Here is a 56,330-nt window from a genome sequence, read left to right as displayed (position 1 = left end):
GACCACCGCCTGACGTTCCCCTTCGGGCAAGGTGCGCACCGCGTCCAGGAGCCGGGAGCGCCGATCGGTGGCGATGGCCGTTCCCTCGGGATCGGCGGGCGTCCGCAGCTCCGGCTCCGCGCCGATCTTCAGCGTGAGGTCGGCACGGCGCCCGCGCGAGCGGGTCATCGTGTGGGTCTCGTTGGCCACGATGCGAAGCAGCCACGGCTTGAAGGGAGCCTGGCGCCGGAACCCCGCCAGATGCCGGAACGCCTTGACGAAGGCCTCCTGGACGACGTCCTCGGCCTCGTCCCCGGCGCCGAGGAGCGCGGCCGTACGATGCGCCACCGCGCTGTAGCGCGCGACCAGCACCTCGTAGGCGGCGAGGTCTCCGGCCAGGGACCGGGCTATCGCCTCGTCGTCGTCCGTCGGGGGCTCCTTGACTGATCCTTCAGCGACAAAAGCTAGTTTCCATCCGCCATTTGCGCAAAGGATGGACAAGGGCAGGCAACATTGTTTCCGGTCCGGCTCGCGGGGAAGTTGGAACCCTCGCGGAGCGGGACAGCTAGACTCGGAGCCCATCCGTGGCCGTGGTCCCCCGTGGGGCCGCGGTTTTTGAGTGAGAGAAGCTGGGCGGGAACGCATGTCTGGGTATGACCGCGTGGTGCAACCGGCGGCCGGTGACGAGGCCTTGGAGAACCACCTCGGTGGCGACGAGGCCAAGAACTACCGGCAGTACGAGTTCGACATGGTCGCCCCGCACGTCGGCAGGTCGATGCTGGAGATCGGGTCGGGTCTCGGCCACTTCGCCGAGCAGTTCCTGCCGCGTCTCGACCGGCTCGTGGTCAGCGACTTCGACCCCTACTGCGTCGAGCAGCTCGGCAAGCGCTTCGAGGGCCGCGACGACATCGACGTGCTCCAGTTCGGCCTCCCCACCGACATCCCGCTCGCCGACCCGGTCGACACCGTGGTCCTGATGAACGTCCTTGAGCACATCGAGGAGGACGTCGAGGCGCTCCGCTCCCTGGCCAGGGTCACCCAGCCCGGCGGCCGGATCATCATCTGGGTGCCCGGCTACATGCAGCTTTATGGGGACTTCGACCGCAAGGTCGGGCACGTCACCCGCTACACCCCCACCACCCTCGGCAAGACCGTCGCCGAGGCGGGGCTGAAGGCCGACGTGCTCAAGCCGATCAACTTCCTGGGCGGCATCGCCTGGTGGGCGGCCGTGCGCCGCGGCGGCGTCGGCTACCCCGACCCGCGCCTGGTCAAGATCTACGACCGCACGGTGGTCCCGACCACGAGGTTCATCGAGCGATTCGTCCGGCCGCCGTTCGGCCAGACCGTCTTCTGCGTGGCCCGCGTCCCCGGCTAGGCGTCGCGGTGCCCGGTGGATCGTGGTTCACCGGGATATCTCAGGGTTTCCTGTCACTTCTCCTAGCCCGGGGAGGTGATCTGGGGACATGACAAACGTATCCAAAGCAGTGATCGGCAGTGCGCTGGCCGGTGCGCTGACCGTGGGAGCCCTCGGTGGCGTCGCCGTGGCGCGCCAGGCCGCGCCCGCGGGCGTCCCGTACGAGTTGCTGTCCGCCGACTCCGCCGACTCCGCTGCGGACGAGGCCGTCGCTCTCACCGCGGCGCCGAAGGGCGACCCCAAGCTGCGCATCGGGGTCCGCCGTAGCCTCGTCGGCGTCCACGGGGAGGCCACCGTCCGCGCGCGTGGGGACTTCGCCACCTACACCTGGCAGCGCGGCGCCGTGACCACCGCCTCCGCCACCTCGCTCACCGTCAAGAGCGCCGACGGCGTGAGCTGGACCTGGACGGTGAACTCGGACACCAAAATCCGGAAGAATGGCGCCAAATCCACTTCGTCGGCGGTCGCGACGGGCGATACGGTCTTCGTCCTGGGACGGCCGGACGGCGACGCCCGCACCGCGCAGGGAGTGGTAGTCCCCAAACGCTCCAAGTAGTGATCGAAGGACGCATGAGCGACCAGACAGACAAGCCACGGGTCCTCGTCGTCGACGACGAGCGCAACATCCGCGATCTGGTGGGCGTCGCGCTCCGGTTCCACGGGTTCGAGGTGGTGAGCGCCTCGCGCGGCTACGAGGCGCTGGAGCTCGTGCGGTCGGGAGCCCCCGACCTCCTCGTGCTGGACGTGATGCTTCCCGATCTGGACGGGTTCGAGCTGTGCCGGCGGCTGCGCGCCCAAGGGGACGAAGTACCGGTCATCTTCCTGACGGCGCGCGACGCCCCGGCGGACACCGTGCACGGCCTCACGCTCGGCGGCGACGACTACGTCACCAAGCCGTTCCTGGTGGAGGCGCTGGTCGCGCGGGCTCGGGCCGTGCTGAGGCGCAGCAGGCGCGGCGAGTCCAGCGCGGACGCGGCCCTGGTCGCCGCCGACCAGGCGGTGCTGACCGTGGCCGACCTGGAGCTCGACGAGGCCCGCTGGGAAGTCCGGCGGGGAGGCACGCCGGTCGAGCTGTCGCCCACCGAGTTCCGACTCCTGGCCTTCCTGATGCGGCACCCCGGCCAGGTCCTCACCAAGGCCCAGCTCCTTGAGAACGTGTGGGGCTTCGGCACGCAATCCCAGGTCGTGGAGACCTACATCTCCTACCTGCGGCGCAAACTCGACCCCCTCGGGCCGCCGCTGATCCACACCCAGCGCGGCGTGGGGTACGCCCTGCGCCCCTCCGACGCCGGGCACCGCTGAGCGCTTCGATGACGCCCGGCGCTACGGTCCTTCCATGACGCTCAGCGGACGACTCCTCGCCGGCCTGCTGTCCGTCACGGCCGTCGGCCTCGCCGCGCTGTCCCTCGTCAGCGTGGTCGTGCTCCACGGGCACATGCTCGACCGTACGGACGCGACGCTCACCGCCACCGCGCAGGTCTCCGCCGCACGGCTCGTACGGGCGTCCAACATGGCGCTCGTGAACGCCAGCCCGACGTACGCGGTGGCCGTGCTCAACCTCACCACGGCGCGAGGAAAGCTGGTATCCGGGGACGACCCGGAGGCCGCGAGCGTCCCCGCGACGCTGGAGAGGATGGGCGCCGCCACGCTCGGGCCCCTGGCGGACGCCGGGAAGGCGTTCACCCTCACCGACCGTCTCAGGGCGGCGGCGGCCCGGATGACCGTGGGCGACCGCATCGTGGTCGTCGCGGTGCCGCTCGACGAGGTCAGAGAGTCGATACGGCGCCTGGTCATCACCGAGATCCTCACCGCGGCCGTGCTCCTGGCCCTGCTCGTCCTGCTCGGAAGGTCCCTGATCGGCAAGGGGCTCGCTCCGCTGTCACGGATGGCGAGCACCGCGCGACTCGTCGCCGAGGGCGGGGACCTTTCCGCGCGCATGCCCGAGGGCAAGTCCGAGGCCGGGCGCCTCGGCTCGACGATCAACCTCATGCTGACCCGGATCCAGGACGCGTTCGCGGCCCGCTGGGCGTCCGAGGAACGGGTGCGCCGGTTCGCCGCCGACGCCTCCCACGAGCTGCGCAACCCCCTGACCACGATCCACGGGTACGCGGAGCTGTACAGGCAGGGGGCGATACCGGACGAAGAGGTGCCGCAGGTCATGCGGCGCATCGAGGACGAGGCGACGCGGATGACGCGCCTGGTCTCCGAGCTGCTGGAGCTGGCCCGCCTCGACAAGGGCACGCCGCTCGCCATGGCGCCCGTCGACCTGACGGCGGTGGCCATGGAGGTGGCCGACGACTTCATCGCGCTCAACCCCGATCATCCGGTGACCGTGGAGGCGCCGGACAAGACGGTCGCCGTCGTCGACGAGGCCAGGATCCGCCAGGTGCTGGTCAACCTGCTCGGCAACGTCCGCGCGCACACCCCCCGAGGCACCTCGGTCACGGTACGGCTGGCGCCTCCGGTGGTCCTGGAGGTGGCGGACGACGGGCCGGGCATGTCCCCGGAGAACGCGGCGCTGGCCTTCGACCGGTTCCACCATGCCTCCCCCGGAGACGGCAGCGGGCTCGGCCTGGCGATCGTCCAGGCCATCGCCACCGCCCACGGCGGCCAGGCGACCCTGCGCTCCCTCCCAGGCAGAGGCACCGTGGTCCGCGTAGAGCTCCCCGACACGGCCGCCCGCTGGTGACCCCACTCGATAAATGAGTTGTGCCGGGTGGAGTGAGGCTCGTACCTTCGAGGCATGCGCATTTTCTCCTGATGCCCGCGTCGATCAGTCCGTTGTGACTGATCCGCCGCCTCTCAGCTCTCTGGTCCCGTCCATCTAGACGCGGCGGCTGAGGCTCCCGACCGGCATGAGTTCCCTGCCGCGTCGTCATCTGCGAGGAGACTTCCATGCGTGCACGTTCAGGCCGAAACAAGGCCGCCAAGGCCGATCAGGCGAAGCGGTCCACCGAGGACACCACGGCATCACTTCCGGAGCCCGGCTTCTCCCTGCCGGGGCTCCAAGCGGGCTTTCCGCAGCCGGTCATCCAGCCGGGCGCCATCCAGGGCTCTCCCCAGCCCGAGCGGCAGCTGCCTCCGGCCCCGCGCCGGATCCCGGTGCCGCCCGCGCCCGTACGGCGTGTGACGCCGCCTCGGCGCCAGCCGAAGGGTCGCTGACCGGCTCACCAAGGTGTCCCCGAGCCTTGGGGACACCGCGAGAGACGGCGGTGCCCCGCCCCACCTTCCCGGGGCGGGGCACCGCCGTCCCCCAACGCCGAAGCCAGTGGTCAGAGGCGCTCGATGATGGTGACGTTGGCCTGGCCGCCGCCCTCGCACATCGTCTGCAGGCCGTACCGGCCGCCCGTGCGCTCCAGCTCGTGGAGCAGCTTGGTCATGAGGATGGCGCCGGTGCCGCCGAGCGGGTGACCGAGGGCGATGGCCCCGCCGTTCGGGTTGGTCCTGGCCGGGTCGGCGCCGATCTCCTTGAGCCAGGCCAGCGGCACCGGGGCGAACGCCTCGTTGATCTCGATCGCGTCGATGTCGTCGATCGACAGCCCGGCCTTGTCCAGCGCCTTGCGCGTCGCGGGAATCGGCGCGGTGAGCATGTAGACGGGGTCGTCGCCGGTCAGCGCGAGGGTGACGATGCGCGCCCTCGGCGTCAGGCCGTGGTCCCTGACCGCCTGCTCGGACGCGATCAGCACCGCACCCGAGCCGTCGGAGATCTGCGAGGACGTGGCCGCCGTGATCTGCCCGCCGTCGCGCAGCGTCTTCAGGCCGGCCATCTTCTCCAGCGTGGTGTCCGGCCGGGGGCCCTCGTCGTCCTCGACTCCGTTGATCGGGGCGATCTGGTCCCTGAAGTAGCCGTTGGCGACGGCCTTGGCGGCGCGCTGGTGGCTCTCGTACGCGAACCGCTCAAGCTCGTCGCGCTTGAGGCCCCACTTCTCGCACATCAGCTCCGCGCCGCGGAACTGGGAGATCTCCTGCTTGCCGTACCGCTCGACCCACTTCTCGCCGAAGGGGAAGGGCATGCCCTTCTCCAGCGCGGCGGTGATGCTCGACCCCATGGGGACGATGCTCATCGACTCGACGCCCGCCGCCACCACCAGATCCTGGGTGCCGGACATGACGCCCTGGGCCGCGAAGTGGATCGACTGCTGCGACGAGCCGCACTGCCGGTCGATCGTCACGCCGGCCACGGTCTCCGGCAGACCCGCCGAAAGCCACGCGTTGCGCGCGATGTCCATGCTCTGCGGGCCGAACTGCATGACGCAGCCCATGATCACGTCTTCGACCGCCGAGGGGTCCACGCCCGTACGGTCCACCAGGGCCTTGAGGGCGTGGGCTGCGAGGTCAGTGGGATGGACGGTGGACAGACCGCCCTTTTTCTTTCCGACCGGGGTACGGACCGCCCCGACGATGTAAGCCTCTGCCACAGTGCCTCCTGGGTTCCGTCCCGCATGAAACCGAGCAATGTTCGGTCTATACGAGGTTACAACAGAATAATCCTCCGTGAATGGGAGAGTCGTGTCACGGCCCGGTGGGGTCGCAGGAAGGACCGTTCAGCGGCGAGAGGAGCCCTTGCTCGTGCTGGTCATCCTCGCGTAGACGATGACGTTGTCCACGTAGTGGCCGGTCGAGCGGTTGTAGGTGCCGCCACACGTGATCAGGCGCAGTTCCGCCGCTTCGGCGTTGCCGTACACGCGGTTGGTCGGGAACGTCTGCTTGTCCGCCTGCTCGACACCGCCCACGGTGAAGATCGCGATCGTGCCGTCCATGCGGGTGACCTCGATCGTGTCGCCGTTCTGGAGCTCGTGAAGCCGTTCGAACACGGCGGCGCGCGTGGTCGTGTCCTTGTGGCCGAGCACCACGGCCGGCCCCGCCTGGCCCGGCGTCGGGCCGAACTGGTACCAGCCGACCAGGTTGGGGTTGTTGATCGGCGGGGTCTCGATCGCGCCCTTCTTGTCGGTGCCGACCGGTTTGATGGGCGCGTCGATGCCGAGCTTCTTGATGATGAGCCGCTTCGGGGTGGACGGCTGCATCGCGGGCGCGGGCGGGAGCGAGGGCACGGGGGGCGGCGCCGTCGGGTCCGCCTGGGTCAGCGGCTGTCCGGGGCCGCCCGGTCCGACCGACGGCGCGAAGGCCGGCCCGGCGGGCGGCTGCGCGATCTTTAGTGACGTACGGGCGTCGGTCAGGCCGTACTCCTCGGGCGCGCCGGCCATGAACAGCAGCCCGACGACCACCGTGACCACCCCGGCGACGGCGGCCAGGATGAGGACCGCCCGCATGATCTGCCCACGGTCGACCTGCGGCTCCGGTTGCTGCCACTGACCGCCCGGCTGGGGGTACTGGTAGTAGACCGGCTGCATGTACTGCTGTCCGTGCACAGGCTGTGGATATCCGTCATGGCCCTCGGACGGCGGATACTCGGGCGGCATCGTCACCCCGGACCCCCGATCAGCCCCGGTTCGGACGCCGGCGGCGCATCATCAGCCCGCCCACTCCGGCCCCGAACACCAGAACCGTCCCGACCAGCACGAACGTACGCCCATCAGGCCCCGCGTCCCCACCACCACCGGTAGCCGCTCCGCCGCCCGGCTTCTTGGTCACCTGCTGCGACGGCTTGTTGGTCACCGTCTCATAGACGGTGTGGGTCGGCTTGGGGGTCTTTGACGTAGTGGGGGTCAGCGTCGGCGTGGGAGTGGGAGTAGATGTGTCCATATCGGTCGCTGACACACTTGGCGAGGCGACCGCCACCGCAAGGGCAGGAGGAGTCGCGGTGCTTGGACTGGCCGATGGAGCGATGGTGCACGTATAGGCAGCCGGCGCAGTGCTACTACCGACACGAATGATGAATTGATCTGGTTTGACAGTGAACGAACCCGTGGCCGTGGGGGTGACGGTTGCGGTCATAGTCGGGATCGGAAGAGGGTCACCGCCTTCAAGTGTGGTCAACGGAACCTGAGACGCAATCGGCTTCAAGGTGATCGGGGCCACTGCAACCGGAGTGCCGCTCGCAACCAGATTGCCCTCGACGTAGATGTAGCTGGCTAGTGGGACTGACGCCGAGGCCGTCACAGCCGGCGTCGCGATCACTTGCGATATGACCCAGGTCACTGTCACAGCCTGGTTGGGTGACGGCGTCGCCACCGGGCCGGTCAACGTCAAGTTGAAGTTGTATGGTGCAGTGCCGTCGTTGCACGTGTAGCTCACCGGACTGGGGCCTACGAGGGCTCCCAAGGCCGGCATGGCACCGAAAATGACGCCTGCGCTGATGACTCCGGCTACGGCAGCCTTGGTGGCGATGCGACGGCGTGCCTGTGACTTCAGCACGTATATCTCCATTTCAGCGGCGTTGACCGGTTTGCCAGGCGTATCAGGATCCCAGTCTCTGGTCACAGTTCAGTAGAGATCCTACGGAGGCTTCGTCCCAGCTCGCTGTGGTTTGGTGGTTCCCATCACCTCTTGGAGGCATAACCGCAGGTCAGCGACATGCGGATCAGCTAACTTAATTTGTCAGATCATTCACGACAGCCGACCACCGATAGCTCTGCGTACACGCCGATGTGGCCACAGTAGCCTTGCGTCCGTTTTCAGGCCTCAGACAGTGACTCATCGCAACCACCCGACCCCCGTTCGCTGGCCCGCGAATACACCCATACACCGACCTCAGCTATTCACCGCTTTGTGGGTCTTGAAGATCGTTTAAATTAAGAAGGAGCACCTGATCTGCGAGGATGCGATTGCCAAGATCACGCCCGACGCCCACCCGAGCGCCTCGGGCGTCCACGCCATGCCGTACCGGATGACGAACAAGATGATCAGGTAGAAACCTCAGCGAGACGGAGTCACCCAGCCGACCCAAGCAGGCGGGCCTCGTAGGCACAGTCCAGAAGCCGGCAAACTACGTAGTCATCCCCATGCGGTTGCCCAATCAGTGCTCAGCACGTCATTTGTACTTCCCCGTGATGCCCCACCATCGATTCACCAACCACCAGCGCAGCGCACGGACCGTTGCCCGGACCCATAACCAGGCCGGTAGCCGGAAGTGCGGGACGAAGATCCAGACGTCCCTCGCGACCCTGCCGGCGTGCTCCTTGACTTCCGGGTCGGGACTCCGCATCAGCGAGCGAAGGAGCTTGAGTGTCGACTGGTCGACCTCACCCGTGATCCGGACCATGTGGCTCAGAGCGGTCAACCCCTCCAGGCGAACCCGCACACGGTCGGACCGCAAGGCCCGCACGACCAGCGGCTCGACGACCCCGGCATCCGGGACGCACAAGGCCAGCCCCATGACTGCGATCCCGACAAACCGCTCTACCCGCTCGAACGCGGCCTCGACCTCCCCAGGATCGTCACACCCGATGAGATCGCTGCCGCTCTCCCAATCCAATCGTCCTCTCCATTTCCCGGTCGGCGTAGGCCGGTCGCCCCGTACGTCCGTTCGGCCATCCGAGCCGTCGGTGTGTACTGGGTGTCCTTGACGTAGGTGAACCCGCGCCTGACGCCTCGGAACGGTTCGAGCCGCCCCAAGCGGGCGGCTCGAACGTCAGCTACGGCTACTCGCGCTCGAACTCGCCGACCTTCACCCCGTCGAGGAAGACAGCCCACTCGTCCGGCACGAAGAACAGCTTTGGACCGTCGGGATTCTTCGAGTCTCGTACGGCAATCAGCTCGACCAGCCCGAACTCACGGCCCCACTCATCCGCGCGGCCTGACAGATCAGCCACTTCGACGCAGTTGCCGCCGTTGTTGCCGCTGAAGCTCGACTTACGCCATCGTGCCTTGCTCAAGTCCATCAGGCGTCCTAACTGCGATCGAACTCGTTGGCCTTGACGCCGTTCAGGAAGGCATCCCACTCGGCAGGAGTGAAGAAGAGCTTCGGGCCATCGGGATCCTTCGAGTCACGCACGGCGATCAGCTCTGGATACTCCGCCTTGTGACCAGGGCCGTCGACGACGTCCGTGAGCTCCGCCACCTCCACGCAGTTGCCCCCGTTGTCTCCAGTCCAGGTCGACTTACGCCACTGCGCCTTGCTCAGGTCCATTTTTCGTCTGCCGTCCTTTTGATGAGGTCCAACGACATGCGAAGCGGCAACGCTTCGGTCCTGATGGACTCGAATCTCTGCACCGCGTGGTCAACCTCGTCCTGCTCGCTGACAGTGAGCCCACGTAGAGCCGTGTCCACGTAAGCTACATCGGTTCCACCGTCAAGCGTCGCGATAACGAAGCCACTAAGCAAGCCCGGGTGCATGCCATGCGGTACGACTTGGACGCTCAACCTCGGACCGACCATGGAAACCAAATGGTCGAGCTGCTCTCTCATGTCTTTGGGACTTCCTATCGGCCGAGAAAGAACGGCTTCATCCATGATGCATCGGAAGATGGGTGGCTCTGGATCATCACGAGTGAGGATGGCTTGACGATCCATGCGGGCGGCCAACGCCATCTCGTCACCACGCAGAACCACACGCGCGTACGCCTCTGTCTGAAGGAGGCCGGGAACCAGAAGTGGCTCATAAGCACGCAGCACCGTGGCGGCCTGCTCTTTGTCCCTCCATTTGCCGAACCACAACGGAAACCGCTGCCCGCGTCTCCAGTCGAGGAGGCGGTGGAGGGCGCCGCCCGTTGTGAGGGTGGTGTCGCAGGACTGGGCGAACTCGGGGCTGGCCGGGAGTTGGCCGGTCTCCACGCCGCTGATCAGCCCCTCGCTGAAGTGGATCTTCTGGGCTAGCTGAGCTTGTGTGAGGCCCGCCGCCTGCCGGTAGTGGCGGAGCTCTCTGCCCCAAATGGCTTGGGGTGTGAACTGATCGACCATGGTGCCCCAATCGCCGAGGTTCAACGAACACAGCCTGACGTTCAAAGCTGCCTATTAGTAACTGTTCGCCTACCGAGCGTAGCCCCATCTTGCCACCCTTGGCATGCGAAATACGCAGCAAGGAGAGAGATCATGACTGGGGCCATGGGGAGTCACGTAGCACCATCCGAATACCACCATGGGATGGACGATCGCGTCGCCCTACTGGGGCAGAAGTGGATACCGCGCGACCTGAAATGCGTCGCGTCCGCTCGTCGCTTCGTACGGGACGTCGCCGCCGACTGGAAGGCGGCCCACGACGTGCCGGATATCGCGGAACTACTCGCCTCGGAGGTCGTCACGAACGCGCTGACTCACGGAGCGATGACGATTCCCGCCGCGAGCACCGTGCGCGTCGCCGTCTGCCGTGACGGGCGGCTGATGACCGTGGACGTGTACGACTCCTGCATGGCCTTTCCGCATATGCGGAGCGCCGATTCCATGGAGACGACCGGCAGAGGGCTGGCGATCGTCGAAGCCCTGTCCCACAAGTGGGGCTGGAACCTCCACCCCCACGGCAAGTCCGTATGGTTCCAGCTCGCCGCCTGGCCCCAGGCCTAGCCGCGCACGGCCCGAGACCGCGCCTCAGCCCAGCGAGCGAGTCACCGCGTTCGAGGTCACTCCACCAAGATCAAGAGCTGAGAGAAGTACACTTCTGATAACTGTAGAACTCTTAGGCGGGACGCGGATGCAGAAGCCGGCAGACATGTTCGATCGTGACCGCGAGTGGTCGGCGCTGGTGAGGTTCGCTGCCGATGAGCAGCCGGGCGCGACACTCGGCGTGGTCTCGGGTCGCCGCCGCCAGGGCAAGAGCTTTCTGCTGGAGTCGCTGTGCCAGGAACTCGGCGGCTTCTACTTCTCCGCGCAGGAGGCGACCGACACCGAGTCGCTGGCACTCATCGGAGCGGCACTGACCCAGTACCTCGATCCGTTGATCCCGTTCACGCCGTCCAACTGGTCCATGGTGATCGATGCCCTGCTGCGGATAGGCAGGGACCGACCGGTTCCCATCGTGATCGACGAGTTTCCCTACCTCGCACGCGCCAATCCCGCTCTGCCCTCGATCATCCAGGGCGCCTACTCTCCGCGCAGAGTTGAACGTACGTCCTCGCGGACTCGACTGCTGCTTTGCGGTTCGGCCATGTCATTCATGGGCGGGTTGCTTTCGGGCAACGCGCCCTTGCGCGGGCGCGCGTCGCTTGACCTGCCGGTGGACACGCTCAACTACCGACTCGCCGCGCGGTTCTGGGGACTCAGCGATCCCCGGCTCGCTTTGCTCGTGCACGCCGTTGTCGGCGGCACCCCCGCCTACCGTACCGAGATGATCCGTTACGACGCGCCCCAAGGGCTCGACGACTTCGACGCCTGGGTCGTCCGCGCCCTTCTGTCTCCCGGGAGCCCAATGTTCCTGGAGGCCAGGTATCTCCTCGCGGAGGAACCGGACCTGCGAGACGGTGCCCTCTACCACTCGGTCCTCAGCGCCATAGCCGAAGGCAACAGCGGGCGAGGTGGGATCGCGGGATACGTGGGCCGCAAGAGCAACGAGCTCTCCCACCCGCTGACGGTGCTGGAGGACGCCGGGCTGATCGCGCGTGAGACCGACGCCTTCCGCGGGAACCGCACCGACTTCCGGATCCGGGAACCGCTGCTCACCTTCTACCACGCGATCATGCGCCCCTTCTGGCCGCAACTCATGCGCGGCATCGACACCGACCGCATCTGGCAGCGCGCCAAGAAGAGGTTCACCGGAAACGTCCTGGGACCACACTTCGAGTGGTTGTGCCGCGATTGGACGCTGCACTTCGCGGAAGATCGTTTCGGCGGCTGGCCGTCCCAGGTGACCGCCGGGACCGTCAACGACCCAGCGAACCGGACCACCAACCAGTTGGACGTCACGGTCATCGGGCACACGGACGATGGCAAACCGCCATTGCTCGCGATCGGTGAGGTCAAATGGGGCGAGATCATGGGGCTCGGGCACCTCGAACGCCTCAAGCGCATTCGCGACCTCATCCGCAGGAACGACAAGTACGACACCTCGGAAACCCGCCTGGCGTGCTATTCGGGAGCGGGCTTCAGCGAGGATCTGGTGCGGGCGGGGAGACGGGGTGAGGTCGAGTTGGTCGGACTCGACGATCTGTACGGCTGAGGCCCGGGCGTCTCAGCGCAGAGGGACCAGGCATCGACGTCGCGTCGTTACAAGATCGCCTGGGGTGACCCCTCAACCCGACAGTGTCGCGTACACGATGATGTTGTCGGTGTAGCTGTGCGCTCGCGGGTTGAAGACGCCGCCGCAGGTGATCAGGCGCAGGCTCGGGCTGTCGACGTGGCCGTACACCCGCTTGGTCGGGAACCGGTTCTTGCTCGCCTGCTCGGCGCCGTCGACCGTGAACCGCGCGGTGGAGCCGTCGGCACGTACGACCGTGATCTTGTCTCCGCGCTTGAGCTCGCGCAGCCGGCTGAACACCGCGGGGCCGCGCGTGGTGTTCACGTGCCCGAGGATCACCGCCGGGCCCATCTCGCCAGGGGCCGGGCCGAGCCGGTACCACCCTGCGAGCTTGGGCCGGCTGAGCGGTGGCACCTCGATCTCGCCGTTCTTCTCGACCCCTACGGAGCGCAGCGGCGCGTCCACGCCGATCCCCGGGATCCGGATCCTCGTGGGCGCCGACTTGCCGAGCGGTCGCACCGGCACGGTGGCGGGGGCCGGTGGCGGGGCCGTGGTCGCGGCCTCCACGAGGGGTACGCCGACTCCCCCGGGGCCCACCGTCGCCGACCCGGCCGCCGCTGGATCGGTGTTTGGATCAAGGGCCGGCGAGTCGGCCGAGGGCGCGTCCGTCGCGGCGTCCACCGGAGACATCTGGGCGATCATCGGTGTCGGCTCCGCCCCGGCCGCTGATCCGGTCTCCTGTGAGGGCGAGAGGTACGCCAGCAGACCGGCCATCACGACGCCGATTCCGGCGAGGGAGCCGATGGTCAGGAGCACGGGAAGCAGAGCGGCCGTCCAGCGCCTCCGGGCGGGAGCAGTTTCGCCGCCCGTGGACGGGTGCCCGGGTGGTAGCGGCCCGCTCAACCGAGGCTTCCTCGATCAGCGCTCCCGTGTACGGCCCGGCGGCGTCTCAGCGCGAGACCGCCTATGACGCCCAGCGTCAGCGTGGTGCCGTAGCCGATCAGGAGTGACGATGAGGTGTGGTTCGCCGGAGCCTCACCCGTGTGCGCGCCGCCCTTGGGGGTCACGCGCACCTGGGGGGTCTTGCTGACCTTGGACGTGGTGGTGGGCTTGGCCGTCTTGGTGGCGGTGGCCGTAGCCGTAGGAGCCCCATGCCCCTGCCCCCCACCAGAAAGCACAATCACCCCCCGAGCCGAATCATCTCCATCAGTGACCTGTCCATTGCCGTTATTTCCATCGTTCGACCCGTTCCCATTGCTGGAACTCGCCACAACGTCGACCGTCATCATGGTCGGGTTCTCAACTAAGGGACGACATCTCCGCTGGAACAGTTCCGGCTTAATCTTTTCGATATCCGTGATCACAGTGAAGCCATCGACCAGCATGTACGCGCCAGTCTTATTGATGAACGTAGCGGTATACGTCCCATAGTCCAGGTTGAGGTCTTCCCACAGAACCTGCCGAGTCCTGCGCATATTCTGCGGTACGGCGGTCCCGTCCTTCTCTTTGGACGCATCGAAGATGAGAGGTTTCTTGGACTGAGGGAAGTCCACGTCACCAGGGCCCATCAGCGCATGCCGTTCGGTGATGTACTGAAGGCCGGTGCCGGTGAACGTGACCGTTACCCGGTCACCTTCGTGGGTCGTCTGGTGTACATCCCCGTCGATGTCATCGATACCAGGCCGTTTACTAGAATCGGAAAGTTCCCACCCACCCGGAGAATTTCCAGATTTATCCTTGTACGCGATGATAGGTCCATCAGGAGCAATGTGGGTGTTGTTGTATGTGGTGTTGCCGGCGGGCGGGGAGAAGTTCAGGACCATTTCAGCCGGAGTGATCGTGATCTTCCCTTCCTTGCTGGTGGCAACGGCTCCGGTCAGCGCTGTGGGCAACTCCAATTTCGTCTTTTCGGCCGTGAGTTGCGGTTGGTCCTTGGTCCCAAGTGAGTCAAGCCAGCCTTGCCACAGTCCTCCCACCCTGGCGGTCGCAGTGATGAGTACCGAGCCTCCGGCTTTGGAGTCGGCAGTTGAAATCAACTTAGAGTCACTGAAAGTCCACGCCAGCGGGAGTTGCTTTCCAACCTCGACGGTCTTCGGGATTGATACATCCACTTTGACCGTTTCGGCCGGGGTCTGGGTGGGCGACCCGACTGGCGGGTCACACGTATAGGTGTAGATGTAGTGATCCGTATCGGCTGCGCTAGGAGCGGCCGGGAGCAGGACTACGCTCGTACAGGCGCCCAGGACCGCCGCTGCCAGCGATCTACGGACCTTGGATCCCCACGCGTTCAAGATCGCCCTCCGATCGCCCCCGGCGGCCTGGATAGCGGCCGAAGGTAGATCGTATGACTTTCAACTCTTATGGCGACCTTACGGATAAGTCGTCCGCACAGAACGTAGCCGATTTGTTACGTTCACCCCGCTCGCGACATGACCAGCCTGAGATGCCCCGCTGACGACCAGAATCGTATTCTGGTGGGCGTACCCCCAAGGAGGAACGAATGCAGCGAGACCTCTTCGAGGAGGAGCACCTGCTCTTCCGTGAGACCGTGCGCGAGTTCATGACCCGTGAGGTCGTACCCCACCACGAGCAGTGGGAGAAGGACGGGATCGTCCCCCGCGAGGTGTGGAAGAAGGCCGGCGAGATCGGCATGTTCGGCTTCACGGTCCCCGAGGAGTACGGCGGGGCCGGGATCACCGACTTCCGCTTCAACACGGTCATCGTCGAGGAGATCATCAGGAACGGCGCGACCGGCCTCGGGTTCGGCCTGCACAACGACATCATGGCGCCGTACATGGTCGATCTCACCAACGACGAGCAGAAGCAGCGCTGGCTGCCCGGTTTCGCCTCGGGCGAGCTGATCACCGCCATCGGCATGACCGAGCCAGGCGCGGGCAGCGACCTCCAGGGCATCAGGACCACGGCCGTACGCGACGGCGACCACTACCTTGTCAACGGTCAGAAGACGTTCATCACGAACGGCATCAACTCCGACCTCGTGGTGGTCGTCACCAAGACCGATCCGGCGGCCGGGGCGCGCGGCACCACCCTTCTGGTCGTCGAGCGGGGCATGGACGGCTTCTCCCGGGGCCGCAACCTCGAAAAGATCGGCATGCACGCGCAGGACACCGCCGAGCTGTTCTTCGAGAACGTCCGCGTCCCCGTGGCCAACCGGCTCGGCGACGAGGAGGGCCAGGGCTTCTTCCAGCTCATGAACAACCTGCCGCAGGAGCGCCTGTCGATCGCCGTGGCGGCGGTGGCGGCCGCGGAGGCGGTGCTGGAGATCACCATCGAGTACTGCAAGACCCGTAAGGCCTTCGGCCGGAACATCGGCGCCTTCCAGAACACCCGCTTCGTCGTCGCCGAGCTGGCGACCGAGGTGGAGATCGCTCGCCACTACGTGGACAAGTGCATCCGAGCGCTCAACGCCAAGGAGCTCACCGTCGTGGACGCCGCCAAGGCGAAGTGGTGGACCACCGAGTTGCAGAACAAGGTGATCGACCGCTGCCTGCAACTGCACGGCGGCTACGGCTACATGACCGAGTACCCGGTCGCGAAGGCCTGGATGGACTCTCGCGTCCAGACCATCTACGGCGGCACCACCGAGATCATGAAGGAGATCATCGGCCGCTCCTTCGGCTTCTGACCCACCCGCCCACGAAAGCAGGTCCGCCGAAACCTCGCGAACCCACGCCGGGCCGCCGGAAAACGCGGCGCGCTCGGCGCACGTTCCCGCGTTGGGCGAGGATGAGCCGCATACTGGTCAGCGGAGGCTCCCGAGACGCGGGATCCCCAGACGGGCCGGCCATAGCCGGGTCCTCAGGCGGGCCGGCGACAGCGGGTTCCAGAGAGCGGGCTCCCGGAGGCGGTGGCGATGGACAACGGCGGACTGATCCTGCTGGTCTTCCTGGCGTTCTTGTTCGTCTGGGCGCTGAACCGCGTCCGCCGGACGCTGCGGTTCGGCCCGGTGGCCTACACCGGCGTCGTCATCACCTTCATGATCGTGATGCTCGCCCTCTACACCCAGACCCAGCGCTGACACCTTTCACGTGCGCGAACTGCCCTCCAGCAGCACCCGGGCGACCAGCCCGGGGTCGTCGCTCATGGGGACGTGCCCGCATCCCCTCAGCAGCTTGACCCGCTGCTCCGACCACCGGGCCGCCCGTACGGCCTGCCGACGGAGCAGCACCCGGTCGTGTTCTCCCCACGCGATCGTGGCCGGCGCCTTCGGCCGTCCCGGTGGCACGATCGAGGAGAACGCGGCGAGCGTCTGATCGAAGCCCACCGCGGCGCGCAGGGCCTGACCGCCCGCGATCACCGCTTCGGGGGTCATGCGCGAGGGGTGGGCGACGATCAGCCCCACCGACAGCGCGCGCCCCACCGCGGACCTCGCCACCGCGTCCGTACGGCCCGGGGAAAGCGACCGGGTGAGCTCGCGCATGCCCCGCAGGATCGCCCGCGTCAGGAAGAGCTCGGCGCCGGACCAGAACCCCGCGGGCGACAGCGCGGTGGCCGACCGGACCGCGCCCCGCGCGGCCAGCGTCAGCGCGACGTAGCCGCCCAGCGAGTTCCCCGCCACGTGCGGCTCGCGCACCCCGAGGCGGGCGCAGAAGGACTCCACCGCGTCTGTGAGGGTCTCGGCGTTGTACGGCACGCCGGACGGCAGCGGAGGCGAGGCTCCGAACCCGGGGAAGTCCACGGCGATGACGTCACGCGAGGTGGCGAGCAGGTCGAGGACGGGTTCCCAGGCCTGCCAGTGGTGACCTATACCGTGCAGCAACACCAGAGGCGGCCCGGAGCCGCGCCGCTCGAAGGCCAGTTCCATGCGCCCGAGTCAAGCATCCATCCCCGGCCCTGTCACTGACGTGTCCACTCGGAGTCGACGAGGCGGGGAAGCCCGAGCGGGTTGCCCTCGCGCAGCGCCTCAGGCAGGACCGCGTCGGGCGTGTTCTGGTACGCCACCGGCCGCAGGAACCGGCGGATCGCGGCGGTGCCCACCGAGGTGTGGGCGGCTGAGCTGGTCGCGGGGTACGGTCCGCCGTGGTGCATGGCCTCGGTCACCGCGACCCCGGTCGGGTAGTCGTTGAAGACGACGCGCCCGGACCGCTCGGTGGCGAGCGCCACCACCTCGCCGAGGTCCTCCTCCGGCTCGGCGTGGAGCGTGAACGTCAGGCTGCCCGGCAGGAGGTCCAGCATCGACAGCAGCCGAGCCCGCGAACCGTACCGGACCAGGATGGACGCGGGCCCGAAGTGCTCCTCACGCAGGTACGGCCGGGCGAGGAAAGCACCGGCGTCCGCGACGACCAGGGTGTTCTCGACCTCGACGTCCGACAGCCGCCGCCCCCCGGCCGCGAGGCGCACCCCCGGCGTCGCGCACGCCTCCTCAAGGGCCGTGGTCAGCGCCTCGGCCATGCCCGCGCTCAGCATCGGCCCCGCCGCCCCGGCGGCCAGCTCGCGGCGCAGCTCGTCCACCAGCGTGTCACCGTCTTCGCCCTCGGGCACGAAGAGCAGCCCCGGGCTGGTGCAGAGCTGGCCGGTACGGAGCAGCAGCGACGCGGCCAGTTCCTTCGCGATCCGCGCGCCGCGCGCCCGCAGCGCGGAGCCGGTGACGACCACCGGGTTCACGCTGCCCATCTCGGCATAGACCGGGATCGGCTCGGGCCGGGCGGCGGCGAGGTCGTACAGCGCCCGCCCCCCGGTCGTCGATCCGGTGAAGCCGACGGCCTTGATCCCCGGCTCGGCGACCAGGTGCCTGGCGAGCGCGTGGGAGCCTCCCTGGAGGAGGGCGAACGTCCCGGCGGGCGCCGCGACGGCTTTGAGTGCGGCGTCCACGGCCTCCGCGCACAGTGACGAGGTGACCGGGTGCAGCGGGTGGCCCTTGACGACGACGGGGCACCCTGCGGCCAGGGCGGACGCCGTGTCGCCCCCGGCCACGCCGAAGGCGAGCGGGAAGTTGCTGGCCCCGAACACCGCGACGGGACCGAGCGGCACGTTCATCCGGCGCAGGTCGGGGCGGGGCGGGCCGGCACCGGGATCGGCGTGGTCGATCGTCGCCTCAAGCGGGCGGCCGGTGAGCACCAGGCGGGAGAACATCCGGAGCTGGCCGACGGTGCGGAGCGACTCTCCCTCCAGCGCGGCCACGGGCAGGCCCGTCTCCTGGTGGGCCGCCGCGACGATCTCCCCGCCGCGGTCCTCCAGCGCGGCGGCCACGGCGTCCAGCAGGTCCGCGAGCCGGGACGGCCGCCAGGTCCGCAGCTCCCGGTACGCGTCCGTGGCCGCCGCGACGGCCGCCGTGACCTCGGCCGAAGTGGCCTCGTGGATCGGGGGACCGTCCTTCCCCGTCAGCGGGGACGTGGCCCGGAAGCTCGCCGGCTCGGGAGCATGAGAACGCATCGCTGTTTCCTTCGGGAGTGCGATTCGGAATGAGGACACACGAGCTTCAGGTGGGATTCGACTCGGATGAAGTCACACGAGCTTCAGGTGGGAGTGCGACTCGGGTGAGGACACACGAGGTTCAGGAGCGGCCTATGACGGGCTCCACGAAGCGGCGGTGCTCGGGGGTCGGCGCCTGGAGGAAGTCCAGGTCGCAGCCTTCGGGCGCCTGGGTCACGTGGTCCTGGTAGAGGCGGGGCCAGCCGCGCAGGTGCGGCGTGCGGAACGGTTCCGCGCGCTCACGACGCGCCTCCAGCTCCGCCTCGGGAACGTCGAGGTGGAGCAGACCGGCCTCCACGTCGAGTTCGATCATGTCCCCGTCCCGGACCAGGCCGAGCGGGCCTCCGGCCGCCGCCTCGGGCGCCACGTGGAGCACGCACGTCCCGAAGCTCGTCCCGCTCATGCGCCCGTCGCTGATCCGAACCATGTCCGTGACGCCGGCCGCCGCCAGGCGCGCGGGGATCGGGATCATCCCCCATTCGGGCATCCCGGGCACGGCCTTGGGTCCGCACCCGGTCAGGACGAGCACCGTGTCCGCGCTGAGCGGCAGGTCAGGATCGTCCAGGCGCCGCCGCAGGTCGTGCCAGCCCCGGAAGACGACGGCCGGACCCCGGTGGCGGAACAACCCAGGGCTGGCGGCGGCGGTCTTCAGCACGGCGCCGTCCGGGGCCAGGTTGCCCCGGAGCACGGCGATGCCGCCGCGCTCCTGGACCGGGGAGTGCAGGTTCCGGATCGCGCCGCGCGGAGACCCTCCGGTGCCGGAGACGTACCCGCTGAGCGGGCCTCCGGTGACCGTCGCCGTCTGGAGGTCGAGGTGACCGGCGATCTCGGCGAGCAGGACGGGCAGCCCGCCTGCCCGGTCGAAGGCGTCCATCAGGTACCTCCCCGACGGCGACACGTCGGCGAGGACGGGCACCCGGCGGCCCAGCTCCTGGAACCGTTCGAGGGGGATCCGCAGCCCCAGCCGACCGGCGATCGCGCAGAGATGGATGACGGCGTTGGTGGACCCGCCGATCGCGGCGAGCACCGTGACCGCGTTGTCGAAGGCGGCGGACGTCATGACCGCCGAAGGGCGGAGGCCCTCCTCCACCATGGCCACGACGCGCCGTCCGGCCCGCTCGGCGCCGAGGCGGGCGCGCGGGTCGCCGGTCGGGATCGAGGACGTCCCCGGCAGGGACATGCCGAGGGACTCGGCGAGCAGGGCCATCGTCGAGGCCGTCCCCATGGTGTTGCAGGCGCCGGGGCCGCAGCTGAGGCAGCGCTCGAACGCGGCCCAGTCCTCGGGGCTCATCCGCCCGTTGCGGTACTCCTCCCAGTGCCGCCACAGGTCCGTTCCCGTGCCGACCGGCTTGCCCCGGAAGACCGCGACCGGACGGGATCCCCCGGCCACCTGGATCGCCGGGAGATCGGCGCTGGCGGCGGCCATGAGCTGGGCGGGGATCGTCTTGTCGCAGTTGCCCAGCAGGACCACCCCGTCGATGGGGTGGGCCCGCAGGGTCTCCTCGACGTCCATGGCCATGAGGTTGCGGTACAGCATGGCCGTGGGCTTCATGAGGTCCTCGCCCAGGCTGATGGTGGGGAACTCAAGGGGGATGCCCCCCGCCGCCCGTACGCCCTCCTTCACCGCCTCGGCGAGGTCGCGGAGTCCCTCGTTACAGGGGTTGAGATCGCTGACGGACTGGGCGATGCCGATGACGGGCCGGGGGTCGCCGGGCGACACGGTGATCCCCAGCGACCCGAGGGCGGCGCGGTGCTCGACGGCGACCTCGTCGTCGCCGTCGAACCACGCGGCGCTACGCAACCCGGGCGTCACGGCCCGCACCACCGGAACCGGACGACGATCACACCAGGCCGCAAGCCCGGGAAAGCGGTCACACCAGGCCGCAAGCCCGGGAAAGCGGTCATACCAGGCCGCAGGGCGCGGAAGGCGGTCACGCTAGGCCGCCCTGCGGGGGAGGCCGAGGCCCGCCGCGTGCGGCTTCGACTGGACGGCCTCGCTACCGGAGCGGGCCAGCCATTCGAGGGCGACCGCCGCCCGGTGGACCTTGGCGCGGACGTTGCGGACGGCGTCGTCGAGCAGTTGCTCACCGCACGGGTAGACGTCCCTGGCGTTGCGCAGGCCGAACTTCGCGTACAGCGGTGCCCCGATCGCCACGAGATCGGCGATCTCGTGGCCCCGTACGACGCCCCCAAGAGCGTCGGACGACTCCAGGTAGAGGTCGAGCGGGAGGTCGGTGGCCGCCCGCATGTCGGCCAGGTCGGCGTAGGTCAGGTCCGAGGGGACGTTGACCGTGGAGGCCCCGAGGTCCGCGAGCACCCGCAGCGCCGCCGGGTTGGAGGGGGCGAGGGAGACGCTGACCTTCCACACGCACTCGTCGGTGAGGTCGCCGGCCCGCTGGAGATCGCGGAGGGCGACCAGCAGCCCGATGTCGGCGATGAGGAAGCTCCGGATGCCCGCGTCGACGGCACGTACGACGTCCTCGACCCCGTACATGAGCTGGCGCACTCCGCGCAGTTGCCCGCCGCGTCCCGCGCCCTCCGGGGTACGGGCGTTGGCCCCCACGTCGAACGACTCGCGTGGCCCCACGAACAGCGACACCTCGACGCCGTTCTCGGCGCCCATCGCGGCCATGTCGCGCAGCTCGGAGGTGGTCAGCAGCATCGCCCCCGACCCCTGTGAGACGCGGTTCACCACGACGCCGTGCGTCGCGGCGGCGGACAGCGCCGCCTCGAAGACCTTCGGGCCCTCGACGCTGGGGATCTCGATACGGAAGCTGGCGCCGTCCGGAAAGCGACCACGGCTCGAAGCGACGCCGTGCCGATACGGCAGCCGGTAGGTCTGGTTCTCTAGCGTTGGCATTTTTCTCCTCGATGAGAACGCCAAGGACGGGACGGTTGGTGGATGACGGGCCTCAGTCGCGCGCCGCGGCCACCAGGCCGGGCGGCGGCGTGTGGTCGACCGGCGGGTAGCCGGCCCGGTAGCCCTTGAGGCGGTGCCACAGCGCCTCGTCCCCCTGTCGGCAGGCCCGCAGGGTGGCGTCGCCGTCGGCGAACTGCCAGAAGGTATGGATCAGGAGGTTGCCACACACGTCGCAGTAGTCGACGGTGGTGTCCTGCCAGCTCTTGGTCAGATCCTGCCAGCTCATGCGGATGTCCCTTCACGGAGGCGGGCGGTGGCCGCGGGGTCGACGTCGCCGGCGGCGTCCAGGCGGACCTTGTACACCGACTCCGCGTCCTCGGGGCTGACGTAGCCCTCACGGATGTCCTCGGCGACGAGCTCGGGGACGCGCTCGGACGGGGGACCGTACCCGGCGCCCGAGGGGGACGTCAGGCGCACCCGGTCGCCGCGGTGGAGGCGGACGTTGGTGAACTTGGTCGGGCTCACCAGCCCGAAGTGCTGCTGGAAGCTGACGAACTCGTCGCTTCCCGCCGGGCTGATGTCGATCCTGGTGCGGCTGCCGTCCGAACCGCCGAACAGGCCCCACGGCTCCTGGTGGGCCCGGTCGGACAGCGCGCTCACCGAGATGGTCTCCGCGGCCACCTCCAGGACCCGGACCACGCCCGCGCCGCCGCGCAGCCGCCCGGCTCCCACCTCGTCGCGCGCGAGCCGGTAGCTCTCGTGGATCCACGGCCATCGCAGCTCGAAGATCTCCACGGGTGTGTTGCGGCAGTTGGCGTGGGGAGGCATCGTCGCGTTGTTGCCGTCGGTGCCCATCCGGCCGCCCCAGCCGGTCGCCTCGAAGTGGTAGTGGGCGTAGTAGTCGCCCGACCGGGGGTCGATGCCGCCGAACAGGAAGTTCAGCGAGGTGTTGCCGCTGGAGGCGGCGGCCCGCTCGGGCAGCAGGGGCCCGAGGACCTGACCCATGATCATCTCCATGACCCGGGGCTGGTACTCGGTCTGGCCGCCGACGCAGGCGCCCGGCAGTTGGACGCAGCAGATGGTCCCGGGCTTGGTGACGATCCGCACCGGGCGGTTGAGGCCCGCGTTGACCGGCAGGTCGGTACCGATCATGTACAGCAGCGCGTTCAGCGACGCGGACATGGTCACGACGTACGGCGCGTTGATGGGGCCGACCGCCTGGGGGTCCGACCGGGAGTAGTCGAAGATGATCTCGTCGCCCTCCACGACCAAGCTGAGGCGGATCGCGTACGGGGTCGCGGTGATCCCGTCGTCGTCGAACCACTCGATGCCGTGGTAGACGCCGTCGGGCAGCGCGCGGATGTTCTCCCTCAGCGCGGCCTCGGTGTAGTCCTGGATGCCGCTGAACACGCGGGTCACCAGGTCGGTGCCGCGCTCCTCCATCAGTTGCTCCAGGCGGCGCCTGCCCACCTGGAGCGACCCGTACATCGCGTGCAGGTCTCCCCAGGAGTCGTTGGGCGTCCGGTGGTTGGCGAGCATGATCCGCCAGATGTCCCTGACGGGCTCGCCGCCCTTGTAGAACAGGACCGGGGGGAGCCGGAGCCCTTCCTGGTAGACGTCGGTGGCGGTGGCGGCGAACGATCCGGGCGCCATGCCGCCGATCTCGGCCATGTGGGCGATGTTGCCGATGAAGGCGACGAGCTCTCCGTCGACGAACATCGGCATGACCATCATGTGCTCGGGCATGTGCGAGCCGCCCCGGTAGGGGTCGTTGTGGATGTAGACGTCGCCCTCGGCGAAGTTCTCCGCGCCCACCTCCCGCACGATCCAGGTCGCCGCGTACAGCGACGCCCCGAGCATCGAGGGGTTCAGGCCCGCGTTGGCGACGAGGTTGCCCTCCCGGTCAAGGATGAGCGTGGAGAAGTCCAGCCCCTCCGAGAAGATCGGCGAGTAGGCGGTCCGCATCATGGACACGGCCATCTCGTCGCAGGTGTTGACCAGCTGGCGGTGGACCAGGGTCAGAGTGATCTTGTCAACGTCCGTGCCCGTCCGTGTGCTCACGCGTCCGCTCCCGTGTCGAGGCTCTCCCCGAGGCCGTCGACGGCCTCGATGATCAGGCAGTACGTCCCGTCCACTTCCATGCGGTAACCGGGAGGGACGAAGGTGGTGGAGTTGGGTTCCTCCACGATCGCGGGTCCGTTCAGCGCGTAGCCCGGCTGGAGCTCCGCGCGGTCCACGACCACGGTGTCCGCCCAGACGCCGTCGCCGACCTGGACCCTCCGGGTGGAGATCCGCGGGTTCGGGGTGGTGCGCGTGTAGGGGACGAACTTCACCTCTCCTCCCGCGAGGAGCGCGGTCGCGCCCACGTACACGCTCTGGACGGCCTGCTCCGGCAGGTCGTACCCGTACACGCGGGCGTGCGAGGCGTGGAACATCTCCACCAGGCGTGTGTCCAGGTCCGGATCGTCCGGAGAGGCCGGGATCACCGACTCGTACGAGCGGTCGAGGTGGCCCCGGTACGTCCGGATCTCCTGCTCGTAGTTCTGGCCCACGTACCGGCAGCTGACGTAGGTGGTGACGACGATGTCACCGGTCGCGTCGGCCCGGCGCTGCGCGGCCAGTTCCGCGTGCGCCTCGCGGGCGAGGCGGGCGAGGATGGCGGCGAGGTCGGTCGCCTCCGGGGAGTCGAGCCGGCGTACGGCCGTCATCCTGCGGTCCACGCGCTGGTCGGAGATGATCGTCCCGAAGGCCGAAACCAGGCCGGGCGTCGGGGGCACGATGACCCGCCGCATCCGCATGTGCCGGGCGATGGCCGCCGCGTGCAGCGGGCCCGCGCCGCCGAAGGCCACCAGGTCGAACTCGCGGTAGTCGTGACCCCGGTCGACGGTGACCAGGCGGACCGCGCCGGCCATGTTCTCCACGGCCAGGGTGAGGACGGCCTCGGCCGCGGCGTCGACGTCCAGTTCCAGCGACTCCGCCAGCTCGCCGACGGCCGCCTCGGCGCTCTCGGCGTCCAGGGAGAGCTCTCCGCCGAGGAAGTGCTCGGGATGCAGCCGTCCCATGACGAGGTTGGCGTCGGTCACCGTCGGCTGGGTGCCGCCCCGGCCGTAGCACACCGGGCCCGGGTCGGCCCCGGCGCTGGCCGGTCCGACGTGCAGCAGCCCGTCGTTGCCCACGTACGCAAGCGAGCTGCCGCCCGCGCCGATCGTCGAGACGTCGATGATGGGCACGGCGATGGGCACGCCCCACTCGACCTCGAACAGGCCGGTGTACTGGAGCTGGCCGTCCACGACCACGCCGACGTCGGCGCTGGTCCCTCCCATGTCGAGGGTGACGGCCTTGTCCGACCCGACAGCGCGCGCCCAGTAGCCGCCGCCCATCATGCCGCCGGCCAGTCCGGACAGGACCAGCTCGATGGGACGGTCGGCGGAGTGCTCCAGCGGCACCTGGCCGCCGTTGGACTTCATCAGGGCGTGCCATCCGGACATGGCCCGCTCGTCCAGGCCCGTCGCGAGGGTGTGCGCGAACCGCTGGACGATGGGGCTCACGTAGGCGTCCATCGCGGTGGTCGCCGTGCGCTCGTACTCGCGCCACACGGGGGCGACCTCGGCGGACAGCGATACCGCCACCTGCGGGAACGCCGCGCGCAGCTTGGCCGCCAGCGCGCGCTCGTGGTCGGGGTTGAGGTAGCTGTTGAGCAGGGAGACCGCGACGGCGGCGCCGTCGTGCTCGGCCAGCAGGCCGCCGACGGTCTCGATGACCCGGTCGACCTCCTCGTCCGCCAGCGCCAGGCGGACCGTGCCGTCGGCGAGCACCCGCTCCTTGACCCCGACCGTGCTCCGGCGGGGGGCGTAGGGCTCGGCCTTGACCCACTGCAGGTCGTACCTGCCGGGACGGTCGATGCGCTGGATGTACAGGACGTCCTCGAACCCGGCCGTGGTCAGCAGGATGACGGGGGCGCCGCGGCGCATGATGACGGCGTTGGTGGCGATCGTGGTGCCGAGGACGAAGTCGTCCAGATCGGCGGTCAGGTCGAGGCCGGTGCGCTCCAGCGCGGAGAACACCGCGTCCGAGGGGCTCCGCGGGGTAGAGCTGACCTTCCGCAACAGCAGCTGTCCCTGGTCGGACAGCGCGACGAGGTCGGTGAACGTCCCACCCGTGTCCATCCCGACGCGCCAGCGGGGCGAGGTCGTCACGATGTTTCCTCCGTACTCTCAGACGTGCTCTCGGACGTGCTCTCGGACGTGCTCTCGGACGTGCTCTCGGACGTGCTCTCAGACGGGACGACGAGGGTCGTGCGACCGTTCGAGGGCTGGTCCTGGGTCGTTTCGACGCCTTCTAGCAGCGCCAGGGCGTGCGCGAAGGCGTCGACGGTGTCGTAGTCGCCGACCGCCAGCTCCTGGACGATCCGGCCGCCTTCCAGGACCATCACCCGGTTGGCGACCTCGAAGACCTCGGGGGCCTCGGTGCAGAAGACGACGACGGCGCGGCCGTCGGCGGCGAATTCGTTGAGCATTGTGTAGATCTCGGCCTTGCTGCCGATGTCCACGCCCCTGGTGGGCTCCTCGATGACGAGCACATCGGGCATGGTGGCCATGGCGGAGGCGATGGCCACCTTCTGCTGGTTCCCCCCGCTGAGCGCCGACAGGTTCTGGGCCGGTCCTGAGGTGCGCACGGCGTACCGCTCGATCATCTGGGTCGAGCGAGCCTGGATCTCCCGCCGGCGGAGCCGGGCGAACGGCCCGCAGATCTCGCGCCGTCCGAGCCGCAGGACGAGGTTCTCCCCCACGGACATGTGCTGGAAGAGCATCTCCTGGCGGTCCGCCGAGAGGTAGGAGGTCCTCGACCGCAGGGCCTTGACGCCCTGGGCGCCGTCCAGCCGCGCCTCGCCGGTCGCGGGGCGGTGCCCGCCCAGGGACGCCACCAGCTCGCGCCCGCCCGACCCCTCCACGCCGACGACCGCCAGCACGTCTCCCTGACGAAGCTCAAGGTCCAGGGGGCGGAAGGAGCCCTGCCCGTCGGTCCAGCCGGTCACCTCCAGCACCCGCGCGGCGTCCTGCCCGCCCGCGAGCCGGGAGCTCGCGCGGCGCTCGGTACGGAGCGTCTGGCCGGCGACGAGCTCGACGGCGATGGCGGGCTCGGTGAGCGCGGTCCCGGTCAGGGTCGCCGCGGGAACGCCGTCCCTGATCACCACGACGCGGTCGCAGTGCGCGACCATCTCAGAAAGCCGGTGGGAGACGAAGACCACGATGTGGCCCTGGTCCGCCAGCCCATGCATGAAGGCGAAGAGCGCGTGTGACTCCTCGTCGGTGAGGGCGGAGTTCGGCTCGTCGAAGAGGAAGAACCTGGCCGAACGGACCAGGGCGCGAGCGATCTCCGTACGCTGCCGCACCGCGAGCGTGCACCGTTCCAACGGCTGGCCGGCCAGGTGCGCCACGCCCAGCGACTGGAGGATGCGCCGCTGCTCCTCCCCCGCCACCGGGGCCCGCCACCGCGAGCCCTCGTTCCCCACGAGCAGGTTCTCCTCCAGGGTGAGGTTGGTCCACACCTGGGGTTCCTGGTGAACGATGGCGATCGGGTCGGAGACGTCTCCCGGCTGCCACGGGCGTCCGTCGACGAGGATCTCGCCCGAGTCCATCGACTCCTCGCCGCAGAGGATCTTCGTCAGCGTGCTCTTACCGGCGCCGTTGGGCCCGGCGATGCCGAGGATCTCGCCGCCGCGCAGGGTGAGGTCGACTCCGGCCAGCGCCTGCGTGCTTCCGAACCGCTTGCGCACCCCGCGGATCTCCATGGTGGTGGTCATGTGGCGCTTGCCGTTCCCCGGCGGCGGCTGCCGAGATCGCTCGTCACCCGGTCGAGGATCACCGCGCCGATGGTCACGAACCCGACGAAGAGCAGTTGGGCGAAGGCGCCGATGCCGAGCAGGGCGAGGCCGTTGGCCAGCACGGCGAGCAGCACCGCTCCGAGGAGGGTGCCCCAGATGGTCCCGCGCCCGCCCATGAGACTGGCCCCGCCGATGACCACCGCGGCGATCACCTGGAGGTTGAGCTGGCCGGCCGAGTTGGGCCCGACCGAGCCGACGTAGGAGAAGTCCAGGATGCCCGCGATGGACGCCATGAGCGCGCTGACCATGAAGACCACCAGGCGGTAGCGCCTGATCGGCAGGCGCGCGATCGCCGCGGCCTTGGGGTTGCCCCCGATCGCCAGCAGGCGGAACCCGACGATGCTCCGGTGGCGCAGGAACCAGAAGACGCCGAAGAAGAGCACGAGCCACAGCACCTGGATCGGGATGCCGAACGGGAGCTGCGTGCCGCCGAGCGCCTGGAAGATCCCGAGCTCCCACGAAGGCGGGGGCGGGGTGTTGTAGGCGGGGTTGAACGTGGAGGCGTTGCTGACCAGCAGCTCGGTGCCCGACGCGAGGCTGAGCAGCCCGAGGGTCGCGATGAAGGAATGGATCTTGAGGTAGGCGGTCAGGAACCCGCTCAGCGCGCCGGCGAACAGGCCGATGAGCAGGGCCATCCCCAGGGCGGGCAGGAACGGGAGCGTGAAGGGAAGGCTTCCGCCGCCCAGCCACAGCACCGCCAGGGAGGTCGCGACCAGGCCGTAGATCGCGCCCACGGCGAGGTCGATCTCACCCAGGAGGATCACGGACAGCTGGGCGAAGGCGATGATGCCGAGCGAGGACATCGACCGGAGCAGGGTCAGCAGGTTGTCGCTGCTGAGGAACGTCGACCGCTGCGACTGGAAGAACAGGCCGATGAGGATGATCGCGAGCACCAGCCCCAGGGTCCGCAGGCGTTCCAGGGGCAGGGTCACGCGGTGGAGGGGTGGACTGGCGACGTCGGGTGCGGTTGACATGTGACACCTCCTGACACTCGATGCACGTTGAGCGGTTCGACGACTGCCGGGCGGATCGTCGGCGGGACGGCCGCTGAGCGGTTCGACGGCGTGACGGCTGTCGCGGCGGGACGCACGTCTACGGCGTCGTGGCGTCGGCGAGGCGCTTGCGTGCCTCGGCTGTGGTCATGAGCCCGGAGCCGCCGTCCTTGGTGATCACGATCGGCTGCAGGTACTGAAGGGGCTCCGCGGGGACCTTGCCGGTGGTCAGGTAGTCCACGCACGCGGAGACGGGCGCCTCGGCCTGGTTGTCGAAGCCCTGGTCGATGGTGACCAGCGTCCGGCCCGCGTCGATCGAGTCGAGGATCGGACCGCTGACGTTGAACCCGGAGGTCCACACCTTGCCGGTCAGGTTCTTGCTCTTGATGATGTCGCCGACGCCCTCGACGCCCTGGTCGGTGTGGAAGAAGAGGTTCACGTCGTTGTGGGCCTGCAGGAACGGTCCGACGCTGTTGAGCACTTCCTGGGTGGTGAAGTTGTCCCCGGTGGGGATGCCGCTCTTGGGGTCGTTGAAGAACTTGGTGTCGGGGAAGGCGGAGGTGAAGCCGGTGACGAAGCCCGTCATGCGGGCCTGCGCCCACGGTCCGGCCGGCTGACCGCTTCCGAGGGCGACGGTGTCGAGGGTGTAGCCCTTGGCCTTGACGATGTCCGCGGTGGTCTTGCCGTTGATCTCGCCGGACTGCTCCTCGTTCAGCGCGTAGAAGGCGAACCGCTTGGAGTTGGGAACGTCGTTGTTCAGGGTGAAGACGGGGACGCCGGCCTTGACGTACTTGTCGATGATGCCCACGTACTGGTCGGGAAGCGGTGACTGAAGGCCCAGGCAGTCGACCTGGTTGCCGCTGAGGAGCGTCTCCAGCTCGGCCAGTTGCGCCGAGGTGTTGGTGGTGACCGGGCCGGTGAGCCGGCACGAGATCGCCAGCCGGGCCTTCTCCTTCTCGCAGCCGCGCTGCATGCCGATGCGCATCTGCGCGCCCTGGATCGGCAGCGCCGTGCCCTGGATGTCGATGATGACGTTCGCCTGCTCGCCGCTCTTGATCTTCTCGGCGATGCGCGGCGCGAGCTTGAACTCGCCCCACGAGAACGTGTGCGACATCGCCTGGGCAGGCACTTCGGTCCCCGTGGAGGTCGATGTCTTCGAGCTGCTCTGACAACCTGCGGTCGCGAGGACGGCCGCGAGACCGGCCACGCCTAGCGACCAGGAGCGATAGCGGAGCATACGTTCCACCCTAGATCTTGTTCGGTATCACCAAACGGGGTTATGTGATGCAAAACTATGGCATTGGGAAAATTCGGACGTCAAGGGGGTATACGTCACTTTACGGGAGAGGGTTGACGTTCCCGTTCGGTCATCCCGATAATCGTTCGGTGACCCCAAACAGCGACAACGCCGACAAGTACCGCGTGAAGAGCCTCGACCACGCCCTGGACGTCGTGGAGGCCCTCGCGCACGGTGGACGTGAGGGCCTCGCCGTCACCGAGGTCGCGACCACCGTCGGCATGTCCAAGAGCAGCGCCTACTCGATCCTGCAGACGCTGCTGCGACGCGGATTCGTCGCCAGCCATGGCACCGGCCCGACCCGGCGCTACCGCCTCGGCCTGAGTTTCGCCTACCTCGGAGACCAGGTGACGTCCCAGACCGGGCTCCGCGAGGTCGCGATGCCCTACCTGGAGGAGCTGACCCGCGTGGCCGGCCTGACCTCACGGCTCGCGATCTTCGACGAGGGGTACGCCGTGGCCATCGGGCGGATCGACGGGCCCGGAACGATCCGCATCGCGCCGTTCCTCGGCCGCCGCGAACTGCCCCACGCGACCGCGATCGGCAAGGCGATGCTCTCGACCCTCGGCGACGACGAGGTCCGTACGATCATCGAGTCGATCGGCCTCCCGGCGCGCGGCCCCAACACCATCGTCGACATCGACACCCTGCTGCACGATCTCCATCGCTCCGCCGAGCGGGGTTACGCGGTCGACGACGAGGAGGACACGGCCGGGGTCGTGTGCATCGGCGCGAGCGTGCTCGACCGCACGGGCACCTGCGTGGGAGCGATCAGCGTGACCGCGCTCAAGCACGAGATGCGCGCCGACGCCGCCGCCGAGATCGGCACCCTCGTACGCCGCTACGCGGACACCATCACCACCGAACTGGGAGGACGCTAGTCGCCCGGCCTGGCTACGTAGAGCTCAGCGCCCCCGGGTGGGGATTTCGAACCAGACGGCCTTGCCCTCCTTGGTGGGACGGGAGCCCCAGCGGCGGGCGAGCTGGTCGACGAGGTAGAGGCCCCGGCCGCCCTCGTCGTTCTCGCCGGCGCTGCGGATGCGGGGCAGGCGGAGGTCCTGGTCGAAGACCTCGACCCAGATGGACTCCTCGCCACGGCGGAGCCGCAGCGTGAACTCCTTCTCGTTGACGATCTCGTTGTCGAAGCCCGGCACGTCCCAGGACTCGTCGAACGGCAGCGGAGGACCGTCGAGCACCAGCTCCCTGCGCGGGACGCTGGCACTGGCCGCGTGGAGCACGACGTTGGTGACGACCTCGGAGACCAGGAGGCAGGCCAGCTCGGAACGCTCGTCGGGGACCCCCCAGGTCGTGAACGCCTCCGACGCCATGCGCCGGGCCTCGCCGACCATGATCGGCTGGGCGGGGAAGGTGCGCTCCTCGTACTTCAGCTCCTTGCCCGCGGACCGGATCACCAGGATCGCCATGTCGTCGTCGATCTCACCGGGGACGGCCACGGTGGCGGCGTCGGCGATGCGCTCGACGGTGTCGGCCGAGGCCTTGGCGACCTCCTCGCACAGGACGCTCAGGACCTCCTCGTCGGTCAGCGGCGCGTCGCCCGGCTCGCGCGCGGGCCGCCGGTCGACCAGGCCGTCTGTGTAGAGCAGGAGCGCGGCGCCGGGCGGGAGCACCCGGCTCTCCTCCTTGTAGACCAGGTCGGCGTGAACACCCTTGGCGTTGACGCCGAGCGGCTGGCCCACCTCAAGGATGTCGAGCTCGGTCACCACGCCGTCGACGATCAGCAGGGGCGGCGAGTGCCCCGCGTTGGCGAACGACAATTGCCGCGACCACGCGTCGTACACGAGATATTGGCAGGTGACGATGGGCGGGGTGCTGACGTCGGTGCCGTAGTCGTCGCGCTCGGGCGCGGCGATGATGCGCGTCCACTCGTTGAGCCTCGCCAGGATGTCGGCCGGGGACTTGTCGTCCTGGGCGAAGGCGCGCAGCGCGGCCCTGAGCTGGCCCATGACCGCCGCTGCCTTGGCCCCCCGGCCCTCGACGTCGCCGATGACGATGCCGACCCGGCCCGCGGAAAGGGGGATCACGTCGTACCAGTCGCCGCCTACCTGGGTCTGGATGCCCTGGCCGTGGGAGGCGAGCGGGGCGGCGGGGTAGTAGCGGACCGCGATCTCCAGGCCGTCGAGCTGCGGCAGCTCGCGCGGGAGCAGGTATTTCTGGAAGGACTCGGCGGTGTGCCGCTCCTCCTCGAACAGCAGGGCGTTGTCGACCGCTATGGCGACCCTGGTGGCGATGGCGCCGACGAAGTCGCGGTCGAAGGCGTCGTAGTGGGGTGAGCGCCGATCGGTCAGGTTGGACAGGCCGAGGTACATCAGGCCGAGCGTCTCGCCACGCGCGCACAGCGGCGCGACGATGGCCGAGGTCATGCCGATCTCGCCGCACAGCTTGGCGCTCTCTTCGCTGGGCGAGGGGTAGCTCGTCTGCGCGAAGTCCTCGACGATGATCGTCTCCTGGCGGCGGAGGGCGATCTCGGCGTAGTGGCCGGCCGGATAGCGGATCTCGGAGCCGACGGGCCGCCAGGTGCCGGGCGGCGGTGTCCACCCCTGGACGTGGGTGGAGACCTTGCGGACGAGCCGGTCGCCCTCGGTGAGCTCGATGAAGCAGTGGTCGGCGAACTGGGGCACCAGCATCTCGGCGACGCGGTTGAGCGTCTCCTCGACGTACAGCGAGCTGGCGAGCCGCTCGCCGATGCGTTCGAGCAGGCCGAAGCGGTCTTTCTCACGCTCGTTGCTGCGCATCGCCTCGCGGGCGGTGATCACGATGCCGGTGACCGAGCCGGAAGGGTGACGAAGGGGGACGGCCTGCGCCCGGACGTAGATGATCGTGCCGTCGGCGCGGGCGACGTCGAAGGTGCCCTCCCAGACCCCGCCCTTGAGGACGTGCTTGGCGAGCTCGACGGCGAGAGGGTGGTCCTTCTCCATGATGCCTAAGGAGAGAACGGTCTGCTCGACCCCCACGGGGCGGTCAGGACGGCCGAAGAGCCGCTCGGCGAACGGGTTCCAATAGAGCACGTTGCTGAAGCGGTCGGTGACGACCACGGCCATCTCGGCGTTGTCGAGAACCGACTCTGGCGTAAGGTGATCGGCCGCGTCCTGCGAAAGGTCCCCCCATCGCTTCATCTGGCGGCCACCCCTTGAAGGGCGTCAATCGCAAAGCGGACCACATGCGCTCCTGCAGCAGCCTCGACGGCAAGGCGTCGTCCACCCGGAGGCTCCGGGAAGGCGAAGTTGTCGAACAAGGAGAGGGGTAACTCCCTACTGGGAACCAACCAAGCACACCTTGGGTAGTCAGCGTCTGGAGACGAAGACATGCGCGGCGACATCACGCGGGAAGTCCGCGGGAATGTTGTGCGCTTCATCGTCACCCGTCACCCGTACACCGTCGTCGCTCGCCGCGAGCGTCACCTCGCGTCCGGGTTGTATCCCAACTTGCTTGAGTTTAAGCATCACAGCGGGATCACTTTGCACTTGTTCGCTAATTCGGCGGACGACCACGGGGATATCTCCTGGCCCGGCCAGGTCGGCCATGGCGGAGATCACCTCATGCACGGACTCATCGGGCTCTTTGACCCCCAGCTCGTCGAGGCCGGGGATGGGGTTGCCGTGAGGGCAGACCACCGGATTGCCGAGCAGACTGACCAGCCGGGACTCCACCGACTCGGACATGACGTGCTCCCAGCGGCAGGCCTCGACGTGCACGTCTTCCCACGGGAGGCCGATGACCTGGGTGAGGAGGCACTCGGCCAGGCGGTGTTTGCGCATGACGCGGGTGGCGAGAGTGCGGCCGAGATCGGTCATGGTCAGGTGGCGGTCGCCCTCGACGCGGACGAGGCCGTCTCGCTCCATGCGAGCCACCGTCTGACTGACCGTCGGGCCGCTCTGTTGCAGCCGTTCGGCGATGCGAGCACGCAGAGGGGTGATGCCCTCCTCCTCCAGCTCGAAGATGGTGCGAAGGTACATCTCCGTGGTGTCGATCAGGCCGTGTGCGGTCAAAGCTCCTCCCCTCCAAGTATCGATGCTACGTCCGGCGCCCGACCTTGCCTGTCGTGTCCAGAACAGGGTGAGGACACTCGCGCCGAGGGTACGGGTTTCGACGTCTGAACAGAGCTTACGCAGACCTACTGACACAACGGCCCGAGACGGCGTATGACCGCGAGCAGCGGAAGGACGTGACTCCTCCGCCAAGGATCTCACTGTTCGCGCTCGCCGTCGCGCCAACGCCCATAACGTGATCTTTGGGGGCTCACCGTCCGAGACGTCCCGCCGCCGCGTCATAGTTCCTGAATGCCGGTACGGCGAGGCCGGCGACCAGCACGATCGCGGCGCACAGCAACCCCCCGCCCGCCCAGGCCGGGACGAGCCCGAAGGCGCTCGCCGTCGTGCCCGCCCGCAGGTCCCCGAGCCGGGGCCCGCCCGCCACGACGACCATGAACACCCCCTGCATGCGCCCGCGCATCTCGTCGGGGGCGTAGGTCTGCAGGATCGTCTGCCGCCAGACGGCCGAGATCAGGTCGATCGCGCCCCCGGCCGCGAGCAGCGTGACGATCAGCCACAGGGGCTGCGCGAAGGCCGCCGCGGCCACGGTGAGCCCCCAGAGGGCGATCACCACGGTCAGCGCCACACCCTGGCGGCGCACCCGGCCGACCCATCCGGACAGCAGCCCCGCCGCGACCGCCCCGATGGCCAGGCTGGCCGAGAGCCAGCCGAAGGCGATGGCGGAGCCCCCGAAGCGCTCGGCGGTCAGCTCCGGGTAGAGAGCCCTCGGCATCGCGAAGGCCATGGCGATGATGTCGACCACGAAGGACATCATCACGATCGGCTGGCCCGCGATGTAGCGGAGCCCGTCGACGACCGACCGCAGGCCAGGCCGGGAGATCTCACCGATGGGGTCGAGGCGCGGCAGCCGGAAGGCGGCGTAGAACCCGGCGCTGAAGAGGATCACGTCGATGAGGTAGGCCATGGCGTACCCGGACCTGGCGAGCACGATGCCCGCCAGCAGCGGCCCGAGGACCGTCCCGACGCTGCTCACCAGGAAGTTCAGCGTGTTGGCCGCGGCGACCCTCTCGGTCGGGACGAGCCTTGGGATGATCGCGCCGCGTACCGGGGAGGTGACCGCGAACCCCGTCGACTGGACGGCGACCACGGCGAGCACCAGATAGACGTTGCGCAGCCCCGACAGGGCGTGGAGCAGCAGGGCGAGGGTGCCCGCCCAGGCCACCAGCGAGCCCATGAGCAGCAGCCTGCGGCGGTCCACCGCGTCGGCGACCGCTCCGCCCCACAGCCCGAAGACCACCAGTGGGATGAGGTTCGCAGGGCCGAGAAGGCCGACCCACAGCGACGACCCGGTGATGTCGTACACCTGGGCGCTGACCGCCACCGAGGTGAGCTGGAAGCCGATGAACGAGACGCCCTGCCCCGTCAGCAGCCGCCGGTACGCCGGTACGCGCAGGGGCCTGGTGTCGACGGCGACCCGCCGCAGCCCTGCCTGGACCCCCGCCATCCCCACCTCGCCGAACCCGTACATCTGGCATGTATCCGGGCACTGTACCGAGGGACCTGAGCGGCGGCTCAGGGGGCCAGGCGTTCGACCACCCACTTCTGCCCGGAACGGCGGTAGCGCAGCCGGTCGTGCATGCGGTCGACCTGCCCCTGCCAGAACTCCACCTCCGAAGGCACGACCCGGAAGCCTCCCCAGAAGTCGGGCATCGGCGGATCCTCCGGCCAGCGATCGGCCAGCTCGCGGTAGCGCTCGTCCAGCCGTTCCCTGGACGGCACCACCGCCGACTGCCGCGAGGCCCAGGCCCCGATGCGCGAGCCGTACGGGCGCGAGTGGTAGTAGTCGGCGGAGTCCTCGCGCGGCAGCCGTACGACACGGCCCTCCACGCGGACCTGGCGGCGGAGCGGGTGCCAGGGGAAGACCAGGGAGGCGCGGGGATTCTCGGCGAGGTCGCGGCCCTTGCGCGACTCGTAGTTGGTGTAGAAGACGAACCCCTCCTGGTCGTATCCCTTGAGCAGGACGGTCCTCGCGGTCGGCCTGCCCCCGGCGGAGGCGGTGGCGAGCACCATGGCGTTCGGCTCAGGAAGCCCGGCGTCCACGGCGTCGGCGAACCAAGAAGTGAACTGGGTCACGGGATCGGCGGCGAGGTCGGCCTCTCTCAAAGGCAGTCCCTCGTATGTACGGCGGAGCCCGGCGAAGGACGGCGGGCTCGATGCGGCATCCACAGAGCGGTATTCTTCCGCGTTCGGCACCACCACCGAAGCGGCACCCCCTACCAGGGACGATCGCGTTTCGGCGGGTCCGGAGGCGGAGCACTCCCGCCAAGGGGGTTGAATATGACCCGCCGGTATCTCGACATCAAGGCTTTGACTTCAAGAAAGGGAGGCGGCCGAGAATGTCCGACTTCAAACCCGGGCTGGAAGGCGTAGTAGCGTTCGAGACCGAGATCGCGGAACCGGACAAAGAAGGGGGCGCCCTTCGCTACCGGGGCGTCGACATCGAAGAGCTGGTCGGGCGGGTCTCGTACGGACACGTCTGGGGCCTGCTGGTCGACAACAAGTTCAAGCCGGGCCTGCCCCCGGCCGAGCCTTACCCCATTCCTGTCCACTCCGGTGACATCCGCGTCGACGTCCAGAGCGCCCTTGCCATGCTGGCCCCGGCGTACGGCTTCCGCCAGCTCCTCGACATCGACGAAGACCAGGCCCGCGACGATCTCGCACGCGCCTCGGTCACCGCGCTGTCGTTCGTCGCCCAGTCCGCCCGCGGGCTCGGTCTGCCCATGGTTCCCCAGTCGCGGGTCGACGAGGCCGCGACGATCGTCGAGCGTTTCATGGTCCGCTGGCGCGGCGAGCCCGACCCCAAGCACGTCAAGGCCATCGACGCCTACTGGACCTCCGCCGCCGAGCACGGCATGAACGCCTCCACGTTCACCGCCCGTGTCATCGCCTCCACCGGCGCGGACGTCGCCGCGGCCCTTTCGGGTGCGGTCGGCGCCATGTCCGGCCCCCTGCACGGCGGGGCCCCGGCCCGCGTGCTGCACATGATCGAAGAGGTCGAGCGCATCGGCAGCGCCGAGACCTACGTCAAGAAGGCCCTCGACAGCGGTGAGCGGCTGATGGGCTTCGGCCACCGCGTCTACCGCGCCGAGGACCCCCGCGCGCGCGTGCTTCGCCGCACCGCCCAGGAGCTGAACGCCCCGCGCTACGAGGTGGCGTGCGCGCTGGAGACCGCCGCGCTGGCCGAGCTGCACGCCCGCAAGCCCGACCGCGTCCTCGCCACGAACGTGGAGTTCTGGGCGGCGATCATGCTCGACTTCGCCGAGGTTCCCCCGCACATGTTCACCTCGATGTTCACCTGCGCCCGCACCGCCGGCTGGGCGGCGCACATCCTGGAGCAGAAGCGCACGGGCAGGCTCGTCCGCCCCAGCGCCGACTACGTCGGTCCTCCGCAGCGCTCGGTCAACGACGTCCCCGGTGCCGACGAGGTCATCGGCAAAGACTGACTGCCCCCCTGCCGGGCCTCCCTTCGTCCCGGTACCCACCCCCTACAGAGGGCCCGCAGCCCCCAGTTGCGGGCCTTTGGCGCGTCTGGGCACCACCTCTGACGTAGGCGGACATGCGCGCGTGTATCTCACGATCCGGACCCGGGGCGTAACCACCGAGACGGCTCACTACCCTTGGTTAGGTGGCTGATATCGAGATTCCCGCTGAACTCAAGCCCGCGGACGGCCGTTTCGGCTGCGGGCCTTCGAAGGTACGCCCCGAGCAGCTCGCCGCCCTGGCAGCCGCCGGCGCGAGCGTGATGGGCACCTCCCACCGCCAAAAGCCGGTGAAGAACCTGGTGCGCCGGGTCCGCGAGGGTCTCGCCGACCTGTTCTCCCTCCCCGAGGGGTACGAGGTCGTGCTGGGCAACGGCGGCACGACCGCGTTCTGGGACATCGCCGCCTTCGGGCTCATCAAGGAGAAGTCCCAGCACCTGAACTTCGGCGAGTTCTCGTCGAAGTTCGCGGCCGTCGCCGCGAAGGCCCCGTGGCTGGGCGAGCCGACCGTGATCAAGTCCGCGGTGGGCAGCCACCCGAACGCGATGCCCGAGGCCGGCGTCGACGTCTACGCGCTGACCCACAACGAGACCTCCACCGGTGTGGCCATGCCGATCAAGCGCGTGGGCGGCGACGACTCGCTCGTGCTGGTCGACGCCACCTCCGGCGCGGGCGGCCTGGCCGTCGAGGCGAGCGAGTTCGACGTCTACTACTTCGCGCCCCAGAAGAGCTTCGCCTCCGACGGCGGCCTGTGGATCGGGCTGTTCTCGCCCCGCGCGCTGGCCCGGGTCGACGAGATCGCCGCCACCGACCGGTTCGTCCCCGAGTTCTTCAGCCTGCCGACGGCGATCGACAACTCGTCCAAGGACCAGACCTACAACACCCCGTCGGTGGCCACGCTGTTCCTGCTGGCCGACCAGCTCGACTGGATGAACGGCAACGGCGGCCTGGCCTGGACCGCCGCGCGCACCGCCGACTCGGCGTCCCGGCTCTACACCTGGGCCGAGAAGACGTCGTACACCTCGCCCTTCGTCGCCGACCCGGCTCAGCGCTCGAACGTCGTCGGCACCATCGACTTCGCCGACGAGGTCGACGCGGCCGAGGTGGCGAAGGTCCTGCGGGCCAACGGCATCGTCGACACCGAGCCCTACCGCAAGCTCGGCCGCAACCAGCTCCGCGTCGCGATGTTCCCTGCCATCGACCCGGCCGACGTCGAGGCCCTGACGGCCTGCGTCGACCACGTGGTCGAACGCCTCTGACGGCCCTCCGCCGTCCCCAGCTCTGACGGCCCTCGGCCGGTCCTCCGCGACCAGGGCCCAGGGTCTAGGACGAGGGCGGCGGAACCCACCCGGGGCCCCCGATATGCCGGTGCTCGCCTGTGCGGCGGGCCAGCTCCTCCAGCAGGCGCAGAGCGTCGTCGAGGTCGACGCTCTGCGCGAAGCACGAGAGCACGGGGGCCCGGTCCGGGCTCTCGGCCAGGGCCTCCAGCATGACCGCTGTGACATGCTGATCGCGCGAGCGTCTCGCGGAGTAGCGGAAGGCGTTGCGCTCGGCCGTGCGGCTCAGCAGGCCCTTCCTGACCAGGCGCTCGGCGACGGTCTGGACCGTGGTGTAGGCGAGCGGCTTCTCTGCCTCCGCGTTGAGCGCCGACTGCAACTCGCGGACGAGCAAAGGCTGGGCGGAATCCCAGAGCACCTCCATGATGGCGCGCTCCAGAGATCCCAGATTGTTCACACCGACATCCTCCCCCAGGGACCCCCGTCACGACTAGTTGACGATCCTCGGCGGAGTGATTTCACGCGATAATGCTCGAATTTCCGATCAATTCGCGCCGCATGGACGAATTCACGCGACCGATACGGGCCGCCTTCTGCGGCGCAGCATCCAGGCGGCGAGCACCCCGCCCACCAGCCCGAACAGGTGGCCCTGCCAGGAGATGCCCGGCTGCCCGGGGAGCACCCCCCAGATCAGCGAGTAGTACAGGATGGCCACCCCGATGCCGAGGGCGATGTCGAGCAGATGCCGGTCGAACAGCCCGCGCGTCACGACGTACCCGAAGTAGCCGAACACCAGCCCGCTGGCCCCCACCGTGAGCCCCGGAGGGCTGAGGAACCACACCCCGAGCCCGCTGACGACGATGATGATCAGGCTGGCCACGAAGAACCGCCCAAGGCCCCGCAGAGCAGCGAGGAAGCCCAGGATGGCCAGCGGCACGGTGTTCGCCATCAGGTGCGCGAAGCCCGCGTGCAGGAACGGGGCGATCAGGATGCCGCCGAGCCCGTTCACGTCATGGGAGACGATGCCGTACCGGTCGAGGTCCTGGGGCAGGACGTAGTCGGCGATCTCGACGCCCCATTCCACGGCCACGAGGAGCGAGATGACGATGGCGGCGCCGAGGGCTCCCGTGACCAGGCCGACCACGCGCTGCTTGACCACCTCGCCCGAGGTTCGGCCGGCGGGCGCAACTCCGGTCGCGTAGTCGCTCATCGCTCTCCTCTTGTGGTGCCTTTGGAACGCGCTTTGTCCTCCCTTTACCGTACGCAAACGGTGTTTAACCCGCGATTTCGTGCAAGACACGAATAAGGCGCATGTTGCCCACGATCATGGGCAGCATGCGCCTTCTCCGGTAACGACAAAATGATCACTTTAGGGCGGGGATCACTCCCCCGCCCAGTTGGGGGCGCGTTTCTCGGCGAACGCCGCCGCACCCTCCATGGCGTCCTTGGAGCCGAACACCGGGTTGATGATCTCTTGCTGTCGCGCGAACATCTCGTCCCGGGACCAGTCTGCCGACTCGACCAGGATGCGCTTGGTAGCCAGGAGCGCCAGCGGAGCGTTGGCGGCGATCTTGGCCGCGACCTCCTTGGCCGTGGCCAGCGCCTCGCCCGCGGGAGTGACGCGGTTCACCAGGCCGAGCTCGTACAGCCGCGACGCCGGGTAGTGGTCACCCGTCAGGGCGATCTCCATGGCGATGTGGTAGGGGATCCTGCGCGGCAGCCGCATCACGCCGCCTGCCCCCGCGATCAGGCCGCGCTTGGGCTCCGGCAGGCCGAACTTCGCCTCCTCTGAGGCGACGACGATGTCGCAGGCGAGCACCAGCTCGAAGCCCCCGGCGAGCGCGTAGCCCTCCACGGCCGCGACGATCGGCTTCTTCGGCGGCCTCTCGGTGAGACCGCCGAAGCCCCGGCCCTCGACGAGCGGGAAGTCGCCGGTCAGGAACCCCTTGAGGTCCATTCCGGCGGAGAACGTGCCTCCCGCCCCGGTGAGGACGTACGCGGAGACGTCCTTGCGCTCCTCCAGCTCGTCCAGGGCCGCCACGACGGCGCGTGCGACGTTGCCGTTGATGGCGTTCCTGGCCTGCGGCCGGTTGATCGTGATGACGGCGATGCCGCCCTCTACCTCGACGAGAACCTCGTCAGACACCCTTACCTCCGGTTGGCCGTCTCACTTGGGCTGGAAGCGGATACCGCCGTCGAAGCGGATGACCTCGCCGTTCATGTAGTCGTTCTCGACCAGGGCGCGCACCAGGTGGCCGAACTCGGACGCCCGGCCCATGCGCTTGGGGAACGGCACCGGCGCCGAGAGCTTGGCCTTGAACGCCTCGGACTCGGGGCCCGACCCGTAGATGGGGGTGTCGATGATGCCCGGCGCGATCGTCAGGACCCGGACGCCGATCGCCGCGAGGTCACGCGCGGCGGGCAGGGTCATGCCGATGATGCCGCCCTTGGAGGCGCTGTAGGCCACCTGGCCGGTCTGGCCCTCGATTCCCGCCACCGAGGCGGTGTTGATGACGACGCCACGGGCGCCGTCGGCGTCGGCGGGCTCGGTCTTCGCCATGGCCGCCGCGCCGATGCGCATGAGGTTGAAGGTGCCGATCAGGTTGACGTCGATCACCTTGCGGTAGCTGGCCAGGTCGTGCGGCGAGCCGTCCCGGCCCACCGTACGGGAGGCCCAGCCGATGCCCGCACTGTTGACGACGGCGCGGAGCGGCTTGCCCGTCGCGACGGCGGCGTCCACGGCCGCCTGGACCGAGGCCTCGTCGGAGACGTCGGTCTGCGCGAAGACGCCGCCGAGTTCGTCGGCGAGGGCCTTGCCGCGCTCGGCGTTGAGATCGGCGATGACGACGGTGGCGCCCGCACCCGCCAGTTCGCGTGCGGTGGCCTCACCGAGACCGCTGGCACCGCCTGAGATGATTGCTGCTGCTCCGTTCAGGTCCATATCCCGGACCTTAACGCGGCAACCGAATGAAGTTCTACGAGGGGTGGCTCAAATCTCACCCGAAATGGCGGCGTCGACGTCGGGATAGACCTTGATGCGCCGGTCGAGCCCGGTCGTACGGAGGATGCGCGCCACCGGAGCCTGCGGAGCGGCCAGGCAGACCCCGCCGCCCTCGCCCGTCGCGAGGCGCCACGCCTCGATGAGGACGGACAGGCCGCTGGAATCCATGAACGACAGCGCGCCGAGGTCGAGCACCAGCCGGTTGCTGTCCTGCTTGATCGCGTCACGCACCTCGTCGCGCAGGAACGGCGCCGTGAACAGATCAAGCTCACCCTCGACAGCCACGACGACGGCGTCTCCGAACGCGCGCCGCGCCAGCCGCAGCTTCATGTGGAACCTCCTCGCGGGCCCACTTTACTTCGCAATCACAGTGACAGAAGGCACGTGACCATAAGATCGGCCGCTCACCGGGACCGCCGGTACGGCCGCACCGGCGCGGCCCCGGCGCGTCAGAGCGGCCGTTCGGCGACCGCGAAGCCGTACGGGAGCTCCAGGCGGTGGGCCGCGAGCAGAGCGGGATCGGCGAGGATCTCGCGGGTCGGGCCGTCGGCCGCGATCACGCCTCCGGAGAGGATGAGTGAACGCTCGCACAGCTCCAGGGCGTACGGCAGGTCGTGGGTGACCATCAGCACCGTGACGTCCAGCGAGCGCAGGACCTCGGCCAGCTCACGCCGCGAGGCCGGGTCGAGGTTGGACGACGGCTCGTCCAGCACCAGGATCTCCGGCCGCATGGCGAGCACCGTGGCCACGGCGACCCTGCGGCGCTGGCCGAACGACAGGTGGTGCGGCGGCCGGTCGATCACGTCGGGCAGCCCCACCTGGCCGAGCGCGTCCCTGACCCGGCGGTCCAGCTCGGGGCCGCGCACGCCGAGGTTCGCGGGGCCGAACGCGACGTCCTCGCGCACCGTGGGCATGAACAGCTGGTCGTCGGGATCCTGGAACACCAGGCCGACCCGGCGGCGGATCTCGCCCAGGGTGTCCTTGCGCACGGGCAGGCCGGCGACCTCCACCGAGCCGTGCCCGGCGGACAGGATGCCGTTGAGGTGCATGACCAGCGTGGTCTTGCCCGCGCCGTTGGGCCCGAGGAGCGCGACCCGCTCGCCGCGCCCGATGGTGAGGTCGACCCCGAACAGCGCCTGCGTGCCGTCGGGGTAGGCGTAGGCCAGCTCGCTGACGCGCAGAGAGGGCGGGGGCAGGGTCACGTGATGCTCCAGGAAAGTACGGCCATCGCCAGCGCCGCGGCCGGCAGGAGTGCGGCGGTGGCCCAGCTTGCCACCGATGCGCCCCCCTCGTGTATCACCGGCATCGAACCGGTGTATCCCCTGCTCAGCATCGCCAGGTGTACCCGCTCGCCCCGCTCGTACGACCGGATGAACAGCGCGCCCGCCGACTTGGCCAGCACCGGCAGGTGCCGCACGTCGCGCGCCGCGAAGCCCCGCGACTCGCGGGCGACCCGCATCCTGCGCATCTCGTCGAGGATGACGTCCATGTAGCGGAGCATGAACATCGCGATCTGCACCAGCAGCGGGGGCAGCCGGAGCCGCTGCGCGCCCAGGAGCATCATGCGCGGCTCGGTGGTGGCCGCCAGCAGGATGCTCGCCACGACGCCGAGGGTGGCCTTCGCGAGGATGTTCCACGCGGCCCACAGCCCCTCGGCGCTGAGCGACAGCCCGAGCACCTCGACACGCGCGCCCAGCCCGATGATCGGCAGCGCGACGGCGAACACGACGAACGGCACCTCGATGACCATGCGCCGCAGCACGAACGCCGCCGGGACCCGGGCGACCGCCGCCACGGCCGCCAGCAGCAGGACATACACCCCGAAGGCCCAGAAGGCGTCTCGCGGCGTGGCGACGACGACCACGGCGAAGCCCGCCACGGCCGGCAGCTTGCACTCCGGCGGCAGCCGGTGGACGAGGCTGTCCCCCGGCCGGTAGAGCTGGTGGTGGTGTCCCGCACCCACTATGCGCGCGCCCGCTCGATCTCACGGGCCCTGCGGCGCACGGAGTAGAAGATCGCGCCACCGGCCAGCACGGTGATGCCGACGCCCGCGACGCCCGCGATGCCGACCGCCAGCCGCTCGCTGCCGACCCCCTTGACGCCGTAGTCGGCGAGGGGCGAGTCGCCGAGCGGGTGGTGCCGCTCGTTCGCGTTGAGGCCCTTGTCACCGGCGACCTTCTCCAGGCCGTCGGGGCTGCTCGACGCGTAGAAGGACACCACGCCCGCGAGGAGCACGGCGACCAGCGCGCCTCCGACGAGGAGCGGGCGGGCGCTCCTGGCGGGAACCGGAGCCGGGGCGGTGGTGACCTCGGTGCTCCCGCCGCCTGCCGTACGCAGGACGAGCGGGGCCGTGAGACCGCGCGCGCCGTACACGAGGTCGGGCCGTACGGCCAGCACGCTGCTCACGGTCAGCGCCGTGATCACACCCTCGCCCAGCCCGATCAGGACGTGCACGCCGCCCATGGCCGCCGCGACGGACGACACGTCGATCGGGGCGGTGCCGCCGATCCAGAACAGCACGGTGAAGGCCAGCGCCGCGACCGGGACCGAGACGGCGGCCCCGGCGAAGGCGGCGACCGGGATCGCGGCGCGGCCGCGTGGCGCGGCCCGCACGATCAGGCGGAACACCGCCCAGCCCACGACGGTTGTCACGATCGCCATCAGGGTGATGTTGACGCCGAGCGCGGTGAGGCCGCCGTCGGCGAAGAAGAACCCCTGGACGAGCAGCACCACGGCCACGCACAGGACGGCGGTGTACGGCCCGACCAGGACCGCGGCCAGCGTGCCCCCCAGCAGGTGCCCGCTGGTGCCGGCCGCGACGGGGAAGTTGAGCATCTGGACGGCGAAGATGAAGGCCGCCACGAGGCCCGCCATGGGGGCCGTACGGTCGTCGAGCTCGCGGCGCGCGCGGCGCAGGCAGACGCCGATCCCCGCCGCCGCGAACGCGCCCGCGGCGATGGACACCGACGCGTTGAAGAATCCGTCTGGTACGTGCACCACAAGCCTCCGGAGCGATCGAGCTGCGCCAACTCTAGGCCATGGGGTAGTAGTTGCAAATAGGTGGCATTAACGAACGAGGCGTGAACAACGAGGCCAGGTGGCGCTCTCCATGTGTACGGACGGCCACCGGCAGATCGTCATCGGCCGATGCGGATGGACTGGCGCACCACCGCTTTCGGGCCCCTGGCGAGGACCGTGACGACGAGCTTGCGCCTGACCTTGGAGGCCCTGGCCATCGCCGACCAGCGCCGCCGCCCGCGCCACCACGCCACGCCCGGCCCGAGCTCGGCCTCGCCCACCTGGACGGGATAGCGCACGGGCGGTCCGCCGAGGTTGAGCTCCAGGTTGGCCTCCCAGATGCCAGGAACGTCCAGCGTGGCCGTCGCGGTGAACAGCGCGTCGTCCACGGGCGAGGCGGGGGCCCGGCGCTCGTTCCCCGAGGACCGCTCGCGCCAGACCACCTGGCGCACGCACCGCGCCGCCGGGCACTCGCTCGCGACGGTGACCGTGCCCTCTATCGTCAGCACGCCCTTGCCGGCCCACGCGGCGCGTGTCAGCAGCGCGGACCCGGGAATCGTGACGACATGGCCCCCGACGTCCACGCTGAGGTTGCCCTGCGGGCGGGTGAAGTACGGGGCCGCGACGGCCGCCGTGAGGCGCGGGCCGGGACGGCCGACCTCGGGCTCGCGCTCGGCGCCGAATCTCGCCACCCGGCGCACCCCCTCGCACGCGACCACGACGTACATGTCCCAGACGCCGGGCGGCAGCCGTGACACCTCGACGCTCCCGGCGAAGACGTCGGCCACGGAGGTCACCGGGATGCGGCGCTCGGTGCCCGTGGAGCGTTCCCTCAGGAGCAGGCCGACGGTGACGCCGTTCCACGAGTCGGTGAGGACGGCGCGGCCGGACACCTCAAGCCGGTCACCGGCCCACCCGAGCCCGGTGAGGCGGTGGCGCACCGCGGCGGTCTCGACCCGCGCGAGCCGTACGAGCCGGTCGACGTCGCCGAGCGAGGCGGCCCTGAGCCGGTCGATGGGACGTAAGCGCTCCAGCACCCCGTCGGTCAGCCAGACCGCGCACAGCTCGGACGCCTCGCGGGCGATGGCCTGCCGGACCTCGGCGTCAGCCGACAGGAACGGGGCGCCTAGTTGGCCGAGGATGTCGAAGCGGAAATGCCTGCGCAGGAGGTGGTCGCGCAGGGGGCCCGCGGGGATGTGCCGGGTCATGAGCTCGATGGGCGTGCGGATCATGCGCAGCCAGGCGAGGGGGTCGCGGCTGCCCGGCTCCTGCATGATGCTGCTGCCGTCGGGGCGGGACACCAGGTGGTAGCAGTCGTGGTCGGCGACCACGGAGATCGTCTCGGCATGGCAGTACGCGTGGACGGAGAACACGATGTCCTCGCCGACCCTGAGCGACTCGTCGAACCGGATGCGGTGGCGGATGAGCAGCTCGCGGCGGAAGAGCTTGAAGCAGGTGAGCGTGTTGTAGACGGTGGTCTCGCCGAGCGGGGCGCGCTCGCGGTTCTCGCGGAACATGGAGGTGGGAACCTCGCGGCCGTGCCCGACCATCTTCCCGAGCACGATGTCGGAGCCGTTGCGGTCGGCCATCGCGAGCATGCGTTGCAGCGCCTCGGGGCCGAGGTGGTCGTCGGCATCACAGAAGAAGACATACCGCCCAGTGGCCTGGGCGATCGCGCGGTTCCTCGGGGGGCCGGCGCTGCCGGAGGCGGGCTGGTAAGACACCCGTATTTCCGGAAATTTCGCCGCATAGTCGGCGAGAAGATCCCGGCTGCCGTCGGTGGAGCCGTCATCGACGATGACGATCTCCTTGCTGACGCGCTGCTCCAGCAGCGAGGTGAGGCACCTGTCGAGATAGGGACGGCAGTTGTGGACGGGCACCACGATGCTCACGTCGACGCGCCGATTACTTTCCGTCTTCATTGCGATTCATTATGTAACCGCCGACCCGCGCCACGAAGCCCAAATCAACGCCTTCACGACGGCCGCCCTACCTGCTTATTTGGCTATGTGGGCTTATTGCCTTTTTGTCAGGGTAACGAGTGCGCAACGGAGGTGACGGCATGGCTTACCTGGCAGGTGAGACAGGACTGGGCATTCGTCTGAGGCACGAGGAAGCGTGCACGATCGTCGAGATCTCCGGCGAGCTCGACATGCACGCGGTCCCTCTGCTCCGCGCCGAGCTCGACGGAGTGGTCGGGGCCAGACGCCCGCCGTGCCTGGTGCTCGACCTCACCCGGACCACGTTCTGCGACTCTCTCGGCCTCGGTCTACTGGTCCGTACGTACAACACGGTCCGCGAGATGGGCGGGAGGCTGGCACTGGTGGTGGTTCCCGGGATGATCTCCAGGCTCCTCACGATCACCAATCTCGACCACCACTTCGAGACCCACCCGACCGCGGAGGAATCGGTGGCGGCGGTCCTGCAGACGACCTGATCCGGAAGCGGCGTTTCAGGGATTGCCGCTTCAGGGGTTGATCGTTTCAAGGTTGATCGTTTCAGGGGGGGGTGATCGCGACTACGCGTGGTCTGTCACGGCCCGTACCGATCGGTAAGCGTGAGCGGGCGGCGAAAGCTGGTACGCTCAACTGTTCGGTACAACTTAATCATGGCCGTGCAGCACTGCCCGTTAGGAGTATACCACACCGATGGAGCATCGTGCATCCGAAACCGCCCGCGCGGAAGCCCTGCGCGCCGAGCAAGCATACGTCTCGATGCTGTACGACCGTCTCGACACCGTACGCGAGCGCGCCGCGACGTCACTGAGCGAGGAGCACGGGCGCGGCGCGCCGGGCGGCACGCACCAGGCCCGCTTCGAGCGCGACGTGGCCTCCCACGAGCACGCGCGGCGCGTCGCGCAGCTCTCGGGGGTGGAACGCGGACTGTGCTTCGGCCGGATCGACGACACCGACGGGGACACTTACTACATAGGCCGCGTCGGCCTGCGCGACGCGGGCAACGAGCTGGTCCTCATCGACTGGCGCGCGCCGGCGGCCCGCGCGTTCTACACCGCGACGCCCAGCGACCCCGAGTCGCTGGTGCGCCGCCGCCACCTGCACACCCGCGGCCGTACGGTCGTGGACCTCGACGACGAGGTGTTCGACCTCGGGCGGATGAGCGAGCCCGACCGCCGCACGCTGGTCGGCGAGGCCGCGCTGATGTCCTCGCTGCGACGCGGCCGTACGGGCCGGATGGGCGACGTGGTGGCCACGATCCAGACCGAGCAGGACCAGGTCATCCGTTCCGGCCTGCCAGGGGCGCTCGTCGTCCAGGGAGGGCCGGGCACGGGCAAGACCGTCGCCGCCCTGCACCGGGCGGCGTACCTGCTCTACGCGCACCGCGAGACGCTCCAGCGGCGGGGCGTGCTGGTCGTCGGCCCGAACACCATGTTCCTGCGGTACATCGGCCACGTGCTGCCGTCCCTCGGCGAGACCGACGTCGTGCTGACCACCGTGGGCGAGCTGTTCCCGGGCGTACGGGCCACCTCGGCCGACGGGCCCGAGACGGCGACGGTCAAGGGCGACCCGCGGATGGCAGAAGTGATCAGGGGGGCCGTACGGGACCGCCAGCGGGTGCCCGACGGCGACCTGGAGGTCATGATCGCCGTCAGGACCTCGCGCAGGAACGGGGTCGAGGTCGTGGTCGAGCAGATGGCCCTGCACATGGACCACGCCACCTGCGTACGTGCCCGCGACCGGGCGCGGGCGGTGCGCAACCCGCACAATGTGGCGCGCAAGCTGTTCATCGACACGGCGCTGACGGCGCTCGCGCTCGACGAGGCGCGTCAGCTCGACCGGGAGCTCGACGAGGACGACCTGCGCCACGCGCGGGCGGGGCTGTGGCGCACGGCCTCCGTACGTCAGGCGCTGGACGACCTGTGGCCGCTGCTCACGCCGGAACGGCTGGTGTCGGAGCTGCTCGCCGACCCCGAAGCCCTGCGCTCGGCCGCCTCCATCCCCTCCCCCGGTGACGGCCCCGGCTCCGCCGAGAACGGCACCGGCTCCACCGAGAACGGCACCGGCTCCACCGGGGACGGAGTCGGCTCCACCGGGGACGGCGTCGGCGGGGAGCCGCGCGTGGTGCTGCGGCCGGAGGAGCTGGAGGCGCTGGTGCGCCCGGTGGACGCGGCGTGGACGACGGAGGACGTACCCCTGCTCGACGAGGCCGCCGAGCTCCTGGGCGAGGACAACTCGGCCGCCAAGGCGGCGGAGCGGGCCGCCCGCCGGGTGCGCCGCGCCGAGGAGGTCTACGCGCGCGGCGTTCTGGAGATCACCGGAGCAGGCGAGATGGAGATGTTCGACGCCCGCGCCCTCGCCGAGCGGCACTACTCGGACGACCCCGACCTGACGACCGCCGAGAGGGCCGCGCGAGACCGTACGTGGGTGTACGGGCACGTCATCGTGGACGAGGCGCAGGAGCTGTCGGCGATGGCCTGGCGTATGGTCATGCGCCGCATCCCCACGCGCTCACTGACCGTGGTGGGGGACGTGGCCCAGACGGGGTCGGCGGCGGGCGCGCGGTCGTGGGCCCAGATGCTCGACCCCTACGTGAAGGGCCGCTGGCGGGAGGCACGGCTCCTGGTCAACTACCGGACCCCGGCCGAGATCATGGAGGTCGCCGCCGACGTGCTCAAGGCGGTGGCGCCGGACCAGGAGCTCCCGATCTCGGTACGTGACGGGGAGTCCCCGCCCCGTGCCCTGCGCGTGCCCCGTCCCGGGCTTCCCACGGCGCTCCCCGAGCTGGTCGCGTCCGAGCTGGCCGAGATCGGGGAGGGCCGGCTGGCGGTCCTGACCCCTGACGACCGGCACCGGGAGATCGCCGGCCTGCTGCCGGACGCGGCGTCCGCGCTGACGGCGAACGCTCTGGACTCGCCTTCTGTGGTCCTGACGGTCACCCAGTCGAAGGGCCTGGAGTTCGACTCCGTGGTGGTCGTGGCCCCGGACGAGATCCTGGCCCAGTCGCCCAAGGGCGGCCAGGACCTGTATGTGGCGATCACCCGTGCCACCAGGCGGCTGACGGTGGTCCACGAGGGGGACCTTCCCCCTATGCTCGGCGGACTGTACGGCCTGCCGCCCGCCTGACCAGCGGGGAGCGGCTGGACACGACTCGAACCCGCGCCGGCCGCTCCCCGGCCCTTCTCAGCTCGGGTCCGGTCAGGCAAGACTGATCCCTGCTTTCCACCCCCGCCGCAAAGGCCCGGTCACCGGCTGCCGAAATCTGTCACGCGTTTGGTTCGGTTTGCTCTGGCCTTGGGTGCCGAGGGGAGAATGGAGCCCCTGCTTCAGCCAGAGTGGGTTGAAGGCAGGAGATGCAGCACATGACCGACTTGCGCGAATGCATAGACGAACTGGACAAGCTGGAAGACAGCGTGACCAGCATGCGGGCCAAGCTCAACCAGGAAATCCACAGGCAGCGGCGATTCGCGGCCGACGCCTCCCATGAGCTGCGCACCCCCCTCGCCGGGCTCCGCGTACAACTTGAGGAGGCACGGCGGAATCCCGACGACACCGACCTCGACAGCCTCCTTGCGCAGGCGCTCAGCAGTGTGGACCGGCTGCAGGCGATCGTCAGCGACCTCTTCGTCCTGGCCCAACTGGAGGCGTGCACGCTGACCACCGACCGGGAACCGGTCGACCTCACCAAGCTGGTCCAGGAGCAGGTCTACAAGCGGGTGGACCGGCACGAGGTCGAACTGCGGCTGGAGCCGGGGGTCGTCGTCGACGCGGCTCCCATCAAGATCACCCGGATGATCGCCGAGCTGCTCGACAACGCCCAGCGGCACGCCCGCCTCAAGGTGCGGATCGAGCTGGGCAGCAACGCGGACACCGCCACGCTCACCGTCGCCGACGACGGGCGCGGGGTCGCCGATGAAGACCGGCAACGGATCTTCGACCGGTTCATCCGGCTGGACGAGGCCCGTTCCCGCGACCGCGGCGGCACCGGCCTCGGCCTCACGATCGCCCGCGACATCATCAGCGCCCATACCGGCACGATCGAGGTGGGGGACTCCGCCCTCGGCGGTGCCCGCTTCGTCGTCCGTCTCCCCCTGGCCGAACGTTCCACCCACCCCGATCCCCTTTCACCATCCTGCGACGGCGACCCTGACGCGGTTGGTGGAGGCGAGAGCTGACTGGCTGATCGGTCGCTTCCGTTCGCGTCGGGGTCCAGGCCGGGCCGGACGTCTGCTGGATGTATGCGGGCGTGACTGGGCGGAGGTGGTGAGCACGACGCGACGGCCCCGTTCGGTGGGGGCCGTCCAGGCGTGTTCGACCCGGGCCAGGGAGCGACTCCAGGCGCCGGGGATCACGCCCGGCGACGACTTGACCGCCGGCCGATGCCTCCTTCGCGTTGTCCGTCTCGTTCTTGGGGACGCACGGACGGCCGGGTCCTCCATCTCCCGGCACCCCGGATAGCCACATGGCGAGGGCTCCGGACGCGAGGCGGGAACAAACTGGCTTTCTATGGCATTCCTACCAATAATGTGGCTAATTGCTCCGACGTGCCTTCGGGCCGTAGGAGAGCTTGGCCCGGCATGCCTCCGGGCCGTACGAGAGAGGGGAGAGCCGACCGATGAGCGACCACCGCACCCTGTTGCTGGCCGTCGACCTGGACGGGGATGGCGCCCACCCGGCCGCCTGGCGCGTTACAGGCCGTCCACCTGGAGACGTCCTGACCGCCGCCGCGCTACGCGCTGCCGTCGGCGCCGCGGAGGCCGCGGGCTTCACCCTGGCGACCTTCGCCGACGCGCCCGTGCCACCGAGCCGCGGGCTGGACGCGGCCGGACGGCTGGAGGCGGGCACCCGGGCCGCGTTCGCCGCGCCGCTGACCGATCGGATCGGGCTGGCGCCCACGCTGCACGTGACCACGACCGAGCCGTTCCACCTCGCCACCCAGCTGGCGAGCCTCGATCATGCCAGCCGGGGCCGCGCGGGCTGGGTGGTCGGCGCGGCGCACGACAGCGATGATCTCGCGACGATCGGGGCGAGCGCGCTGTCCGACGATGCCGCGCGGCGCGAGGCCGCCGACGTCGTCGACGTCGCGCGCCGGCTGTGGGACTCGTGGCAGGACGACGCGGTGATCAGGGACGTCGCCACCGGTCGCTACCTCGACCCCGGCCGCGTTCACCACGTGAGCTTCACCGGGGCCGCCTTCTCGGTGACCGGACCGCTCATCACCCCGCGCCCGCCGCAGGGACAGGTCGTCGTGCTCGCCCCCGCCGAGCTGGAGATCGACGCTCACGCCGACATCGTGCTCGTCGGCGAGCCCGACGCCGACGCGCTCACCCGACGGGCCGAGCGGGCCAGGAACCACGGCGTGCTCGCCTTCGCCGAGGTCGAGGTCGTGCTGGACGCCGACGAGCCCGGGGGGCGGCGGCTCGCCGACCTGGATCAGGCCACCCCATGGCCGGACTCGGGACGGCTGCGATACGCCGGGCCGGCGAGCGGGCTCGTAGAGCTGCTCCGATCACTCGCGCCGGTCGTCGACGGGGTGCGCCTGCACCCGGCGGCGCTCGCCGCCGACCTGCCGGTGCTCGCCGATCAGGTGCTGCCGGCGCTCGCGGCGGCCGGCCTGTACCGAGCGCCCGAGCCTGGCGCCACGCTGCGCTCCACGCTGGGCCTGCCCCGCCCCCTCAACACCTTCGCCCCCTGAACCGCTGCACCCCTTCTCCCTCCGCTGCGCCCGCTGAACCGCTGCACCCCGTGAACCGCTGCACCCCGTGAACCGCTTCGCCCCCTGGACCGCTTCGCCGCCTCGGCGAGCACAACCGCGTGAGGTGACACGACCTTGACCGCCACGAGTTCGCCGGCTTCGACCGGCGCCCCGTACGACCCGAACGCCCAGGTACACCTCGGCGTGTTCTACACCGGAGTCGGCCCCCAGGTCATCTGGACCCGCCCGACGACCGCGTCGCACGTCGCCATCGAGACCTTCGTGCAGGTGGCGCGACTACTGGAGCGAGGGCTCTTCGACGCCTTCTTCCTCGGCGAGGGTCTGCGCCTACGCGAGAACCGCGGCCGCGTCTACGACCTGGACGTCGCCGGACGTCCAGACGCGATCACGCAACTGTCCGCGCTGGCCGCCGTCACCGAGCGCATCGGGCTGGTCGCCACGCAGAACACCACGTACAACTTCCCCGCCGATCTCGCCCGCCGCCTGGCCAGCCTCGACCTGCTGTCCGGCGGGCGGGGCGGCTGGAACATCGTCACCACCGACAACGCCTGGACCGGCGCCAACTTCCGCCATGGCGGCTGGCTCGCGCACGAGAGGCGCTACGAGCGGGCCACACAGTTCGTCGAGGCCGCGAAGGCCCTGTGGGCCTCCTGGGAGCAGGACGCCGTCGCCGAATCGGACGAGGCCAAGTCCTGGGCGCGGCCCGGAGCGATCCGCGACGTCGAGCGGGACACCGACCTGGTACGGCTGCGCGCACGCGCCACCGTGCCGGCCAGCCGGCAGGGCCGTCCGGTGCTGTTCCAGGCCGGCGACTCCGGCGGCGGGCGCGAGCTCGCGGCGCGGCACGCCGACGTCGTGTTCTCCGCCAACACCGAGTACGACAAGGCCGTCGCCTACGCCGCCGACCTGCGAGCCAGGTTGGCGCGCCACGGCCGCTCGCCGGACTCGCTGCGGATCCTGCCCGGCGCCTCCGTCATCCTCGGCGACACGCCCGAGGAGGCCCGGGAGCGCGCGGAGTGGGTACACGACGAGCAGATCTCGCCACCGCGGGCGATCGCGTTCCTTGAGCAGTACTGGGACACCGACCTGTCCGCCTACGACCCGCACGGCCCGCTGCCCGACATCGAGCCCGGCGAGGCGGAGCTGGATCCGTCGCGCGGCACGATCCCGATCGAGATGCGCACCGGCAAGCTCGCGCTCATCGCCCAGTGGCGCGAGCTGGCCGCGGCGGAGAACCTGTCGATCGTGCAGCTCGTACGCCGCGTCGCGCCGCGACACCGTTCATTCGTGGGCACGCCATCGCAGATCGCCGACGAGTGGGTGCACTATGTCCGCACCCGCGCGGTCGACGGTTTCAACATCACCCCGCACCTGGTCCCGTCGTCGCTGGAGGACATCGTCGACAAGCTGGTGCCGCAGTTGCAGGAGCGCGGCGCCTACCGCACGGCGTACGAAGGAACGACGCTCCGCGAGCACCTCGCCCTTCCCACGCCGACGTGGTGACAGAGCGGTCCGGACGAGCGACTTCTTAGGGTGCGGCGGCGGGCGGGCGGTTCAGCGCGAAGCGCGCGTCGGGCCGCTCGCCCGTGAGGGAGAGGTCGGCGAGGATCCGTCCGACCGCCGGAACGAACTTGAACCCGTGCCCGGAGAAGCCCGCCGCCACGACGACGGGACCAACTCGGTCCAGGACGAAGTCAGAGGTCGGCGTCGTGGTGTAGGTGCAGCTGATCGGGGTGAGGGCGTCCGCGTCGACACCGGGCAGCCATGCGCGGGCGTACTCGCGCAGGGCGCGCAACTGGGCGGGCTCCGGCTGGAAGTCGCGGTCGTCGGGGTCGACCACCGGGCCCGTGCCGTGGAACCCGGCCTTGACGCCCTCGCCGGGCGTCCCGAGGCCGTAGACCCCGCTCGGGAACCCCATGGCCTCCAGCGACTCGCCGTCGAGGTGGTGTACGAAACTGGGCCAGGCCACGTCGTCGCGCAACGGGGCGAAGTACGCCGGCTGCTCCTGTGTGACGCGCAGCGGCGGCAGCGGCACGAGCCCGCCGAGCAGCTTCTCCGCCCACGCCCCGGCCGCGACGACGACTCGCTTCGCGTGGTACACGTCCTCCCCCGCAACCACCTCGACGGCGTCGTCGCCGCGTACCACGATCGAGGTGACCGGCGTCTCGTGGCGGACGACGGCGCCCAGCCGGGCCGCCTGCGCCTGGAGCGCCGACAGGGCGTCGTCCGCGTGCAGCCGCCCGCCCGCCGGATGAAAGAGCACCTTGCCGTCATACCGCAGGCCGGGCCAGCACTCGGCGGCCTCCTCGGGGGCGAGCCACTCCCCCGGCGCACCCGCCGCCTCGACCGCCTCGGCCAGCAGCCCGAGGTCCGCCGTCCGCCCGTGGTCGACTCCTCCGGTGGTCGTGAGCAGGGAGACGCCTGATGCGGCCTCAAGCTCCCGCCACAACCCTTCGGCCTCCTGGGCGAGCCTGATGTAGGTGGGCTCGGTGTAAGAGACGCGGAAGATCCGGGACGCTCCATGCGAGGCTCCGCGCACGTGCCCCGCCTCGAACCGCTCCAGAAGCACCACGTCGACCCCGCGACCGGCCAGCCGCCACGCGGCCGCCGACCCCATCCCCCCGCCGCCCACGACGACGACATCCACCTCATACCTGCTCATCCGCGACCTTTCAGCTCATGACTCCAACGTATGTTCCCGGAAGAGGAAATAAACCATAACCTACCTGTTTTACATAGATAGTCGTGAAGCGGCCCCGCAGAAGGTATGTACGGCAAGGGCGCGGAGCGGGCGACGGCCTCGGCCGGTGACGGAGCCGGGCAGAAGCGGACCCGCCCGGGCAGGTGCCCCGGTGGCGAGGAAGGAGTTCATCGCCTCGTCGGCGCAAACCGTGTTGGCCGTGGTGACGAACGGAAGCAGATCACCGGAGTGCTCGGCGCATGCGGCCGCGGTGTCCCGTGCGAAGGCGACGTTGCGCTCGATGCCGCCGTCCGGCGCCGGGTAGGGCAGCAGCAGCGTGAGCTGCCTCATGAGATCGAGGCCACAGGTGACCGGGATGCTGTGGCCGACCCCTCGCGGATCGAAGCCGATCAGGTCGTACCGGTCCAGGACCTCGCGCGGCCTGCCGCCACGGTGACCACTGTCGCCGCGGCGATGAACAATGTCAGAATTGATCGCGGACTTAATCGCACTGATGCTCCTTTTCGAAAGGAACAGTCGGCTGGGAACCGATTCCATGGGAATTCCCGTGCGCCTGGCGGCTGGTGGAGATGATGTCCGCCATCGTTCGAACGACCTGGTCGCCACCGCCACCCGTGATTCGACCGCGCTCAGCAGGTCACGAGGCTTGATCGACAACGGAACAGCCGGTGGTGTCAGCAGGCCGACGCGGGCGGAATTGCCGCCGTCCACCGTTCCGGCCCCACACTCCTATGGCTACGGCGAGCCGCCACCCTGGTGGATCGATCGGTCAGACGCCCGCGCCTTTCACGAGCCAGTTCCCTCTCTCTGGCAACCGGAATGGGCGGCCGCCATCCGGCTACTGTTGCTCCGCATGACCCACACCGAGATCGAGATCACCGTGGAGTCGGTGCGGGATTTCTGGAGCAGCCGATGCGGCGGCTCGGACGCCGCCTGATCGGCCGCTACGCCGGCGTCGTGCGCCCTGCGACGTGACCCACGCGGCCGGGTCGCGGTCATGACGAGGCCGGTGTTGCCGCGCCGGAGGTCAGCGCCGCCTGGACGATGCGGATCGCCTCGCCGGTCTCGATGCCGACGCTGGCGATCACGGCGGCGTAGTCGGCGGCGGCCCGGCGGGCCCGCTCCCGGCCCTCCTCGCCGGCGGACGACACGAACGAGCCCGCCCGCCCGCGCGTCTCGATCAGCCCCGCCTCCTCCAGCTCCCGGTAGGCCCGGCCGACCGTGTTGACGGCCAGGCCGAGGTCGGCCGC

Annotated in this window: 54 protein-coding genes and 1 tRNA gene (2 of these 55 running past the window's edge); 18 read left to right on the top strand and 37 right to left on the bottom strand. The window is 69.5% G+C overall.

Translation table 11 applies throughout. From position 1 onward, the window contains the following. Positions 1-480: the 5' portion of an RNA polymerase sigma factor gene (locus AB0B89_RS00565; protein ID WP_358545987.1), read on the bottom strand. The gene continues 132 nt to the left of window position 1, outside the view; only the first 480 of its 612 coding nucleotides appear in the window; it begins with the start codon at positions 478-480; its stop codon lies off the left edge, out of view. 142 nt (positions 481-622) lie between these two features. Here AB0B89_RS00565 and AB0B89_RS00560 point away from each other — a divergent pair, with 142 nt between their 5' ends. The 5 genes from AB0B89_RS00560 (at position 623) to AB0B89_RS00540 (ending at position 4,555) form a co-directional block, all read left to right on the top strand. Further along, positions 623-1,354 carry a class I SAM-dependent methyltransferase gene (locus tag AB0B89_RS00560; protein WP_358545984.1) on the top strand — a complete coding sequence of 244 codons (732 nt, stop codon included), beginning with the start codon at positions 623-625 and terminating at the stop codon, positions 1,352-1,354. Between the two features lie 88 nt (positions 1,355-1,442). Continuing rightward, positions 1,443-1,949: a hypothetical protein gene (locus AB0B89_RS00555; protein WP_358545982.1), complete on the top strand. Its 507-nt coding sequence runs from the start codon at positions 1,443-1,445 to the stop codon at positions 1,947-1,949. Between the two features lie 14 nt (positions 1,950-1,963). Next, positions 1,964-2,695 carry a response regulator transcription factor gene (locus AB0B89_RS00550; RefSeq protein WP_358545979.1) on the top strand — a complete coding sequence of 244 codons (732 nt, stop codon included), beginning with the start codon at positions 1,964-1,966 and terminating at the stop codon, positions 2,693-2,695. Between the two features lie 34 nt (positions 2,696-2,729). Then, positions 2,730-4,082, top strand: coding sequence for a HAMP domain-containing sensor histidine kinase (locus tag AB0B89_RS00545; RefSeq protein ID WP_358545977.1), 1,353 nt, complete (start codon positions 2,730-2,732; stop codon positions 4,080-4,082). Between the two features lie 206 nt (positions 4,083-4,288). Next, positions 4,289-4,555, top strand: a complete 267-nt coding sequence (locus AB0B89_RS00540) for a hypothetical protein (RefSeq protein ID WP_358545975.1) — start codon at positions 4,289-4,291, stop codon at positions 4,553-4,555. A 110-nt stretch (positions 4,556-4,665) separates the two neighbouring features. Here the strand turns inward: AB0B89_RS00540 and AB0B89_RS00535 are convergent, their stop codons facing one another. The 7 genes from AB0B89_RS00535 to AB0B89_RS00505 form a co-directional block, all read right to left on the bottom strand. Continuing rightward, positions 4,666-5,811, bottom strand: a complete 1,146-nt coding sequence (locus AB0B89_RS00535; protein ID WP_358545973.1) for an acetyl-CoA C-acetyltransferase — start codon at positions 5,809-5,811, stop codon at positions 4,666-4,668. Between the two features lie 126 nt (positions 5,812-5,937). Further along, entirely contained in the window at positions 5,938-6,762 is an 825-nt protein-coding gene (locus AB0B89_RS00530; RefSeq protein ID WP_358545971.1) for a class F sortase, read from the bottom strand. Positions 6,763-6,832: 70 nt separating this feature from the next. Then, positions 6,833-7,774: a hypothetical protein gene (locus AB0B89_RS00525; protein ID WP_358545968.1), complete on the bottom strand. Its 942-nt coding sequence runs from the start codon at positions 7,772-7,774 to the stop codon at positions 6,833-6,835. 550 nt (positions 7,775-8,324) lie between these two features. Next, positions 8,325-8,669, bottom strand: a complete 345-nt coding sequence (locus AB0B89_RS00520) for a hypothetical protein (protein WP_358545965.1) — start codon at positions 8,667-8,669, stop codon at positions 8,325-8,327. 265 nt (positions 8,670-8,934) lie between these two features. After that, positions 8,935-9,174, bottom strand: a complete 240-nt coding sequence (locus AB0B89_RS00515) for a DUF397 domain-containing protein (RefSeq protein ID WP_358545963.1) — start codon at positions 9,172-9,174, stop codon at positions 8,935-8,937. 8 nt (positions 9,175-9,182) lie between these two features. Next, positions 9,183-9,422 carry a DUF397 domain-containing protein gene (locus AB0B89_RS00510; RefSeq protein ID WP_358545961.1) on the bottom strand — a complete coding sequence of 80 codons (240 nt, stop codon included), beginning with the start codon at positions 9,420-9,422 and terminating at the stop codon, positions 9,183-9,185. Next, entirely contained in the window at positions 9,413-10,216 is an 804-nt protein-coding gene (locus AB0B89_RS00505) for a helix-turn-helix transcriptional regulator (RefSeq protein WP_358545959.1), read from the bottom strand. The genes AB0B89_RS00510 and AB0B89_RS00505 overlap by 10 nt, the downstream gene beginning before the upstream one ends. A gap of 159 nt (positions 10,217-10,375) precedes the next feature. On the opposite strand from AB0B89_RS00505, the gene AB0B89_RS00500 reads away from it, so the two are divergent. Then, a complete protein-coding gene (locus AB0B89_RS00500) occupies positions 10,376-10,792 on the top strand; it encodes an ATP-binding protein (protein ID WP_358545957.1) in 417 nt (138 codons plus the stop codon). 145 nt (positions 10,793-10,937) lie between these two features. Further along, positions 10,938-12,380: an ATP-binding protein gene (locus AB0B89_RS00495; protein WP_358545954.1), complete on the top strand. Its 1,443-nt coding sequence runs from the start codon at positions 10,938-10,940 to the stop codon at positions 12,378-12,380. Positions 12,381-12,452: 72 nt separating this feature from the next. Here AB0B89_RS00495 and AB0B89_RS00490 read toward each other — a convergent pair whose 3' ends face one another. Together AB0B89_RS00490 and AB0B89_RS00485 are read right to left on the bottom strand one after the other, a co-directional pair. Continuing rightward, a complete protein-coding gene (locus tag AB0B89_RS00490; protein WP_358545951.1) occupies positions 12,453-13,214 on the bottom strand; it encodes a class F sortase in 762 nt (253 codons plus the stop codon). An 83-nt stretch (positions 13,215-13,297) separates the two neighbouring features. Beyond that, a complete protein-coding gene (locus AB0B89_RS00485) occupies positions 13,298-14,509 on the bottom strand; it encodes a hypothetical protein (protein ID WP_358545949.1) in 1,212 nt (403 codons plus the stop codon). Between the two features lie 389 nt (positions 14,510-14,898). Between AB0B89_RS00485 and AB0B89_RS00480 the strand changes: the two genes are divergently transcribed. Both AB0B89_RS00480 and AB0B89_RS00475 read left to right on the top strand, forming a co-directional pair. After that, the gene (locus AB0B89_RS00480; protein WP_358545947.1) at positions 14,899-16,044 is read left to right on the top strand and encodes an acyl-CoA dehydrogenase family protein; all 1,146 of its coding nucleotides are present in this window, start codon (positions 14,899-14,901) and stop codon (positions 16,042-16,044) included. A gap of 228 nt (positions 16,045-16,272) precedes the next feature. Then, positions 16,273-16,437, top strand: a complete 165-nt coding sequence (locus AB0B89_RS00475) for a hypothetical protein (RefSeq protein ID WP_358545944.1) — start codon at positions 16,273-16,275, stop codon at positions 16,435-16,437. Between the two features lie 6 nt (positions 16,438-16,443). Here the strand turns inward: AB0B89_RS00475 and AB0B89_RS00470 are convergent, their stop codons facing one another. The 10 genes from AB0B89_RS00470 to AB0B89_RS00425 all read right to left on the bottom strand — a co-directional run bounded on the left by AB0B89_RS00470 (position 16,444) and on the right by AB0B89_RS00425 (position 29,803). Continuing rightward, positions 16,444-17,223 (bottom strand): alpha/beta fold hydrolase, encoded by a 780-nt coding sequence (locus tag AB0B89_RS00470; RefSeq protein ID WP_358545942.1) that lies wholly within the window; start codon positions 17,221-17,223, stop codon positions 16,444-16,446. Positions 17,224-17,255: 32 nt separating this feature from the next. Then, positions 17,256-18,791 carry an aldehyde dehydrogenase (NADP(+)) gene (locus AB0B89_RS00465; protein ID WP_358545940.1) on the bottom strand — a complete coding sequence of 512 codons (1,536 nt, stop codon included), beginning with the start codon at positions 18,789-18,791 and terminating at the stop codon, positions 17,256-17,258. A 121-nt stretch (positions 18,792-18,912) separates the two neighbouring features. Then, positions 18,913-20,643, bottom strand: a complete 1,731-nt coding sequence (locus AB0B89_RS00460; RefSeq protein ID WP_358545938.1) for a dihydroxy-acid dehydratase — start codon at positions 20,641-20,643, stop codon at positions 18,913-18,915. 123 nt (positions 20,644-20,766) lie between these two features. Next, complete coding sequence (locus AB0B89_RS00455; protein ID WP_358545936.1) at positions 20,767-21,690, bottom strand: hypothetical protein; 924 nt, start codon at positions 21,688-21,690, stop codon at positions 20,767-20,769. A 52-nt stretch (positions 21,691-21,742) separates the two neighbouring features. Further along, positions 21,743-21,976, bottom strand: coding sequence for a hypothetical protein (locus AB0B89_RS00450; protein ID WP_358545934.1), 234 nt, complete (start codon positions 21,974-21,976; stop codon positions 21,743-21,745). Continuing rightward, positions 21,973-23,751 (bottom strand): hydantoinase B/oxoprolinase family protein, encoded by a 1,779-nt coding sequence (locus AB0B89_RS00445; protein WP_358545932.1) that lies wholly within the window; start codon positions 23,749-23,751, stop codon positions 21,973-21,975. Before AB0B89_RS00445 ends, AB0B89_RS00450 begins: the two co-directional genes overlap by 4 nt. Beyond that, positions 23,748-25,886 carry a hydantoinase/oxoprolinase family protein gene (locus AB0B89_RS00440; protein WP_358545930.1) on the bottom strand — a complete coding sequence of 713 codons (2,139 nt, stop codon included), beginning with the start codon at positions 25,884-25,886 and terminating at the stop codon, positions 23,748-23,750. Before AB0B89_RS00440 ends, AB0B89_RS00445 begins: the two co-directional genes overlap by 4 nt. Beyond that, on the bottom strand, positions 25,883-27,493 hold the full coding sequence (locus AB0B89_RS00435) for a sugar ABC transporter ATP-binding protein (protein WP_358545927.1): 1,611 nt from the start codon (positions 27,491-27,493) through the stop codon (positions 25,883-25,885). The genes AB0B89_RS00440 and AB0B89_RS00435 overlap by 4 nt, the downstream gene beginning before the upstream one ends. Then, positions 27,490-28,548: an ABC transporter permease gene (locus AB0B89_RS00430; protein ID WP_358545925.1), complete on the bottom strand. Its 1,059-nt coding sequence runs from the start codon at positions 28,546-28,548 to the stop codon at positions 27,490-27,492. Before AB0B89_RS00430 ends, AB0B89_RS00435 begins: the two co-directional genes overlap by 4 nt. Before the next feature lie 118 nt (positions 28,549-28,666). Next, on the bottom strand, positions 28,667-29,803 hold the full coding sequence (locus AB0B89_RS00425; RefSeq protein ID WP_358545922.1) for a sugar ABC transporter substrate-binding protein: 1,137 nt from the start codon (positions 29,801-29,803) through the stop codon (positions 28,667-28,669). A gap of 149 nt (positions 29,804-29,952) precedes the next feature. On the opposite strand from AB0B89_RS00425, the gene AB0B89_RS00420 reads away from it, so the two are divergent. Then, positions 29,953-30,744: an IclR family transcriptional regulator gene (locus AB0B89_RS00420; RefSeq protein ID WP_358545919.1), complete on the top strand. Its 792-nt coding sequence runs from the start codon at positions 29,953-29,955 to the stop codon at positions 30,742-30,744. Between the two features lie 24 nt (positions 30,745-30,768). Here the strand turns inward: AB0B89_RS00420 and AB0B89_RS00415 are convergent, their stop codons facing one another. From AB0B89_RS00415 to pdxH, 4 genes are all read right to left on the bottom strand, one after another. Continuing rightward, positions 30,769-32,997, bottom strand: coding sequence for a SpoIIE family protein phosphatase (locus AB0B89_RS00415; RefSeq protein ID WP_358545917.1), 2,229 nt, complete (start codon positions 32,995-32,997; stop codon positions 30,769-30,771). Between the two features lie 168 nt (positions 32,998-33,165). After that, entirely contained in the window at positions 33,166-33,870 is a 705-nt protein-coding gene (locus tag AB0B89_RS00410; RefSeq protein WP_358545914.1) for a metal-dependent transcriptional regulator, read from the bottom strand. Between the two features lie 250 nt (positions 33,871-34,120). Beyond that, a complete protein-coding gene (locus AB0B89_RS00405) occupies positions 34,121-35,401 on the bottom strand; it encodes an MFS transporter (protein WP_358545911.1) in 1,281 nt (426 codons plus the stop codon). 44 nt (positions 35,402-35,445) lie between these two features. Beyond that, the gene (gene pdxH, locus AB0B89_RS00400) at positions 35,446-36,099 is read right to left on the bottom strand and encodes a pyridoxamine 5'-phosphate oxidase (RefSeq protein ID WP_358545908.1); all 654 of its coding nucleotides are present in this window, start codon (positions 36,097-36,099) and stop codon (positions 35,446-35,448) included. A gap of 170 nt (positions 36,100-36,269) precedes the next feature. Here pdxH and AB0B89_RS00395 point away from each other — a divergent pair, with 170 nt between their 5' ends. Beyond that, positions 36,270-37,376 carry a citrate synthase 2 gene (locus AB0B89_RS00395; RefSeq protein ID WP_358545905.1) on the top strand — a complete coding sequence of 369 codons (1,107 nt, stop codon included), beginning with the start codon at positions 36,270-36,272 and terminating at the stop codon, positions 37,374-37,376. Between the two features lie 182 nt (positions 37,377-37,558). Next, a complete protein-coding gene (gene serC / locus AB0B89_RS00390) occupies positions 37,559-38,671 on the top strand; it encodes a phosphoserine transaminase (RefSeq protein ID WP_358545902.1) in 1,113 nt (370 codons plus the stop codon). A 64-nt stretch (positions 38,672-38,735) separates the two neighbouring features. On the opposite strand, the gene AB0B89_RS00385 is transcribed toward serC, so the two are convergent. From AB0B89_RS00385 to AB0B89_RS00345, 9 genes are all read right to left on the bottom strand, one after another. Next, the gene (locus AB0B89_RS00385) at positions 38,736-39,146 is read right to left on the bottom strand and encodes a BlaI/MecI/CopY family transcriptional regulator (RefSeq protein WP_358545899.1); all 411 of its coding nucleotides are present in this window, start codon (positions 39,144-39,146) and stop codon (positions 38,736-38,738) included. Positions 39,147-39,257: 111 nt separating this feature from the next. Next, positions 39,258-39,899 (bottom strand): rhomboid family intramembrane serine protease, encoded by a 642-nt coding sequence (locus tag AB0B89_RS00380; RefSeq protein ID WP_358545896.1) that lies wholly within the window; start codon positions 39,897-39,899, stop codon positions 39,258-39,260. 171 nt (positions 39,900-40,070) lie between these two features. After that, positions 40,071-40,835, bottom strand: a complete 765-nt coding sequence (locus tag AB0B89_RS00375) for a crotonase/enoyl-CoA hydratase family protein (protein ID WP_358545894.1) — start codon at positions 40,833-40,835, stop codon at positions 40,071-40,073. A 21-nt stretch (positions 40,836-40,856) separates the two neighbouring features. Further along, a complete protein-coding gene (locus AB0B89_RS00370; protein ID WP_358545892.1) occupies positions 40,857-41,630 on the bottom strand; it encodes an SDR family NAD(P)-dependent oxidoreductase in 774 nt (257 codons plus the stop codon). 48 nt (positions 41,631-41,678) lie between these two features. After that, positions 41,679-42,020: an STAS domain-containing protein gene (locus tag AB0B89_RS00365; protein WP_358545889.1), complete on the bottom strand. Its 342-nt coding sequence runs from the start codon at positions 42,018-42,020 to the stop codon at positions 41,679-41,681. Between the two features lie 119 nt (positions 42,021-42,139). Next, complete coding sequence (locus AB0B89_RS00360) at positions 42,140-42,886, bottom strand: ABC transporter ATP-binding protein (protein ID WP_358546042.1); 747 nt, start codon at positions 42,884-42,886, stop codon at positions 42,140-42,142. Positions 42,887-42,888: 2 nt separating this feature from the next. Beyond that, positions 42,889-43,653 (bottom strand): cobalt ECF transporter T component CbiQ, encoded by a 765-nt coding sequence (gene cbiQ / locus AB0B89_RS00355; RefSeq protein ID WP_358545886.1) that lies wholly within the window; start codon positions 43,651-43,653, stop codon positions 42,889-42,891. Continuing rightward, positions 43,653-44,687, bottom strand: coding sequence for an energy-coupling factor ABC transporter permease (locus tag AB0B89_RS00350; protein ID WP_358545883.1), 1,035 nt, complete (start codon positions 44,685-44,687; stop codon positions 43,653-43,655). Before AB0B89_RS00350 ends, cbiQ begins: the two co-directional genes overlap by 1 nt. A 140-nt stretch (positions 44,688-44,827) precedes the next feature. After that, a complete protein-coding gene (locus tag AB0B89_RS00345; protein WP_358545881.1) occupies positions 44,828-46,630 on the bottom strand; it encodes a glycosyltransferase family 2 protein in 1,803 nt (600 codons plus the stop codon). A 140-nt stretch (positions 46,631-46,770) separates the two neighbouring features. Between AB0B89_RS00345 and AB0B89_RS00340 the strand changes: the two genes are divergently transcribed. Together AB0B89_RS00340 and AB0B89_RS00335 are read left to right on the top strand one after the other, a co-directional pair. Beyond that, positions 46,771-47,145 (top strand): STAS domain-containing protein, encoded by a 375-nt coding sequence (locus AB0B89_RS00340; RefSeq protein WP_358545879.1) that lies wholly within the window; start codon positions 46,771-46,773, stop codon positions 47,143-47,145. A 211-nt stretch (positions 47,146-47,356) separates the two neighbouring features. Further along, complete coding sequence (locus tag AB0B89_RS00335) at positions 47,357-49,789, top strand: ATP-binding domain-containing protein (protein ID WP_358545876.1); 2,433 nt, start codon at positions 47,357-47,359, stop codon at positions 49,787-49,789. A gap of 2 nt (positions 49,790-49,791) precedes the next feature. Here AB0B89_RS00335 and AB0B89_RS00330 read toward each other — a convergent pair. After that, positions 49,792-49,895: transfer RNA gene (locus AB0B89_RS00330), tRNA-OTHER, on the bottom strand. 130 nt (positions 49,896-50,025) lie between these two features. Between AB0B89_RS00330 and AB0B89_RS00325 the strand changes: the two genes are divergently transcribed. The 3 genes from AB0B89_RS00325 to AB0B89_RS00315 all read left to right on the top strand — a co-directional run bounded on the left by AB0B89_RS00325 (position 50,026) and on the right by AB0B89_RS00315 (position 53,882). Next, positions 50,026-50,838 (top strand): HAMP domain-containing sensor histidine kinase, encoded by an 813-nt coding sequence (locus AB0B89_RS00325; RefSeq protein ID WP_358545873.1) that lies wholly within the window; start codon positions 50,026-50,028, stop codon positions 50,836-50,838. 440 nt (positions 50,839-51,278) lie between these two features. After that, positions 51,279-52,358: an LLM class flavin-dependent oxidoreductase gene (locus tag AB0B89_RS00320; protein ID WP_358545871.1), complete on the top strand. Its 1,080-nt coding sequence runs from the start codon at positions 51,279-51,281 to the stop codon at positions 52,356-52,358. A 135-nt stretch (positions 52,359-52,493) separates the two neighbouring features. Further along, a complete protein-coding gene (locus tag AB0B89_RS00315; protein WP_358545870.1) occupies positions 52,494-53,882 on the top strand; it encodes an NtaA/DmoA family FMN-dependent monooxygenase in 1,389 nt (462 codons plus the stop codon). A gap of 25 nt (positions 53,883-53,907) precedes the next feature. On the opposite strand, the gene AB0B89_RS00310 is transcribed toward AB0B89_RS00315, so the two are convergent. Together AB0B89_RS00310 and AB0B89_RS00305 are read right to left on the bottom strand one after the other, a co-directional pair. Then, a complete protein-coding gene (locus AB0B89_RS00310) occupies positions 53,908-55,041 on the bottom strand; it encodes an FAD-dependent oxidoreductase (protein WP_358545868.1) in 1,134 nt (377 codons plus the stop codon). A gap of 69 nt (positions 55,042-55,110) precedes the next feature. Beyond that, entirely contained in the window at positions 55,111-55,410 is a 300-nt protein-coding gene (locus tag AB0B89_RS00305; RefSeq protein WP_358545865.1) for a hypothetical protein, read from the bottom strand. Positions 55,411-55,549: 139 nt separating this feature from the next. Between AB0B89_RS00305 and AB0B89_RS00300 the strand changes: the two genes are divergently transcribed. Next, complete coding sequence (locus AB0B89_RS00300) at positions 55,550-56,017, top strand: hypothetical protein (RefSeq protein ID WP_358545863.1); 468 nt, start codon at positions 55,550-55,552, stop codon at positions 56,015-56,017. A 58-nt stretch (positions 56,018-56,075) separates the two neighbouring features. Here the strand turns inward: AB0B89_RS00300 and AB0B89_RS00295 are convergent, their stop codons facing one another. Next, a protein-coding gene (locus AB0B89_RS00295; protein ID WP_358545860.1) for a GntR family transcriptional regulator crosses the window boundary here: on the bottom strand, positions 56,076-56,330 show its 3' portion. Its footprint extends 123 nt past the window's final position; only the last 255 of its 378 coding nucleotides appear in the window; its start codon lies beyond the right edge, outside the window — the gene reads right to left on this strand; the stop codon is at positions 56,076-56,078.

This window comes from Sphaerisporangium sp. NPDC049002, from assembly GCF_040649355.1.
Classification (GTDB): domain Bacteria; phylum Actinomycetota; class Actinomycetes; order Streptosporangiales; family Streptosporangiaceae; genus Sphaerisporangium.
The sequence above is the reverse complement of the archived record's forward strand: the minus strand, read 5'-3'. Positions and strand labels throughout refer to the sequence as shown.

Coding starts and splice junctions, on each gene's coding strand:
- AB0B89_RS00305 (WP_358545865.1), bottom strand. CDS start 55,410: ATGAGGCAGCTCACGCTGCTGCTGCCCTACCCGGCGCCGGACGGCGGC.
- AB0B89_RS00325 (WP_358545873.1), top strand. CDS start 50,026: ATGACCGACTTGCGCGAATGCATAGACGAACTGGACAAGCTGGAAGAC.
- AB0B89_RS00340 (WP_358545879.1), top strand. CDS start 46,771: ATGGCTTACCTGGCAGGTGAGACAGGACTGGGCATTCGTCTGAGGCAC.
- AB0B89_RS00320 (WP_358545871.1), top strand. CDS start 51,279: ATGAGCGACCACCGCACCCTGTTGCTGGCCGTCGACCTGGACGGGGAT.
- AB0B89_RS00405 (WP_358545911.1), bottom strand. CDS start 35,401: ATGTACGGGTTCGGCGAGGTGGGGATGGCGGGGGTCCAGGCAGGGCTG.
- AB0B89_RS00395 (WP_358545905.1), top strand. CDS start 36,270: ATGTCCGACTTCAAACCCGGGCTGGAAGGCGTAGTAGCGTTCGAGACC.
- AB0B89_RS00430 (WP_358545925.1), bottom strand. CDS start 28,548: ATGTCAACCGCACCCGACGTCGCCAGTCCACCCCTCCACCGCGTGACC.
- AB0B89_RS00370 (WP_358545892.1), bottom strand. CDS start 41,630: ATGGACCTGAACGGAGCAGCAGCAATCATCTCAGGCGGTGCCAGCGGT.
- AB0B89_RS00365 (WP_358545889.1), bottom strand. CDS start 42,020: ATGAAGCTGCGGCTGGCGCGGCGCGCGTTCGGAGACGCCGTCGTCGTG.
- AB0B89_RS00455 (WP_358545936.1), bottom strand. CDS start 21,690: ATGCCAACGCTAGAGAACCAGACCTACCGGCTGCCGTATCGGCACGGC.
- AB0B89_RS00425 (WP_358545922.1), bottom strand. CDS start 29,803: ATGCTCCGCTATCGCTCCTGGTCGCTAGGCGTGGCCGGTCTCGCGGCC.
- AB0B89_RS00550 (WP_358545979.1), top strand. CDS start 1,964: ATGAGCGACCAGACAGACAAGCCACGGGTCCTCGTCGTCGACGACGAG.
- AB0B89_RS00435 (WP_358545927.1), bottom strand. CDS start 27,493: ATGACCACCACCATGGAGATCCGCGGGGTGCGCAAGCGGTTCGGAAGC.
- AB0B89_RS00480 (WP_358545947.1), top strand. CDS start 14,899: ATGCAGCGAGACCTCTTCGAGGAGGAGCACCTGCTCTTCCGTGAGACC.
- AB0B89_RS00515 (WP_358545963.1), bottom strand. CDS start 9,174: ATGGACTTGAGCAAGGCACGATGGCGTAAGTCGAGCTTCAGCGGCAAC.
- AB0B89_RS00335 (WP_358545876.1), top strand. CDS start 47,357: ATGGAGCATCGTGCATCCGAAACCGCCCGCGCGGAAGCCCTGCGCGCC.
- AB0B89_RS00415 (WP_358545917.1), bottom strand. CDS start 32,997: ATGAAGCGATGGGGGGACCTTTCGCAGGACGCGGCCGATCACCTTACG.
- AB0B89_RS00345 (WP_358545881.1), bottom strand. CDS start 46,630: ATGAAGACGGAAAGTAATCGGCGCGTCGACGTGAGCATCGTGGTGCCC.
- AB0B89_RS00310 (WP_358545868.1), bottom strand. CDS start 55,041: ATGAGCAGGTATGAGGTGGATGTCGTCGTCGTGGGCGGCGGGGGGATG.
- AB0B89_RS00560 (WP_358545984.1), top strand. CDS start 623: ATGTCTGGGTATGACCGCGTGGTGCAACCGGCGGCCGGTGACGAGGCC.
- AB0B89_RS00450 (WP_358545934.1), bottom strand. CDS start 21,976: ATGAGCTGGCAGGATCTGACCAAGAGCTGGCAGGACACCACCGTCGAC.
- AB0B89_RS00470 (WP_358545942.1), bottom strand. CDS start 17,223: ATGGAACTGGCCTTCGAGCGGCGCGGCTCCGGGCCGCCTCTGGTGTTG.
- AB0B89_RS00545 (WP_358545977.1), top strand. CDS start 2,730: ATGACGCTCAGCGGACGACTCCTCGCCGGCCTGCTGTCCGTCACGGCC.
- AB0B89_RS00495 (WP_358545954.1), top strand. CDS start 10,938: ATGTTCGATCGTGACCGCGAGTGGTCGGCGCTGGTGAGGTTCGCTGCC.
- AB0B89_RS00500 (WP_358545957.1), top strand. CDS start 10,376: ATGGACGATCGCGTCGCCCTACTGGGGCAGAAGTGGATACCGCGCGAC.
- AB0B89_RS00555 (WP_358545982.1), top strand. CDS start 1,443: ATGACAAACGTATCCAAAGCAGTGATCGGCAGTGCGCTGGCCGGTGCG.
- AB0B89_RS00540 (WP_358545975.1), top strand. CDS start 4,289: ATGCGTGCACGTTCAGGCCGAAACAAGGCCGCCAAGGCCGATCAGGCG.
- AB0B89_RS00520 (WP_358545965.1), bottom strand. CDS start 8,669: ATGGGGCTGGCCTTGTGCGTCCCGGATGCCGGGGTCGTCGAGCCGCTG.
- AB0B89_RS00380 (WP_358545896.1), bottom strand. CDS start 39,899: ATGAGCGACTACGCGACCGGAGTTGCGCCCGCCGGCCGAACCTCGGGC.
- AB0B89_RS00475 (WP_358545944.1), top strand. CDS start 16,273: ATGGACAACGGCGGACTGATCCTGCTGGTCTTCCTGGCGTTCTTGTTC.
- AB0B89_RS00510 (WP_358545961.1), bottom strand. CDS start 9,422: ATGGACCTGAGCAAGGCGCAGTGGCGTAAGTCGACCTGGACTGGAGAC.
- AB0B89_RS00465 (WP_358545940.1), bottom strand. CDS start 18,791: ATGCGTTCTCATGCTCCCGAGCCGGCGAGCTTCCGGGCCACGTCCCCG.